Origin of the sequence: Pedobacter aquatilis, assembly GCF_030409415.1 — a bacterium.
GTDB classification, from domain to species: Bacteria; Bacteroidota; Bacteroidia; order Sphingobacteriales; family Sphingobacteriaceae; genus Pedobacter; species Pedobacter aquatilis.
On record NZ_JAUFPW010000034.1, the window covers coordinates 57672 to 115342 of the forward strand.

The following is a 57671-nucleotide window of genomic DNA, read 5'->3' on the forward strand; positions in this document are numbered from 1 at the left end:
CCCATCTTTGTAGCCTGGTTTAGCATAAAGTGTACCACCGGCATCTAAAACTTTTTGAGCCAATTCATCTACTTCTTCAGGGCTTTCAGCATCAAATGAAAACAAAACTTCATTACCAGAAATCTTGTCAGAAACTTTACTATCGGTAAAGGTTTCGTACAACGATTTTTCAAAAAGCATTAAAACAAGGTTGTTATCGCCAACAAAAAAAGATGCTGAATCTTCTCTAACGCCGTACTGTAAATTTTGAGTAAAACCGAGCTTGGTGAAAAAATCTTTCGATTTGCTAACGTCTTTTACAGGGAGATTTATCCAGATTGATTTTATCATAATTTTCTATTTAGATTATAAAGTTAAATATGCTACCGAATTAGTAAAATAGCGAAAAACGAAATATAAAAGGGCATTTGAGCCAGATTAATTTATTTCGATTTAAAGTTTATATAACTTTTGAGGATACTGTTCAGCGTGGCTCAATATCAAATTTAAAATATAACTGTTTGATTGATATATTGATAGATTTTCTTTTAGTGGCGCTAAGCCATCTTCAAGATAATTTTTTTCGGTAAAATAACCCATTCCATAAAATTTACCTTTTTCAACAACCAGACAGCTCAATTCATCGTCTTTTCTCCCTTCATCAACCAAAGCAAAAGTGGGTTGCAAGTTTTGAATTTCTTCTAAGGCTTTAGTTAATCTTTTATTATAAACCGCTACTGTTTCTATTCCACTGCATGCCCCAAAACATTGTCCGTTTTCATGTGAAATACATTTAGTAGTTGCTTTTTGCAAATAACAAAGCTTAGCGCAGAGTTGATATTTTTCGACCAAAAAATTCAGGAAATTATAACCTTCCAATAGGTTGTTGAAACTCTGCAATGGGTTGTTATTTTTCTTATGCTTATCAATTGCTAACCGTAAATAGCTATTTTGATCTTCAAAAATATATAAGTCGTACTTGTGTTCGTAACGTTTCATAGCCCGATTATTCTCCGGCCACAAGCGTTTAATTTCATTTGCTTCGAGAATAAGTGCCATAAGTTCGGTACCGCAGATTACATAATCAACATCATGGATACCCTTTAAAAAATCTTGCCGCTGCTTATTTGGTCGGTTGCCCGTAAAATGGCTGGTTACTCTTTTTTTTAAATCTTTCGCCTTACCAACATAAATTATTTTTCCCTTGCTATCTTTAAAGTAATAAACGCCAGGCTTATTGGGTAGTTTAAGAATTGCAGCTTTATCAAGATTTGGTGGTAAAACCTGTTCCTTCGATGTTTTCTTTAACATATCGGTAATAACACCTTCATTATCTGCTAGCAAAAGCATGTTGAACAAAATGCTCGTTGCATTTGCATCTCCAGCTGCTCGGTGACGGTTTTCTATCGGGATATTTAGGCTGCTGCATAATTTACCTAAGCTATACGATGGTTTACCTGGAATAAGTTTTCTACTCATTCTTACGGTGCAGAGTTTTCTACACTGTAAATCGTAACCAGCATAATTTAAGTGATGTTTCAGAAATGAATAATCGAAATTTACATTGTGTGCTACGAAAATCTTATCGTTGAGAAGTTGATAAATCTGTAGAGCAACCTCTTCAAAGGTTGGGGCATCAGCAATCATTTCATTATCAATACCAGTTAAAGCAGTAATATAATCGGGGATATGTTGCTTTGGATTAATTAAAGTGGAAAAAGACTCAATAATTTGATTTCCGTCGTGTATGTTTATTGCAACTTCAGTAATACCATTAGCTGATGCATGACCTCCAGTTGTTTCTATATCGACTATTGCGTATAACATTGAATTGATTTGAATACAAATCTATACTAAAATAATTAGTAATAAAATTATTTTGCAGATAATATTTTTAGCGTTTTAAACACCATCTAAATAAAAAAAGCGACTACGTATTAACGCATTCGCTACAATAATTTGTATAATATCTACTATAATTTATTTAATAGCTTACTTAAATTCGGTTTTATACCTATTGCGATTGGAACAGTATTGAATGTACGATTTTGAATTTTCGAGGTTCCGTACATATAGCTAACTTCTGCAAATAGGGCAGCGCCACCTAAGTTATACTCAATACCACCACCAGCTTCAACAATTCCGGTTGTGTTTGATTTATTGCTCATCGTAACTTGCAAATTTTGTGGATTGACTGCAGCTTGTGGTGTTAAAATAAATCCGCCGCCACCGCCAGCAAAGCCATAAAAAGCCCATTTATCAACAATTTTACGATAACCCAAAGCAACATTCAATAGATAGGTTGTAGCACGACCTTTTTCTAATGTATAGTTAAATCCTGCATCTGGCGTAATTTGATTAAATGTAAAAGCGTGCAAACTAACTTTGGGGTATAAAAATAACCCACTATTTCCTAAGCCAAGGTTTAATCCTAACGATGTTGAAAATTTTGGTTTTAGATAGTCTGCGGTTTCTCCCATTGGGAAGGCAAAACCAATACCACTCATTGAATAAAGCTTATCTGGCCTGCCAGTTTGGGCTTTAACATTTATCGAAACAGCCAATAATGCTATTGCAAGCAGGCTCGGGATTTTATATTTCATAGTTTTTTAATTTTGGGTTAAGGCATTTACTTTTTCAACCATTGTGCTGATATTGAAAGGTTTTTCCAAATAATCATCTGGATGATATTTTTGTGAGGTAATGTAGTTTTCATCATACCTTGCAGAAGCCATAATTACCGGAATATTTTCCGTTTCAGGATTTGCTTTTAATTGTTTAAAAACTGCTCTTCCATCCATTCCATTCAACATAATATCTAAAATGATCAAATCAGGGTTAAAGTCTTTAACAGTTTTAAAAATGTAACGGGGCGATAATAGTGGGAAAACGCTGTAATGTTCAGCCTCTAAGGCAAGCTGAAAAACTTCTAATATATCAGGATCGTCATCTACAATTAGTACTCTTTTCAATGGGGATAAAAATTTAATTGGGTAAATACAATCCTAATACAATGTTTTAATGATAATGTTTTAGCAATACAGTATTTTGATAAGATTTAAACATAACTAAAGATTTAAGGTTTATATAAAAATGATAAAAGTTATGGTCGATTTCGAAAAAATGCTACTTGGTGATGAAAATTGGAACTTCATCCCTGAGATAATGATTAGAACTTTTATTATGTACCTGATTATTTTATTTAGCCTTAGGTTACTTGGTAAAAGAGGGGTAAAGCAACTTTCGATATTCGAATTGGTTGTAATTATCAGTTTAGGCTCTGCCGCCGGCGACCCAATGTTTTACAAGGAAGTAGGTTTAGGTTCGGCCGTATTTGTTTTTGCCGTTGTAGTATGTTCATATAAAATAACTGCTTACTTTGTTGGAAAAAGCAAAAAAGTAGAGAAAATTGTTGAAGGAACATCAACCTGCTTAATTAGAGAGGGAGTATTTGCAATTAAAAACTTTAAAAAGGAATCTTTAGCCCAAGATGAATTTTTCTCAGAATTAAGGCAAAAAAATGTTACCCATTTAGGTCAGGTCAAATTAACCATAATCGAAACATCTGGAGAGTTGAGTGTCTTTTATTATAAAGATGAAGATGTAAGATATGGCTTACCAATTTTACCAGATGATTTTGAAAAAAGTAGCGAAGAAATTATTGAAGAGGGTTTTTATTCTTGTAGCTTTTGCGGTAATACCCTCAAACTAAAGCCTGGTAAAAAACACTATTGTAATGAATGCGAAAAAACTGAATGGGTAAAATCCTTAAACGAAACTCGGGTAACGTAACTTCAAGTTTAACATCTTACTTTTTAGATATTTAGATTATAATGCTTAAATTGTACTCAAATATTTCTAACCAAATATATTTTCCTTCTTTATGAAAGTCGATTACATCGCTTTGTCTGTACCTATATTTTTCATTCTGATAGGTATTGAGCTTGGCTACAATTTTTATAAAAAACTTAATTATTACCGTTTAAACGATAGCATTTCAAATTTAAGTCAGGGAATAGGGCAGCAACTTATAGGTATTTTTATGAAAACGGCCCTATTTTTTGGTTATAAATACATTTTCGAAAACTTTCGACTTTTTGAAATGCCTAAAACCATCTGGGTTTGGATAGTCCTTTTTATCGGTGTAGATTTTTTCTATTACTGGTTTCATAGAATGAGCCATCAAGTAAATGCTCTTTGGGCAGCACACATTGTTCATCATCAATCAGAAGAATATAATTTAACGGTTGCCTTACGCCAAAGTTGGTTTCAAGGCTGGTTTAGCTGGGTTTTCTACTTGCCATTGGCGTTTGTAGGTTTCGACCCGATTATGTTTTTAACCCTAAGTTCATTCAACACACTTTATCAATTCTGGATTCATACCCGAGCCGTCAAATCGATGGGTTTTTTAGAATATATTTTAAACACACCATCGCATCATCGGGTACATCATGGCTCTAACCCAAAATATATTGATAAAAACCATGCAGGTACATTAATTATTTGGGATAGAATGTTTGGTACCTTTCAAAAGGAAGAGGAAGAAGTCTATTACGGGATTACAAAACCCTTAGCCAGTTGGAATCCAGTTTGGGCAAACCTCCATTATTGGGATGATTTAATAAAAACTGCGAGTAAATCACCTAAAATGAGTGATAAAATAAAGGTATTTTTAAAACCGCCTGGCTGGTTTCCTGCACATCTAGGCGGCTTTCAACAAGCACCAGAAATTAATGTTGCAAACTATCGAAAATTTAATCCCGAATATCAATCGAAGCTAACAGGATATGTTTTAGTGCAATTCATAATTGCGTTGGCAGCAGGTTCGGCAATATTATTTTCATACACCAAGATGGATTATATATCCTTAATTTTGGGTGTAGTATTTACACTTTTAACGTTGATTGCTTGTGGTGCTTTATTAGAGCAAAAACAATGGCTAATCAAATTCGAGTATGTTAGATTAGCACTCGGATTGTTATTGGTTTTACTGCTTAAATTTCCAATCGGATATCAGGTGATATTTGCAGGCGTAGAGTTAATATCCGTAATTTGGTTTTTCAATTTACAAAAAGCGAATCCCAATGCTAATGAAAACTAAAATATTCTCTTTTATTTTTGTAGTAATTTACGTTATTCAGCTTTATGCAGAAACATCAGGCAATATTCAAATCCGCAATTTTTCAAAACCATTAATCGTAATAACACTTTTGTTTTGGCTTTATAGTGCTACAAACCTTAAAGGAAAATTTCATAAACGTATATTTACAGGCTTGGTTTTTGCACTTGCAGGAGATGTTTTTTTGATGCTTCAGTCTGGTAAACCAAGCTATTTTATTTATGGCTTAGTCGCATTTTTACTTTGCCATATTTTCTACATCCGAGCATTTACCCTCGACCATAAATCAAATCCAAATTATAAATCCCCATTCTTTTTATGGGCTGTTGGTGCATTAATTATTTTTTGCGTTGGCTTGTTTTTTTATCTGCAGCCATTTCTTGGCGCCATGCAATTTGCAGTTTTGTTTTATGCGATCATCATCACTTTTATGGCTATAATGGCAGTAAATCGTTATGGGAAAGTCAATTTCTTTAGCTACAAATTAATTCTTTATGGCGCCTTGTTTTTCCTTTTATCTGATAGTGCATTGGCCGTAAATAAATTTGCATTCCCAATTCCGCAAGCTGGTGTTTTAATTATGGCAACTTACATGATTGCTCAGTATTTAATCGTTTATGGTACAATTGAAAGAAAGTTAGTGGTTACTAAAACAGAGATTTAGTTTTTTTGAAAAGCAATTTTCTATGCTTATCGGTTAGCGCAGTCCTGCTAACGTTGCAATCTTTTAAAAACTTCTGTCATGCAAAGGCACGAAGCAATTGGTTTAAATCTAGCAGGCTGCAGAATATTAAAGTTGCTGCAATTTTAAAAGTATTTCCACTTATATCAGGTTTATTTAACTTAGGAAATTGCAAGGAATAAAGTTGCAGCATAGCAAACCGTTGACTGAAGTCAACGGCAATGAAATGGATGGTTTGTTCTGCATTTTGCAATTTGCGTCTGCTCTAATTAGACGCGGTCGTCATTCTCGCGTATGCGGGAATCTTGAAGCTCAGCTACAATGAATAAAAAGTTTGCTATGCATTTTGTCGATTCATTGCCGTCAGTTTCAACTGACGAAGGATTTAATCTTTTGGTTTGCTTTTCTCCTTATCCAAAACCGTAAATACCTGCACCAACCTTTCCCCTTGCTCATCAACAAGTGTTAAAGTATGTTTTCCTGGATACGGACTAACCGCCAATTGATGGTAGTTTGTTGTGGTCGCAACAAATTCATTATCAATGTGCCAGTAAATTTTCGAACCTTGATTTCTGTGTGCGGCATTTAAAACAATTTTCCCTCGTGTTCCATCAATCTCCAACGGAATGTAAACCGTTGCTCCATTTTTTGGGTAAATCAATTCCATTACACTATTACCACCAGAAACATCACAGCCAGCCATGAACGGTGGTAAAGTCTTATAATCGCTGTTTTTAATTTTATAATAATATTCCATCGCTGGTGGCAAAATGAACCAACTTTTATGTTGCATGTTAGTCACGCTTTCACATTGGTCAGTAACGCGATAAGTACCTGTTCTATCTAAATGGACTAATTTATGAAAAGGACAAACTACCGTTTTTTCGCTAGCAGTTGGTACTAATTCCTCCACAATATCTACACAGTATTCGCCTGCCTTGTAACCGCTTTGTTTACAAACTTTAATCTTTTTGAGTTTTGTTAACGGCGTCTCAAACCATTTTCCGTTAGGTAATAACTTAAAAATATCAAATAAAACAGGCGCTGCAGCTTCAATTCCTACCAAGCCAGGTCGGCCCTCACCATCGGCATTGCCAACCCAAACACAAACTACATAATTTGGCGTTAATCCAACCGCCCAGGCATCGCGAAAGCCAAAACTTGTTCCCGTTTTCCAGGCCACTCTTTGTGAAGATGAAAATTGTTCCCACAAACCCTCATCACCTGGTCGCATCACTTCTTCCATCGCATTAAAAGTTGCCCAAATCGAGCCGTGGTCTAAGAAGGAATTACGCTCAAAACCCTTACTTTCTTTTTTATTAACATCAAAATAACTTGCTTGTCTATAATCATCGGGATTGTATAAACCTTTGTAAGTATTGAAATGATTTAATGTTCTCACCATACTCATGTAGGTATTTGCTAAATCCCACATGGTTACTTCACTTCCGCCCAAAATTAGCGACAAGCCATAATGGTCGGCTGGCTGATTTAAAGTTCCAATACCCAATTTTTTAAGCTTATCGTAAAAACGCTCGTACTTGTATTGCTGCAACATTTTAACTGCCGGAATATTCAGCGAACGACTTAAAGCTTTATCAGCTGCAATGGCTCCATCGTAACCTAAATCGTAATTCTGAGGTGAATAACCAGCAATTTGAGTGGGTACATCTGGTATTAAAGTATGTGGTAAAATAAAGCCCTCGTTCAACATACTGGCATATAGCAAAGGTTTTAATGTGCTTCCAGGACTTCGAGGCGCCTTAATCATATCCACATGGCTTTGTAAATCAGCATTTTCTGGTTGATAAATATTCCCGACATAACTCACCACATTTCCAGTTTTGGCATCCAAAACCAAGGCAGAAATATTATTGATGTCATTTGCTCTGTAACGGTTATTATATCTTTTAAGAATTGAATTTACTTTTATTTGAATATCCTCGTTTACAGTAGATTTGATTCTGGTCGAATTAATTTCCAAGGCTTTTCTTTCAACCTTGAAGCGATTTAATAAATGGGGCGCATTTTGAGGCAAGGGCAGTGGTTTACCTGGAACAGGTTCTAGCTTAGAAAGATTTGCGGTACTTTGGTCGATGTATTGAAGCTTCGCCAACTTATCCAGTAAATCATTTCTTTTTTTTACCAGACGTGCTGAATTTTTGCCCGGATGCACCAACGAAGGACTGTTTGGTAAAACTGCTAGAGTTGCCATCTCTCCCCAGGAAAGTGTCTTGGCATCGCGACCATAATAACGCCAGCTTGCAGCTTCTAAACCTACAACATTGCTTCCGAATGGTGCGTTTGCTGCATAAAGTCCAATAATTTCTTCTTTTGAATATTTAAGTTCTAATCTAAAAGCGAGAATAATTTCATAAATTTTTTGCCAGATGGTTCGGTCTTGTTTTCTCAATAAGCGTATAACTTGCATCGTTAAAGTACTGCCACCACTCACTACACTTTTGGCTTTAAAGTTTTGCCTCATGGCTCTGCTCATCGCCAGAAAATCAACACCGAAGTGTTTATAAAAGCGCTTATCTTCAAAAGCGATAATGCAATCCTTAAATTTTACAGGAACAGAATCGGCTACGGGAAAACGCCACTGTCCGTCGCTTGCGATAGCGGCACTAAGCAAATTTCCATTACTGGCCTCTACTACAAATGAAGTTGGCGATTTAAAAAGCTTTGCTGGCAGCAGTAACAAAAACACCAAAAGCGTTGCGACACAAATAATATCGGCAATTAGAAATGCTTTTGGTGTTGTGTTCATTAGGTTATTAATTGAGAGATTGCTTCCCCGATGTCGGGACAAGCTTTGCCTCGCAATGACGACCGCCATAAACGTCATTGCGAGGTACGAAGCAATCTCTATTTTACATATTGTATTATTTCTTGCCGTGGTTCATATCTCCACGAACCATTATAGTTCCAACCTCAAATCTTTTAAAAATAAGAAGTTGGTTTGATTATTTTCGTAAAAACTTGCAGATGAGTATTTATAGTTTTTTGGTTCATCTGCCAATTGCCAATACGCTGTATTTGGGTTGTTATGTATGTAATCAAGTTTTTGATAAATTACTTCTGGCGAATATATTACTATAGCCATCGGGTCTCTCTGCCAAAATTCATAAGATTTGTTTACCGCATTTGTTTGATATTTATTTAACTCATCAGCATTTAACAATTTTTTAAACTCGTGAGCTGTATATTTTAAGAATGAACCTTGTGGTGTTTCTTTGCCATTTAATGCGTTAATTCGCCAGATAATATGAACATGATTTGGCATAATTACGAATGCAAAAACATCGATTTTGTTTTTGCTGCTTAAGTAGGTTAAAGAGGTTATGATGATGTTTTTAAATTTATCTTCCAATAATAGTTCTTGCCATTTATTAATTGTTGCTGTCCAAAAATATATTTGTCCTATTTCTATGTAGTTATGACGCTTTTGTTCAAATAGCTTATCCATAAACTATCAATTTAAGTTTCAATTTTGTTCGTGGAGACACGAACCAAGGCGGCAATGGATTAACAGCTAAATTATGCTATGTTTCGTGTCTCTTAAGCCAAGGCATGGTTTGTGACTCCACAATCAATTATTAACCAAGCTTTGCCTCGCAATGACGACCGCCATAAATCATTGCGAGGTACGAAGCAATCTCTATTTTACACATTGTATTATTTCTTGCCATGGTTCGTGTCTCCACGAACCATTAACCAATATCCTTACTTCACCACCTGAACCCATTTTCCATCCTGCGTAGCAGAAATATCATTATTGTACATGGCTTCGCATTGAACTGCTGATAAATAATATCTACCTGTATACGATGCATTCAACAACACCTTATACACTAAACTTTCATTTTCCCGAATATTGAAATAGGTAAAAACCCTATCGTCACGGATATCCTGATAAGTAAATGGAGAAGAAGCCAACATACTTTGATTCTCATTAACCCTGGTATTAATAATTTCCCAACCTGACGGGAAAATTTGAGTTAAAGCCATTTGCTCGTAGTAACCCATTCTACCAGGATTTTTAACCGTAACTTCTGCATAGAAATCCGTTCCTTGTTTCAAAGTCGTTGGGTCTAAAGCTGTACCGTTTAAGCGTTTGTAAGCCACATTCATATCTAAAACATCAGGTCGGTTTGGTAAGAAATTATTCTGACCAGCAACAGGTTGTCCCTCTAAAACCAAACGAACAAACAAAACATTATTACCTTTATTTGTAATGGAAGCGATATTTCCTTTAAAATTAACAGCAGTACTGTTGATATACTGCCCAGAATTTACAGGAGCCGATTTTCCATCCAAAACATATTGGTATTGTAGTTTATTTGAAGATTGATTGGTGCCGCAGAATTTCGCGATGGCCAATAAACTATAAGCCGTAGTTTGGGTGCTATACCAGGTGTTTTCACCAAGTTTAGCCGCCAATGGCTGTAATAAACTTGCCGCCTTAGCTTTCTGACCAAGCAATGTTAAGGTTTCTAAAATCATGGCTTCATCCCGAACGTCAGAGCCATAAGTTCCGCCCAATTGTTTGTAGGGTTGAATAGTGGTATTTAAACCACTAATCAGATTTTGTGCAACGCTACTTTGTCCGGCTAATTTATAAGCAGCAGCCAAGCGCCATTTTGCAGCAACTGATAGATATTCAAAAGCTTTCAATCTGTTCATGGCTGCCATTTCTGGTTTTTTAGCTAAGGCCAGCACATACAATCTATAAGCTTGAGATAAATCTCCACCGTAGAAATTATTGCTGTTTGGTGCCCAGTTTGCAGCTTTTGTTTTTTGGTAACGGAGTAATTCTTCCAATAATCCGACAGGTAAAGTATAGCCAGCATTTTGCGCCTCTACTAAAAAGTGTCCAGCGTAATTGCTTCCCCATTCGTCAGCATTGCCTTCTCCTGGCCAGTAAGATAAGCCACCATCTGTTGTTTGGAAGCCTTTTAATCGGGTTATTCCAGCTTTTATATTCTTTTCGGTTTGAGCTTTTTGCTGCTCATTTAACGGACTTAATCTATCTAAAAACAACTGAGGGAAAATACCCGAAGTGGTTTGTTCAATACATCCGTGCGGATATTGAATTAAATAACTCAAACGCTTTTTCAAATTAATTGCCGGAATAGATGATACTTCTAAAGTACCAGAATTCGTACCGCTCATTCCGATAGGTAAATAACTTACCGACCATTTTTGACCAGGTTGAACCGTTGCCGAAACTACATTAGTAACATAAGGATTTGGATTTCTAATATCCATTTCAACATCGTATTCGGTTTTTTCAGCTCCGCTTTGCGCTTTAACTTTTACTTTTGCGATGCCAACTTTATCTGGTGCCTTCACCTCGAAATAAGCCATCTGCTCGCCAGTTTGCTTATAGTAAAGTTGCTGCTTATTTGTGCCTTGAACAATTAAATTATTAGCCTGAAGTTGAACAGATACATTTTTTAGATTATTTTCTGTCGCAAAAACGGTAACGGGTAAAGTAAAGGTTTCGCCTGGACCAATTACACGTGGCAGCGTTGCCAAAACCATTAGAGGCTTTTTAACTTGTACTGATTTTTCAGCCATTCCATAAGCCGCATCCTGACCAGCAACCACCATTGCCCTAACCGCACCAATATATTGTGGTAATTTGAATTTATGCGTTTTGCTTTCGCCTTTTCCAACAGTAAATGGTCCCATAAATTTTACTACTGCTTTAAAGCGATTAGCCTTTGCAGGATTTAGATTTTTATTGATGCTACCATCACCACCGATGCTTAATATGCGTTCTAAATTTCCACCCCAAGCACCTAAAACATAATCGAATAAATCCCAGGTTTTAACTCCTAAACCTTCACGGGCATAAAATGCGCCATGTGGGTCTGGCGTTTTGAAGCGTGTTAAATCTAACAAACCCTCATCAACCAAGGCGATGGTGTAAGTCATGGCTTTACCGTTTTGCTCGCCAACCGTAATGGTATTTTCAGTTTCTGGCTTAATTTTATCCAACATTTTGATGGTTGGTTTTAGAATGGTTTGTGGGTCTTCAACCGAAAGCGGAATTGCACCATACATTCTAATTGGTAAATCGTTAACTGTTTGTGCATGAGGCTGTAATAACGTAATATTTGCAAAAACATTTGGTGCCATTTCTTTCTCTGCCTTAAACGAATACTGTGTTTGCCCAGCTTTGGTATCAATCCAAAAAGTTTTTAAAACCCGACTTCCATTCTCGATTGAAATTAAAGCTCTGCCATTTTTTGCCGACGGAATCGTTAGCATAATGTCTTCACCAACCGTAAATTTCTCTTTGTTTGCTGTGAAAGATAACATGGATGCTTCGGTTGGATTTGCACCTTGCTCTCGCTGTGCCCAACCTGGCCAATCTACATAAACGGATTTTCCAGTTACATGGCCACCTTTCAAATCGCGAACCAGGATTAAGTAACGACCCCATTCTGGTTCATCAATGCGCAAATTCCAACTGCCTTTTCCGTTTGTTAAGTTTATCTGATGCGTTTCTACCAACTTATTATACTGGTTTTGGGTGAAATTTGCATAAGTATATTGATTATCCTGTTCCCACCACCAACGCCATTGCGTTTTATACAATTCTACCTGAACGGTTTTACTGCCCGAAAGTAATTTACCATCCGTATTAACATTTACAATCTCAATTTTGTGGTCTTTTCCGGTAACTAGCATACCACTTAATTTGTCGCCTTTTTCTGGTCGAACACCTAAGTAATTATTGTAAACATGGTACGGAATACTAAAGTTATCAATACTGAAATTACCTCCTGGCTCGAAAACTTTAGTGGTAAAATTTGCCCTTAAAACACCTGGCGCAGTATTGTTTTCGTTTAAATTGGTGTTTATTTGTGCTGTACCTGCTGCACTTAACGTACCCTCAAAAATAGTTTTAATCTGCGATTCAAAATTAACCGTAGGATTATCAAAACTAAAGCCATCAAAACCTTTAAATTTGGTTTCTGTCGTATTTAAGTTAACATCAACTTTAGCCCTTAAATTTTGTGCTGGTGTACCAAAAAGCCATTTGGCCGATAGGGTAGCGGCAGAAGTTCCGGCGCTCAAATAAGTTCTGTTACCCACATTGAAATCTATTTTCAAACGGTTTGGCATTACCGTTTCTATTTTCAAAGTTTTGGTAAAGGTTGCACCACCAGCCTTAACTTTTGCCATCCAATTTCCGGTTGGCGATGTGCTTTCTGTTGCGGTTTTAAAAGTATAGAAACCATTTACAGGCTTGCCATTAATTAAGCGTTTATATAATTGTCCTTTCGGATTATAAAACTCCATGGTAACAGGATAATTTGCAGGTAGCTTTTTTAATTTATCTTCCAAAACGAAAGAAACAAATAAACTATCTCCTGGTCGCCAAACGCCACGTTCGCCATAAATAAAACCTTTTAAACCACGTTGAACTACATCGCCGCCAACATCAAAACGGCTTAGCGGTAACGAGCTGCCATCATCCAATTTCAAGTAGCCACGTTCTGAACCATTTTTAGCAATTAACAAAAACGGTTGGCGTTTTAAATCGAATTTTGCAAATCCATCGCCATCGGTTTTGGTTGTAAAAATAGTTTGGCGTTGGTAGTCTATTAGTTCTAAACTTACGCCACTTAATGGTTTCGCTGTTAATAAATCCGTTGCTAGGATAAGCATACTATTATCGTTCCCTCGTTTTGCAACTAAACCAATATTGGAGGCAATTAAATTACGGCTTGCCCAACGTTGATTGGTGTAAAATGATGGTGTGCAAGGATTATCTTTATCATTCCAACGGTAATTGTTTGGGTAGTAATTATTATATCGTTGCCAGAAATCGTCATCTTCATCAATCTTTTCACCATAATAACCACCTTCTTCATCCTCGTAATTTTCGTTGCTATCCTCAAGCGATTCCGCATTTGCTTTGCAGTTGTAGGCGTTATATTCTTGTCTAAAAGCAATGGTTACGCGATACATTGCACCAGGTTCTGTACGAATCATTTTATCCAAATCGAGTGTAAAGCGATTCTTTTTGTGCAGATTTAAGGCTTTATCTTCATCCAAACGAACCGTTTTTTGTAAAATTGGTTTGGCTACGCGACGAAGCTCATTACCATCTTTATAGCTGTTAGTTTGAAAAAATTGAGGTATATTGTTTTCATAAATTTTGATAACCGTAACATCGACCGCTTTTAGGTTTGTCGCTTCGAAAGGAAGAACCAATTTGCCCGAATTTGGCAAAATCGTACCAGCACCTGCAATGGTAACACTCGGTAATTTATCCTCAAAATTTAAGCTGGCCGTTTTTCCGCCAGCCAAAACCTTACCATTAATATTTTCGATGCCATTATTTACGTTTAGGTTGTAATTTCCTTTCAGTTCTTCGGCAGCATAAACTTTAACCTGACTGGCATCAATGGTGAAGCGTAAATCACCTAAATTTCCAAGTGTAATCATACCGGTTAAATCCTGTCCAACACCAATTGGTTCAGAAAACTGTATCAAAGCATAATCTTCTTCGCCTTGAATGGCTTTCATATCCAGAATTTCAAACTTATTTAAAGCCGGAATACGGATTTCTTCTTTGCCTTTTTGGTCGGCATCAATTGCATCGCCATCCCAATTTATTTTTAAAGTTTGGTCGGTGGCTTTTTTCTTGATACTGTCAATTGTGAATTTAGAAATGTTCTTAGCGGGGTCATGTTGCCATTTTATCTTTAACTTCTGGTCAAAATCAAGCTCGATTACTTTCTCAATTTTAGCAGTTTCTTCCGCATCAGCTGTAGCTAACTCGCCAGTTAATTTCATGTAATCTAATGAGGTATTGTTTTGAGAAACTAATCCATTTTGAGATAACATTACCCCAGGCGTGATTACTTTAAACTCGAAGTCGAAATCTTCCAAACCTTTTTCGGTTGCAGAAACTTCCGATAGTTTAAAGGTTGCTTCGTATTCTTTACCTGGTTTTAGATTTTCATCTGGTCTGAACTCTACGGTTTGCGGGTCAATCCAATAGGTTTTACCTGAAATAGAGGGCGAAAAATCAAATAAGTCGCGAGAATCGGCTTTGCCTAAATCTTGCATACCTGTAGCAGCATTAGCTAAATGAACACGGATAAAACTTTTTTTGGAAATGGTTCCAGAAGTGTAAGCTTCGATATATTTTGCATAGGCTTGATTATCTTCATTCGATTCCTTTTTATGCCTGAAATAAATGAAAAGTATTGCAGCGATAGAAGCTACGAGTAAGCCGATAAAAATAAATTTCTTTTTGTTGGAAGATTGGTAGGTAGATGGTTGTTCCATTTTTGAAATTTTAATTAGATGTGATTCAAAATAAACTAAAATTCCTGTTAAAATAAATTATGTTGAAAATTAAGAAGTTGTGGGAATCTTGCTGTTATATGTTTTCATCATTGCAAGGCAGCGTTTTTAATTTTCCAAGTTTTAATTTGTTCCTTAACAATCATTTAAATAAGTTTACGACATCAACCCAACCAGATATGATTAAGAAACTATTGATTTTTGCTGCCTGTATTTTAATTACACATGTGTCTTTTGCTCAAAAAATGGAAGTAGAAGAAGCTGTAAATAAATTAACTAAGTTGATGGTTACACCAGATAGTGTTTCTCTGGATAAACTAATTTTACCAAATTTAAGTTACGGACATTCTAGCGGGAAAATTCAAACCAAGCAAGAATTTATACATTCCTTACTCTCTGCTGAATCGGATTTTGTAGATATTAACCTAAGCAACCAAACGGTTACTATTCAAAACAAAACAGCTTTAGTTCGTCATACCTTAAATGCAAAAACGAATGATAAAAATATTCCTGGAAATGTGAAGTTGTATATTTTACTAATTTGGAGTAAGGAAAAAGCAGGTTGGAAGCTTCTTGGTAGACAGGCGGTTAAAGTGCCTTAATGTTGTACGTTTTAAGTAGTAAGTTTTACGTGTTGGCGACGCTTTAATTAAAGTTGTATGTTTTTTGCGATACCTATACATTATTCGAAACCTATAACTTACAACGTGTAACCTAGAACTAAAGAACTTACTTTATCATCACGCCAGGCCTATTCACCAATGGGATTTTAATCAAATTGGTATCGATAATACTTTCAGGTAGGAAGATAAATTTCTTATCGTAAATAGTAGAACCGATATAGTAACTTAACCAATATTCGTTGGTTAAGCCAAAAACTTCAGGGTCGATTGCTTCCACACCTTTAAAGTCGTTTGCCTCCATGTCTCCAATAAAATGCCTTAAAACAGAAGTTTTAACCTGTTTACCGTCCTTTTCACCATAGCCTTTTGAGCTAATTAAGACATTGGTTATAGGTTCGTTTTTTAAATTAACAAGATAAACCGTCCAGTTTTTTACCTCGGGCGTTTCGCTCATCAGCACAACGGCCATGGCAATATCTTCAACTGTATTTTCTGGTAAATCGGCTTTCATTTGGATAATGGATAAAAGAGCAAAGAATAAAGACTGTGATTTTTAGGTTTAAAAAATTAATCTTTAATCCTTGTTCCTTACTCTTTGTTCAAAATTATTTTTTCTTTGCCACAGCCTTTTTAGCCGCTGGCGCTTTCTTTTTAGCAGGTGCTTTTTTCTTAGTTTCGAAAGCATTTGGTACTTGCTCTACAATCATTTTCTTTACCACTTCCAAATCGATATCAGCCAATTCTTCAGGAGTATATTTTTGTTTGGTTGCTTCGTTGTTCCGCAATTTCAACATTAATTTACCAAAACGAATGAATGGTCCCCAACGACCGTTTTCGATTGAAATTTTTTCAGCTTCCCAGGTTTTAATGTAACGATTTGCTTCTTTCTCTACTTTTTTGCCAATCAAAGTTTCAATATCTTCTTGCGATAAATTATCGAAATCGTAACCCTTAGCTGGAATATTGATGAATAAATCGTTCCACTTTATAAACGGACCAAAGCGGCCTTTACCTTTAGTAACGCCTAAGCCTTGGTAATGAGCGATTGGTGCATCGTCATCCATTTTTTGTTTGATGATTTCTACCGCTCTGTCATACGTTACCGCCAAAGGTTCTTCATTCTTTGGCAATGATATAAAAGCCTCTCCCCATTTTACATAAGGACCAAAACGACCAACGCCAACCATTACTTCTTTACCTTCAAAATCAGGCAATGAGAATGGAAGTTTAAACAATTCAAGGGCTTCATCTAATGTAATTGTCGCTACGGATTGGTTGCGCATTAAACTGGCGTAACGTGGTTTTTCTTCTTCATCAAGCTCGCCAATTTGTACCAAAGGCCCAAATTTTCCAACTTTTGTATAAACGTTTTTGCCAGTTGCAGGGTCTAAACCCAATAATCTTTCACCTGTGGCACGCTCTGCAGTTTCTAATGTGTTCTCAACCTCTAAATGAAAAGGATTATAGAAAGAATGCAACATTTTAGTCCACTCTTGTAAACCTTGTGCAATCTCGTCAAATTCTTTTTCTACGCTTGCCGTAAAGTTAAAATCTACAATACCTTTAAAATGTTCCACTAAAAAATCATTCACTACTTCACCAATATCAGTAGGGAAGAGCTTAGATTTTTCAGCCCCCGTAATTTCTGATTTTGTATTTTTCGAAACCTTTCCATCAGCTAAAGTTATAGCGGTAAAGTTTCTTTGTTTGCCATCTCTATCTTCTTTAACCACGTAACCACGGTTTTGAACCGTAGAAATTGTTGGTGCATAAGTTGATGGTCGGCCGATGCCTAATTCTTCTAATTTTTTAACTAAACTAGCTTCGGTATATCTTGCTGGCGGACGAGAATAACGTTCTGTTGCCTGCATTTCTTTTAAGAATAGTTCTTGTCCTTTTGCTAATGGCGGTAGGATAGAACCGCCTTCATTTTCTTCGGTTTCTTCATCATCCGTAGATTCTAAATAAACTTTTAAGAAACCATCGAATTTTAAAACTTCGCCCTCGGCTACTAAATGTTCTTTCCTGGTTGATGCTGTAATTTGAGCGGTAGTTTTTTCGAATAATGCCTCACTCATTTGAGAAGCGATTGAACGTTTCCAGATTAAATCGTATAGACGTTTTTCTGAGATGTCTCCATCAACGGTATGCCTATCGAAATAAGTAGGACGTATAGCCTCGTGAGCTTCCTGTGCACCAGCTGATTTAGTTTTATATTTTCTTGGCTGATGATATTGATTACCATAAGCCGATTTAATTTCCTGTTCTGCTGCAGCTAAAGCCGTATCCGATAAATTTACCGAATCCGTTCTCATATACGTAATCTTTCCAGCTTCGTATAAACGTTGAGCAACCTGCATGGTTCTCGCAACTGAAAAACCAAGCTTTCTTGATGCTTCTTGTTGTAGGGTTGAAGTCGTAAAAGGTGCCGCTGGATTACGTTTTGCAGGTTTGGTTTCTAAACTTGTAATGTCAAACTTAGCTGTAGCGCAATCTTGTAAGAATTTTTCAGCATCAGCTTCGCTCTCAAAACGTTGTGGCAATTCTGCCTTTACAATTTCTTTGCCTTTACCTGTAGAAAACTGTGCTGTAACCTTATAAGCTGCTGTTGCACTAAAATGTTGGACTTCTCTTTCTCTTTCAACAATTAAACGTACCGCTACAGATTGTACACGGCCAGCAGAAAGTGATGGTTTAACCTTTTTCCATAAAACAGGGGAAAGCTCGAAACCAACCAATCTATCTAAAACACGGCGAGCTTGTTGCGCATTTACTAAATTATAGTCAATGCTTCGCGGACTATCAATTGCTTTTAAAATTGCGGGTTTGGTAATCTCGTGGAAAACAATACGTTTCGTTTTTTCCTGTTTTAATCCTAAGGTTTCAAATAAGTGCCATGAAATGGCTTCTCCCTCGCGGTCTTCATCGGATGCTAGCCAAACCATTTCGGCATCCTTCGCTAGTTTTTTAAGTTCGGCTACCAAAGCTTTCTTATCGGCTGGAACTTCGTATTTCTGAGCAAAATCATTATCGATATCGATTGCCATATCGCCTTTGGCTAAATCCCGAATGTGGCCATAGCTAGATTTTACAAGGAAATCTTTTCCTAGGTAGCCTTCTATGGTTTTAGCTTTAGCGGGAGATTCGACGATTAATAAATTTTTGGCCATGAAATACGTTTTTGTGCAAATAAAGCTATAATTAAGCTATAAAACCAAACATGCGCCTAATTTTATACAAATTATTTTTGAAAATATGATGATAAAAACTGATTTTTCGGGATTTAGTTTTAAAAATATCTGCTTATTTACGCTCCTAAAACTGTTGTTTAAATTAGAATTAAGCACGAGTAAATAATGCATTGAAAATAAAATCTGTACTTTTGCAGTTCATTAATAACAGCAAAGCTTGAAGTACCCTAATTTTAAAGACCTTATTCTTTTTGAAGACAACGATTTCATCGTAATTAATAAACCACCATTTTTAGCTTCTTTAGATGAGCGTGGGGGTTCTGGTGAAACTAATGTGTTGCGTTTAGCTAAACAATACAGCGATGATGCACAGGTTTGTCACCGGTTAGATAAGGAAACTTCTGGTGCTTTAATTATTGCTAAAAACCCTGAAGGCTATCGCCACGCTTCAATGCAATTTGAACGCAGAAAAGTTAACAAGACTTATCATGCTGTGGTAGATGGACACGTAATCTTTGAACATTTAACAGTCGATTTACCAATTCTAAACGATGGAAATAAAAATGTAACCATTGATAGGGCAGAAGGTAAGCGAGCAGAAACCATCTTCAATTCGTTAAAATATTATAAGCACTATACTTTGGTAGAGTGTAAGCCGATAACAGGCAGAATGCACCAAATTCGTATTCACCTGGCTACGCAAAGGGCAGCTATTGTTGGCGATGAAATGTATAAAGGCAAACCGGTTTTTCTTTCTTCAATAAAAAGAGGATATAAATTAACCAAAGGCGATGAGGAGCAACCGATTATGAAACGCTTTGCCTTACATGCAAGACATTTGGTTTTTAAAGGTCTTGATGATAAAGATATCGTAATCGATGCGCCATACCCAAAAGACTACGCTACCTTAATTAAGCTTTTGGATAAGTTCGATGCTTAAATAATTGCATAAATTATTGCCTCGGCATTCTGTTTTAGTTACATTTGGAACATTCACTCTCTATTAAAAATCCAATAGAATGTATATCCGCTTTGTAAATTACCTTGATAAGATTAATCAATATCGAAAATCAAAAATATCAAACCGTAATTTCTTAGTCGTACTCGCTGTAATCGTTGGCGTTTTGGCTGGATTAGCCGCTGCAGCCTTAAAAAGCTTAACACACCATATTGAAGAGTTTCTGCAATCGGATTGGCATTGGAAGTACAAATATTACTTGTACTTCATTTTCCCAATGATTGGTATTTTCCTAACCGTTTTATACATCAAATACTTCATCAGGAAAAGCAAATTTGAAACCGGTTTAACGCCTTTGCTTTATGCCATATCTAAAAAATCAAGCAAAGTTGAGCCACACAATATTTACTCGCAAATTATTACAGCAGCCGTAACCGTTGGTTTTGGGGGTTCAACAGGTTTGGAGGCACCAATTGTTACTAGTGGTTCAGCAATTGGTTCCAATCTAGGGCGATTTTTAGGTTTATCCTATCGGGAAATTACGATGCTTGTGGCTTGTGGTGCAGCAGCAGGTATTGCAGGTGCGTTTAATAGCCCAGTTGCAGGTATTGTTTTCGCCATCGAAATTCTCTTACCTGAATTTACAATTCCAGCATTTATTCCATTATTACTTTCTGCTGCAACGGCAGCTGTAGTCGCCAGATTATTTTACACCCAGCAATTATTCTTTCTGGTAACCGAAGGATGGCAAGTTAACGCCTTGTTTTATTATATCCTTTTAGCAGGTTTAATCGGCCTGTTTTCCATTTATTTTACCAAAGCCAATTACGCCGTAAAAGGATTGTTCTACAAAATCAAACATCCTTACACAAAAGTTATTGTTGGTGGTTTAATGCTTGGCTTTTTGGTGTTTCTTTTCCCAACACTTTATGGGGAGGGTTACATCACCATGAAAAACCTATTGCGGGGCGATTACTTGGCTGTAATTAATAACAGCATTTTCGAAGATTACAACAACATTCCTGCGTTGGTGGTATTGTTTACAGTGGTTACAATTTTTATGAAATCATTGGCAACCCTAATTACTTTGGGCGCTGGTGGTAATGGCGGTACTTTTGCGCCGAGTTTAATTATGGGAGGTTTGATAGGTTTTATATTTGCCTACACGGTGAACATTTTAGGTTTGGCACATTTGAACGTTTCAAACTTTATTGTGGCAGGGATGGCCGCTGCTTTAGGTTCGATTATGCATGCGCCACTTACCGGTATTTTTCTAATTGCTGAAATTACAGGAGGCTATATTTTAATGGTTCCGTTGATGATTACCACGGCGATTTCCTATGCTATTAATCGTAGCGCTCAAAAACATTCTATTTACACCAAAGTATTGGCCGATAAAGGCGAATTGCTTTCTCACGAGGATAAAGATACCACGGTTTTAAACCAGATGAAGTTGCGGTATTTGGTAGAGAAAACTTATCCTCAATTAAACATGGATGATTTGATTTCGCTTAAGATGAATGAAATTGTTCAATCGCATAAAAATATATGCGCCGTTACCAATGAGTTAGGCGATTTTAAAGGCATCATTTATATCGAAGAATTGTTTAGTGAAATGGTTAGCAATGTTAAAAAAGATGAACTAGCTGCTTCTGATTTAGTTCACGATGCGCCAAACACCATTAACGAAAACGACGATTTAAAAGTGGTTTTACAGAAAATGGAACAAGATAATGTTTGGCTTTTACCAGTTGTTGATGAGGCTAACCGCTATAAAGGTTTTGTATCTAAAACTGCCATTTTCAATAAATACAGAGCATTGCTGATGAGGCAAAATGATTATATGGGGTAATTTGTTTTAAAGTTGGTAAGTTTTAAGGTTGAAATGTTTTGCAATCTAAACTTTCCAACCTTAAAACTTTTCAACCTCTGATATTCAAACAGCGCTTTACTCCGCCCGCTTCAATCCAAACTTTTCAATCTTACTGTATAAATGACTTCTTTGAATGTCAATTTCATCAGCAGTTTTTGAAACATTCCAATTGTTTTTCTCCAGCTTAAATTTGATAAATTCTTTCTCAGCGTGGTCTTTATAATCCTGAAAATTATTAAAGCTATCAAAAGATGAAGACATACCGGAACCGCCAGTAGAATTTGCAATTTGCGTACTTGTTGCAGCACCAATATTTGTTCCACCACCAGGATTTGCAAAAGCACGAACATCATTTTCAGTAATTACCTTATCACTCAAAATAATCAAACGCTCAATCATATTGTGCAGCTCACGCACATTACCCGTCCATGGTAAAGCCTTTAAGGCAGCCATTCCACCATCATTAATTTTTTTAACAGGCATGCCGTAGTCACTACAAATGCTTTCTAAAAAGTTTTGTGCAATAACAGGAATATCATCTGTACGTTCGGTTAAATGTGGTACATGGATATTGATTACGTTTAATCGGTGGTACAAATCCATACGGAAATTACCATCTTCAATTTCCTTTAATAAATCTTTATTGGTTGCCGCTAACACGCGAACATTAACATCAATTTCTTTTTCGCCACCAACGCGAGATATTTTATGCTCTTGTAAAGCACGAAGCACTTTTGCTTGCGCAGAAAGGCTCATATCGCCAATTTCATCTAAAAATAAGGTTCCACCATTGGCCAATTCAAATTTACCAATACGTTGTTTCACAGCCGATGTAAATGAACCTTTTTCGTGACCGAATAATTCACTTTCAATTAATTCTGATGGAATTGCGGCACAATTCACTTCTATTAATGGACTATCTGCACGATTAGATTTTTCGTGTAACCAACGGGCTACCAGTTCTTTACCGCTACCATTTGCACCAGTAATTAATACACGAGCTTCAGTAGGGGCAACACGTTCAATGGTTTCCTTTATTTTAGAAATGCTATCCGATTCGCCTAAAATTTCACGTGTTTTACTTACTTTACGTTTTAAAACTTTTGTTTCGGTAACTAAAGTTCCGCGGTCTAAACCGTTGCGAACAGTAATTAATAAACGATTTAAATCTGGTGGTTTTGAAATAAAATCAAAGGCTCCTTTTTTACTGGCTTCAATAGCAGTTTCAACCGTACCGTGACCAGAAATCATAATGAAAGGTAAATCGGGTTTAATGGCTTGCGCTTGTTCCAGCACTTCCATACCATCCATCTTATTCATCTTAATGTCGCAAAGAACAAGGTCAAAATTCCCTTTCTTAATCATTTCCAGACCATCGATACCATTATCAACGTCTTCAACATCGTAATTTTCGTATTCTAAAATCTCGCGTAAGGTGCTCCTTATTGCCCGCTCGTCATCAATAATTAGTAGTTTGGCCATTCAGTTTTGTTTAGTCGTAATTCAGTTACGAATATATTATTTTTTAATTAATGTATAGTTTTTTATACATTGATTTAGGCTATAAACGAGAAATCGTTGAAAAGGTTTTAATTTTTTTATTTGGAAAACAAAGGGCAGATTTCCATCGGATTTTTCAGTCCTGCTGTACATTTTAGCCCCCATAAACCAGTGCAACTTGTAAGCATACCTGATTAAAAAACAGAGACAGATGCTTAAATCGGGGGCTGCCATTTCCATCAGGTTTATTTAACACAGGTTTGTGTAAGAAACATCCTTTTTGATACTCAAATTCTTTTCCGTGACTTCCGTGTTTCCGTGGCAAACCATTAAATGAAAATTACGTATAACTAAAGCAATGGGTGGGCTTTTAGTTTGATGATACAGGTTTTGGTTTTTAAACCTGATGGAAGTGATATACTTTTGGAAGCAGCTCTTCGACAAGTTCAGACTGACACTCACAAAAAGATATAACGTACAGCAGGACTGAACTTATAAAAGAATTACTGGAATTGCTTTTCAAATGAAATAAAAAATGCAGGTCTATAAGCCGGGTTCTGTTTTCTAATTGCTCAGAATTTCTATCATTAATCCACTGTAAATGTTGCCATTTACCTCTAACGACCTACCCACTAACATCGGACGGGCAGCCCTACATGCGTTAGCCTATTTGGTCTTTCAACGCTCGGGGTTTACAAACCAATACAGTCGCCTGTAATGCTCGTGCGCTCTTACCGCACGTTTTCACCCTTTCCCAACTTGCGCCGGGTGGTATATTTTCTGTTGCACTAATCCGTAATTCAGGTTTTCATTCCTAAATTCCTTTCCGTTAGAAAGCGAGATGCCCTGTGTTGCCCGGACTTTCCTCTCTCTCGATTACTCGAAACAGCGATAGAACAACCTGCATTTTGCGCAAAGATGGATTTTTTTAAGCAAAAAGCCACAAAATTTTTAACTTATTTGCAATCTTTTAATTGGTTAGAAACCGCTGAGTAAGGCACAAAACCTTGCTTATTACCAAAGGAATTTGTAATATAAACCATTACCTGAGCCACATCAATATCGGCCAATTCCGGGAATGCAGGCATTTTTTCTTTGTATTCTTTGCCATGAATAACCATGGTTTCATTCGCCCCATTTTTAATGAAGCAAGCCAAACTGGTTTTATTATTCTTTAGAAATATGGAATCTGTTAGCGGAGGTGCAAGTTGGCCCAAACCTTCGCCATTTTCGCCATGGCAATTTTGACATTTGGCCTTGTAAATATCTTTACCATTCGACATGTAGTTTTGCAAATCGATGGTTTCCTGATTTTGGCAGGAAACGATTATCGCAATAATGGAAAGCAAAAAAATAGAATTGATGATGTATTTGCGCATAGATGTTTTGTTAGTTTTTGCCAAATTATTTTGCCACGGAAGCACGGATTTACACGGAATTAAGATTCTTTATTTTGCTTCTGTAGCTAGAATAATTCTAATTAAATTATTTTGCCACGGAAGCACGGATTTACACGGAATTAACATTCTTTATTTTGTTTTTTTACCTATTTATTTAAATTATTTTGCCACGGAAACACGGATTTATATGGAAATAATATTCCCTTTTTTCTGTGTTTCCGTGGCAAATAAATTATTTTTTATACTCCGCCAATAAAACTGGAATATCCTTTTTCAATTGTTCAACCTGGTCTTCTTTTGTACCATCGTAAGCACCGCGAATTCTTTTGTCTTTATCAACTAAAACCAAATACCCTTGGTGTATGTAACCATCTTTGGCGGTGCTGTCTTCGCCAACGGCTACTAAATAATTTTTCTCAGCTAAAGTATAAACACTATCCTTGCTGCCATAAAGAAATTGCCATTTTTTATCATCAACGCCTAATTTTGCAGCATATTTTTTCAACACGGATGGTTTATCATATTTAAAATCAATGGTATGCGAAATAAACATTACGTCAGGATTTGATTTAAATTCGTTATAAACCGTCATTAAATTGCGGTGCATGGTAGGGCAGATGGTTGTACACGATGTAAAGAAAAAATCGGTTACGTAAATTTTGCCATCGGTAACTTTGTTTGTGGTTAAAACGCTATCCTGATTTAAAAAAGCCCAATTCGGAATGGTTTGATAAACCGTATCAATTTTTTCAACACCAGCTGCATCTTTAATAGTTTCTGCATGTCTTTCGCCGTAAATAGGTAGTTTTTTATCTTGTTGACAAGATGAAAGTATGATAATGGATAGCAGGCAAATTACTACGGATGAAATAATTTTATTCATAATATTTTAATAAAGTGTAAATATACGCCTCTGTTTTGCAGATGGCAATTAATTGATGTGGTATTCGTCATGATAGATTAAATTAACATTTTATTTTCGTCTTCGCGAGGCTTGATTAGCACGAGCCGAAGCAATTTCATTTAAGGGGTTTTCCTTTCGGAGATTGCTTCGTACCTCGCAATGACGAGTTTTTGAAGCAGCATGATGTGCTTAAATTGCTTTACTTCTTAACGTACTTTGCAGGCTCAGCCACAAACTTTTGTTTACAACTCTCAGAACAAAAATAAAAGGTAAACTTATTGTATACCGTTGTTTTTACACCAGTTGGTTTAATTTTCATCTTACAAACTGGGTCGATTACTCTTTTCTGTAAGGTATCAATTAAAACATTTTCTCTATCAGCTTTGATAGCTGCATTTGATTTTAAACTGATTGATGCTAATCCAAATAAGATTATTCCAAGACTTAAATTTTTCATTTTTATTAATGTTTATGATTAGACATTTCCATCTTTTCAGCTGGATTAATAAGGTAGATTTTCAAAACTGAATCTGATTCTTTAGTCGCTTTGATAAAGCTATCTTCTACAGCTCTTATCGAAATCATTTGCGATTTGTAATAGGCGATATCTTCCTGCTCATTTTTACCCTTAAATTCATCATTGAACGAATGCATCCAATCCATCATATTTTCATCGGCCTTATTTAATTTATCAACTAAAGCCTTTATCTTGATGGTATCTGGAGATAATTTTTGCCGTTCAGCAATTAAAATGGTGTCTAATTTCATTCTGTTTCTTATTACTTTTTCGCCATCAATCATCAGTTTATCGTGGATGTTTAAAACCTCTTTTTTGATGGCTTCCGAATCGGGTTCGGTTTTACATGCGCCAAAAAGTAAGATTATCACACTAAAAATCATTATTAATTTCTCTTTCATCGATTTAAAAATTATAAGTAACACCAACATATACTTTACCTGCACTCATGGGATGGTCGGTTTTTGCTTCCCAAATGTTTTTTTGTACGCCCATATTCAGCGCAATGTTTTTATAAAAAATATCAGCACCGATTCCACCCATTAAATTATTCATTACGTGTTCGCCTGTTTTTAAACCATTGTATTTTTCTCCACCAGAATATTCGTAAAAAAACTGTGCGGATGGCATAACCTGTACATCTTTACCAATTCTTTGTGTGTAAAAAATATTTAAGAAACTGGTGGTACTATTTGCAATTCCCTCATCGCGTTTATTCGTTCCATTTAGTTTGTAAGATGTATTTAAACTTGCGCCAAACTTGCCCAGTCCAACCAAATAATTCATGTAGATAAAACCATCTGTACTGCCAGTTCCTGCTTGTTGTAGCGAAGAATAACGAATGCCCGCGGTATTTTTGAAATCGTTTTTACCTGTCGGGAGTTTAATTCCTGCACCTGCAATAAGTTGTTGCTTAAAATTATCTTCCAGTTTTTGAACCAAGTGATAACCTGCATAAAGATTGACATCTCCAACACCACCAACGGTTGATGTGTAGCCATTATAGCGTTCGCTATTAGAAACGTAAGGAAGAATTGCATTAATTTCTAATTTGCTGTTGATAAAATATTTCCCTCTGATTTCCATAGAGCGGTATAACTCGTAATCGTCTGGATTTCCAGCGTGACCAGTAATTGGCGAATTTTGGCTTTTGGCTGGGATGAAAAACTGTCCTCCATTTGGAAAAAGCGAATGTGATTGTCCATTGTAACCATTAAATGAACGGTAGCGGTACAGTACACTGATGCTGTTTCGGTTATAGTAAGGCGTAATGCCCATAAAACACCCACAAATATCACAAGCAAGAGCATTGCTGCTGATTAAAAGAATGGCTATAATTAATAATTTACGATTCGCTATATAATGTATTTTTGATAAACTCATTGTCGGTTAATGTTTTTAAAAATGCTTTGATTTGTGCTCGTTCAGCGCTGTTTAAATGAATGCCATTTTTTAGTGATGAATCCAAGTTTTCAGCAGCTTTTACGCCAAAATTGTAATGCTCTAAAACTTCGTCTAAACTGTAAAAACGGCCATCGTGCATATAAGGTGCGGTATATTCTATATTACGTAAACTGGGTACACGGAATTTTCCGAAATCGTCTTTAACGCCTGTTATGTGCGACCGTCCCTCATCTATACTGACTACATCCAAGCCATTGCTACGATAAGAAAAATCTGTAAAAAATGGCTCTACATGGCATGAAGTACATTTTTCTTTAAATAGGTTATAGCCAAGTTGTTCATCAGCAGTAAAAGCAAAACCACTTTCTTTGCGCATCACCTTATCATACTTGGAATTACCCGAAACCAAAACGCCCATAAATTGAGTCAAGGATTTTAAAACATTTTGCGAATTGATTTCTGTAGAACCAAAAGCTTGCTTAAACATTTCTGGATATGGTGCAGTATTTTTTAGGAATGAAACAACGGTTTCGATATCGGTTTTCATTTCGCAAACGTCAGTAAGGGCATTTAAGGGAGAAGTTTCGATGTTCTTTACACCACCATCCCAAAAGAAAGCTTTTTGCCAAACCAAATTAAAAAGGGGAGGCGCATTTCTCTTTCCCTGGCAATTGTCTACACCGTGACTAACTTTATGGTCGAGATTAGCAAATGCCGCAAATTGCTGATGGCAGCTACCGCAGGAAACACTTTTGTCAGCTGATAATCGAGCTTCGTAAAACAACTTTTTACCTAAGGCAAAACCTGCGTTTGTTAATTTATTTTCTTCGAAATTGTATGCTGGCGCAGGAAAGTTTGATGGAATGGAGAAAGTGACTTTCTTTTCTTCTGGTGATATTTCTCCCTCGTTTTTACTGCAAGCATACATCAACGCAATGCTTAAAAAAAGCATTGCGAAGACGATTAATTTACGCCACATATTAATTGTGAATGTGGTCTAAACGGAATAAACCTTTGGCATAATTGTTCGCTACAACAACCGAATTTGCGCCACCCATCGTAAAATTTAAACTTGCGAAACTTACATCGGTTGTGCCTGTAAATAGGGATGCCGCATTTACGATAAAGTGCATGTCAGGTTTTGAATCGGTTCTAATCCTAAGCGGATTTGCAGCATTAATTTCCGTAGAATAAGTCCTTACGGTATTATTTGGGTCTAATACGCCACCAATGTGAAAAGTTAATGCATTATTTGCCGCTGTAGATTGTGGCGAAGTGCCCTCTAGTTTTACAAAAATGTAGCCGCTGTTCCAGGTCCAGAACATGCCATTTATGGGGTCTAATGCACCTGTTTGTGCACCTGCAAAGTTGCGGGCATAATCTACACCAATGGTATATTCAATTTTTGTATAATCGCCTGTCGGAACATCTTTTACGGTAATTAACTTTGATTCAGGTTTAGATTCATCTACCAAAAAATAACTTTCTGGAATTAGATAAGTTGTTCCATCAGCTTTGCTTAATTTAACATTGCTTACATAATATTTAAAGACGTTAATTTTGTAATCTTCGCCTTTGGCATTTTTGTAGGTTATTGTATTTAGCGCTAATGCTGCACCATTTACCTGATGCTCGAATTCTAATGTAAAGCTAGATTTTGCATCTGTAGAGATTTCATCAGCATCTTTTTTACATGATTGTAAAAGTATGATAGGGCATAAAAATGCCAGAAAGTATTGTGATAATTTCATTTTGATAAATTGGATAAGTGAATTTTTTCTCTTCCTCTTCGTTAGGTTCGTGGAGACACGAACCAAGGTGCTCGATTCAGAGCTATTAAAATTGTGGTCGCCATGCTGAATTTAATTCAGCATCTTATAGCAAAAAAGGCTCTGAAATGAATTCAGAGTGACGACAACGATAAAAATAAATTTTACTTAAGCCGATTTCGGCGGATGAAAAATAGAAATCGAAAGGTCTTTAATTGGTTTTTCAAGATAACCGCTTTCTGATTTAATGAAGAAATATGGAATTGAATGATTAATAGCTAAAACCTTAAATTCAGGTTCGGCTTCTATCACTCTTTTTAAATTATCTTGAGTTTGCTTGTTCTTGCCATCCAAATCTTTTAGTTTTTTGGCTAAGAAACATTGTCCGTCGCAATGCAACTCTGGATGGGCTTTATTGATACAAAATACGGATGTGATGTATTCCTTATTCATTTGATAACTTGAATACACAATCAATTGCATGTAGCAATTAGAAATTGTACAGATTACTAAAAGAAATATTAGGGCTCGTTTTAACATTTGTATTTCGCTGCAAATGTACAAACGAAATTGGGAGTGGCAAATATTTAAATAATCTTTTACCGTTGACTGAAGTCAACGGCAATGAATTTACTACATCAATAAAAAATATTACCGAATTTGAGTTAACCACATGCTTTTATTTGCCGTCAGTTGAAACTGAAGGATAAAAAGATGCCTGATGAAATCAATCATCAGGCATCTTTTAAAAAAAATATAAAACCTATTCCTGTAAATCTGCCATTACAGCTTTAATTTTATCGCCCAATTCAGCATTTACTTTTTCGAAATCTTTTCTATCAGCAAGTGGTGCATTTACACTGCAATAAAACTTAATTTTCGGTTCTGTACCACTCGGACGAGCAGAAACAATACTTCCATCTTCAGTTATAAATTGTAAAACATCAGATGCCGGATAATCTAATTTCGTTACTTTTCCGCTGGCTAAATCAGTTTCCTGACTTAATTCGTAATCTTTTAATATCGCAACTTTTGAACCGCCTAATGATGCAGGTGGATTATTTCTGAATTTCTCCATCATTGCTTTAATTTCCTCAGCTCCGGTTTTACCTTTTTTGGTTAACGAAACTAAATCTTCTTTATACAAACCGTATTGCACATACATATCCAATAAAGCGTTGTATAAACTTGCGCCCTTATCTTTGTAGTAAGCTGTCATTTCAGAGATGAAAGCAGCAGAAACTACTGCATCTTTGTCACGAACTAAATCGCCGATTAAATAGCCGTAACTTTCTTCACCACCAGCTATAAAAGTTTTTTCGCCTTGTAATTGGGTAATAATTTGTCCAATCCATTTAAAGCCTGTTAAAGTGTTAAAGTACTCAACATTTTTAGCATCGCAAATGGCTTTAATCAAACTGGTAGTTACAATTGTAGAAACCACATATTCTTTGCCTGTAAGTTTACCTTTTTCTTCCCAAGCTGAAACAATATAGTTGATTAACAAACTGCCTGTTTGGTTTCCATTAAGCAAAACCCATTCTCCATTATTATCCTTAACTGCGATACCAACACGGTCAGCATCTGGGTCTGTAGCTAAAACTAAATCAGCATCAATTTCTTTAGCCTTGTTCATCGCCAAAGTTAATGCATCCTTTTCCTCTGGATTTGGATAAACAACGGTTGGAAAATTACCGTCTGGTTTACTTTGCTCTTCAACAACGGTAACATTTGTAAAACCAAATTGCGCTAAGGCTTTTGGCACTAAAGTAATTCCAGTTCCGTGAATAGGAGAATACACAATTTTCAAATCATGCTGTCTCTTAATTGCATCAGGAGAAATTGAAAGCGCCGTAATGCCGTCTAAATACAATTTATCTACGTCCTCACCAATTAATTCCACATTTGCGTCGACCCTGTCAAACTTCACTTCATCAATGCTTTGAATTTTATTTACTTCATCGATAACCAATTTATCATCAGGCGAGGTAAACTGACCACCATCAGCACCGTAAGCTTTGTAACCGTTATATTCCTTCGGATTGTGCGATGCCGTTAACATCACACCACTTTTACAATTGAAATGACGAACTGCAAAAGATAACTCTGGCGTTGGTCTTAATGCTTCAAAAAAGTAAACATGGATGCCGTTTGCTGAGAAAACATCAGCCGTAATTTTTGCGAAATAATCAGAATTATTTCTACTATCATGCGCAATGGCTACGCTAATTTTTTCGCCTGGATATTTATTATTCAAATAGTTGGCTAAACCTTGAGTGGCCGTTCCTATTGTATATTTATTGATGCGGTTTGAACCTGCACCCATAATTCCACGCAAACCACCCGTACCAAACTCTAAACTTTTGTAAAATGAATCGGTAAGTTCTGTTGTTGCATTTTGGTCGACAAGGGCTTGTATTTCTGCCTTGGTTTTTTCGTCGTAATTGCCGCTTAGCCATTGATTTATGGTAGCCTGTGTTGATTGGTCAATTCCTTGCATTGAGCTGTATTTTTAATTTAATATCTGGTGTTGAACAAAAAAATCTGCCTGGAAGTTTGGTTGTAATCAAAATAAATTAAACTTTTCCAAATTTTATTTTGTTGAGGGTGTTGCTTTTAAGCTTGTTTTGTTTATTTTCACGCCCCGATACAATAATAAAGAAATTCCTTATTAAAATAAGCGGTTTCTATTTTTTATCGTATTAGCAAACACAATTTATTTTGTGTTCTTTTTATTACAGCTAAACCAATTAATTACATGAAAATTTTAAAATTTGGGGGTACTTCAGTAGGTAGTCCCGAGCGCATGACGAAGTTGTTGGATATCATTAATCCAAATGAAGAGCAAATTGTCGTATTATCAGCCGTGTCTGGTACAACAAACAGCTTGGTGGAAATTTCTAATTATTTTTTAGCTGGAGATAAGAAGAAGGGAAGCGAGTGTGTGGAGAATTTATATGCAAAATATAAGGATTTTGTTGTTGAACTTTTGCCTGCTGCTGATTTTCAGGGAATGGGGAACGAAGTGATTGATTATCACTTTAGCTTTTTAGCCGTTTTAACTAACGATATTTTTACTTCTATTGAAGAAAAAGTTGTTTTGGCGCAAGGCGAATTATTATCTACCACTTTATATCATATCTATTTAAAATCAATTGGTGTAGAATCTGTTCTATTACCTGCTTTAGATTTTATGAAAATGGATGAGGATAACGAGCCAGATATTCCGTTTACAACCAAACATTTAATGCCTTTATTAGAACAACATCAAGGCAATAAATTATTTATTACGCAAGGTTTTATCTGTCGCAATAGCTTTGGTGAAGTTGATAATTTGCGTCGTGGTGGAAGTGACTATACTGCATCATTATTAGGTGCTGCAATTTTAGCAGAAGAAGTTCAAATCTGGACGGATATTGATGGCATGCACAACAACGACCCTCGTGTGGTTAAAGGAACTAAGCCCATTGCACAATTATCTTTTGATGAAGCAGCAGAGTTAGCTTACTTTGGAGCGAAAATCTTGCATCCGCAATCGGTTTTTCCAGCACAGAAATATAAAATTCCCGTTCGTTTGTTAAATACCATGGAGCCAAGTGCTGCTGGTACTTTAATTACTCACGATAGTGAAAAAGGTAAAATAAAATCTATTGCTGCAAAAGATGGCATCACGGCTATCCGTATTCAATCGAGCAGAATGCTTTTGGCTTACGGTTTCTTACGTCGCGTTTTTGAAGTTTTTGAACGTTATAAAACGCCAATCGATATGATTACCACTTCAGAAGTTGCAGTTTCTTTAACCATTGATGAAACTGGAAATCTTTCGAAAATTGTGGAGGAATTGGAAAGTTTCGGAACGGTTGAAGTAGAAACGAACCATAGTATTGTTTGCGTGGTGGGCGATTTCGGTTCAGAAAAACATGGTTTTGCAAGCAGGGTTTTAGAGGGTTTGAAACACATTCCAATTCGTATGATTTCTTATGGAGGAAGTAACTATAACGTATCTTTACTAATTTTGAGCGAAGATAAAACGGAAGCGCTAAGAAGCTTGCACAATAGATTATTCGAATAAAAAGATTAAATTAGCATTATGAATGAAGTGTTTTTTTTAGTTGAGGAAAGCTTAGAGGGCGGCTACGTTGCCAAGGCGCTCGGCGAATCAATTTTTACGGAAGCCGATAATATGGATGATTTAAAAATCAATATTAAGGAAGCTGTACTTTGTCATTTTGATGAAGATAAATTACCTAAAATCATTAGAATTCATTCTGTTAAAGAAGAACTTTTAACTGTTTAACTTAGGATGAAAACACCTCGTGATTTATCTGCTACAGATTTAATTAAGATTTTAAATAAATTTGGATATGAGATTACGACGCAAAGAGGAAGTCACATTAGGATAACAGTAATTAGTGGAGCAGTAGCACATCATATTACTATTCCAAATCATAATCCTTTAAAATTGGGTACATTATTATCAATTATTAATGATGTAAGTGAATTTTTAAAAATTCCAAAGTCCGAAATTTTAAAATAGATTATTCGAATAGAAGGTAAAAAGCGCCAATGATTACCATCAATCCGATTAGGAAATGAAAAGCCAAAAAGCTTGATGGTAGTAAGTTGTTTTTAAACTTCCTGTAGGAATTAAATAAACCTAAGGAAATTATAATTACGATAAATATGGCTGCTACTAACTTCATTTTTTGATAAATAAAAGGAATAATACGATTAGAAGTAAAACGATAAAGAATCGAATTTTCCCATTGTATTGTTTTTGGCTAATTCTTCCATGCTTTAAATCGAGGTAATTGCCTAAATATATTAGCCCAAAGAATAAAATTAAAATTATAATAAGGAATTTGAACATGTTCGCCGATAAAGATATATCAAAGTTTAACAATATAGAAACGCCATTTTACTATTACGATACCGAATTGTTGCAGAAAACTTTGCGCACTTGCGCCGATGCGGCTGCTCCATATCAGTTTCATATTCATTATGCGCTTAAGGCAAACTTTAATACTGTTTTGCTTGAGCAAATTAAAACCATTGGTTTTGGTGCCGATTGTGTGAGTGCAGGAGAAGTGAGAAGAGCCGTTGAAGTTGGGTTCGATAATAAAAAAATCGTTTTTGCTGGTGTTGGTAAATCCGATAAAGAAATAAATGAAGCCTTGGATTTAGATATTTTCTGCTTTAATGTAGAATCTGTTCAAGAACTTGAAGTTTTAAATGAACTTGCTGCCGCTAAAGGCAGAGTTGCACAAGTGGCTATTCGTATTAATCCAAACGTTGATGCTTATACACACCATAACATTACAACCGGCTTGGATGAAAACAAATTTGGCGTAAATGCCTGGGATTTACCAGAATGTGCGGAAACTTTAAAAGCATCTGCAAATTTAAAATTCATTGGAATTCACTTCCATATTGGTTCTCAAATTACCAATCTTGATGTTTACAAAAACCTTTGTGTTCGTGTTAATGAATTTGCAATCTGGTTTGAAGATAAAGGTTTTCAGGTTCAGGTTTTAAATGTTGGTGGAGGATTAGGTATTGATTACTATAATCCTGATAATCAAATTCCAGACTTTGCATCTTACTTTAAAATATTTAAGGATTTCTTAGAGATTAAACCTAATCAAGAGGTTCATTTTGAATTAGGTAGAGCGCTAGTTGGTCAATCCGCTTCATTAATTACCAAAGCTTTGTACATCAAAAATGGTAAGAAGAAAAATTTTGTGGTTTTAGATGCTGGTATGACGGAACTAATGCGTCCTGCTTTGTATCAGGCTTATCATAAGATTGAGAACCTAAGTCGGAAGTCGGAAGTCGGAAGTCAGGAGTTAGAGACTGTAAAATATGATATCGTGGGGCCGATTTGCGAAAGCACAGATTGTTTCGGTAAAGAAGTTGAGCAACCAGAATCTTTTAGAGGAGATATTTTTGCAATCCGTAGTGCAGGTGCTTACGGAGAAGTTATGGCATCGAAATATAATTTAAGAGATGCAATAAGGTCAGTTTACAGTACTGAGATTTAATAAGTTCGTTATCGCGAAGGACGAAGCAATCTCTATTCAGATTAGATTGCTTCGTGCCTCTCAATGAAATAATTTATTTCCTCTTAGAAGCTACAAAAACTACAACGCCAGCAACCAAAATTATACCACCAACATAAGGTGGCCAGTTAACAGATTTCTCTTTATCTGCGGATATTTGAATCGGACCAGCATCAACAACTTTTTCTTTCTTGGTGTAAGAAAATCCAGTCCAAACCAGCATTACAATTCCAACAATAATTAATATAAGTCCTACGGTTTTATTCATGATTTTATGTTTTAGTTAAAATCTAAACAGTAAGAAAAACATTATGTTTTATTCGTCGAAGAAATCGACTAAACCGCCAATAAAATATTCCTCAATTCCCTCTGTAAAATCATCAAAATCTTCATCAGGAATATTGGTTTGTTTAAACTCTAAAGATGTTCCGGCTTTGTCAGCATGAAGTTTAATGGTTACAATAGATGGTTCACCATCTTCACCAAAATACCATTGCTGCACAATTTTTTTATTCGTTTCAAATTCTAGATTCTTTCCTACAATATCACCATCCCAAAAAGAAAATTCGGTGTCGGGCTTTTCTTCAAACTCCACTTCAGCACCTGTCCACAGTTTAATGCTAATGTCTTTTGTAAGTGCTAAATAAACCTCTTCAGGCGTTGCAGGTATGTAAGTATATTTTTTATAATCTCTCATTAACTTTTAATCTTTAATAATCTTGTCCCTTACTTGAATGCGTTCAATCCCGTTACATCCATTCCAGTAATCAACAAATGAATATCATGTGTACCCTCATACGTAACCACAGATTCCAGGTTCATCATGTGGCGCATAATCGAATATTCTCCAGTGATTCCCATTCCGCCCAACATTTGTCGGGCATTCCTCGCAATATCTAAAGCAATTTCTACACTATTTCTTTTTGCCATGGATATTTGTTCGGCTGTTGCACGGTTTTCACTTTTAAGCATTCCTAAACGCCAAACCAAAAGCTGACCTTTAGTAATTTCTGTAACCATTTCGGCTAATTTCTTTTGTTGTAATTGAAAACCACCAATTGGCTTGCCAAACTGAACTCTTTCTTTTGAATATCTTAAAGCAGTATCGTAGCAATCCATTGCCGCACCTAAAGCACCCCAGGCAATGCCGTAACGAGCTTGGTTTAAACAGCCCAACGGACCTTTCAATCCGCTAATTTCTGGAAAAACATTTTCTTTCGGAATTTGAACATTGTCAAAAACCAATTCACCTGTTGCAGAAGCACGTAAACTCCATTTATTATGTGTTTCTGGAGTAGAAAATCCTTCCATGCCACGTTCTACAACCATTCCTCTTATTTTGCCTGATTCATCTTTTGCCCAAACAACAGCAATATCAGCAAATGGCGCATTGCTAATCCACATTTTGGCGCCATTTAAAATATAGTGCGAACCTGCATCCTTTATATTGGTAACCATCCCGCCAGGATTTGAACCGTGGTCTGGCTCGGTTAAGCCGAAACAGCCCATCATTTCGCCACTGGCTAATTTTGGTAAATATTTTTTACGTTGCTCTTCAGTTCCATAAGCATAAATTGGGTACATTACTAACGAGCCTTGAACAGATGCCGTAGAACGAATTCCCGAATCGCCACGTTCAATTTCCTGCATTAAAATTCCGTAAGCGGTGTAATCCAAACCAGCACCGCCATATTCTACAGGAATTGTCGGGCCGAATGCGCCAATATCAGCTAATCCTTTTATTAAATGTTTCGGAAATTCTGCCTTTTGAGCGTAATCTTCTATAATTGGACTAACCTCTTTTTTTACCCATTCTCTTGCCGTGGCACGAATTAATTTATGCTCATCTGTTAGCAATTCATCTAACAAATAATAGTCTGGTGCCTCGTATAAGTCTTTTTTTACTGATTTGCTCATTATAAATTCAAATTTGGTTACGGTAAAGCATTCATTTCAAAGGTAACAATTTACGGCAATGGGCATTATATTCGCGAATAAAAATTATTTTTGAGCCATACAAAACATTCATGAATCACATTAAACAAACTGTTGCGCTAAAAGATGTTAAATGTTTTGCGCTTCATGGTTTTTATCTAGAGGAACAACTTATTGGTAATCATTTTATTATCGATTTGGAAACAGAATTTAGTCCGCTTGGTTTTGATGATGAATTAAGTCAAACCGTAAATTACGAAGATTTGAATTCAATCATTCTGGAGGAAATGAAGCATACCCAAAAGCTTTTAGAAACCGTTTTGCATAACATGATTTCTAAAGTGGTTAAACTTTATCCTTTTGTAGAAACTGTTAATGTGAGTATGAAAAAATTAAATCCGCCAATGCCAGGGCAAATCGGGCATTCTTTTGTTAAACTATCTTACCATTCAGCCAAATAGAAATGAACTTTACCAAAATAAATTCGACCATTTTAGAGGAAATTAAATCGGCCATTGGAGCTGAAAAGGTTTTTACTGATGCCGAAAGTTTAGCTAATTATAGTCACGATGAAACGGAAGATTTGCGTTATCAGCCCGAAGTTGTGGTTAAGCCAACATCGCCAGAAGATATTTCTGCCTTATTAAAAATTTGTAACACGCATCATGTTCCGGTTACTCCTCGTGGCGGTGGAACGGGTTTAAGTGGTGCAGCTTTGCCAATTTTTGGTGGTGTTTCTTTATCAATGGAAAAATTTAAATCAATTATAGATATTGATACCGAAAACTTACAAGCAACTGTTGAACCTGGTGTAATTACCGAAGAATTTATCAACGCTGTTGCCGAAAAAGGATTGCTTTATCCAGTCGACCCAAGCAGTAAAGGTTCTTGTTTTATTGGAGGTAACGTTGCGCATGGCTCTGGTGGCCCAAGAGTTGTAAAATATGGTACAATCCGCGAATATATTTTAAATCTTGAAGTGGTTTTACCTAATGGCGATATCATCTGGACAGGTGCAAATACGCTAAAATATGCCTCTGGTTATAATTTAACGCAGTTGATGATTGGCTCGGAGGGAACTTTAGGTGTAGTAACAAAAATTGTTACTAAGCTTTTACCAAAACCAACGCAATCGGTTTTAATGATGGGTTCTTTTGCTACAAACGAAGATGCTTGTGCTGCTGTTTCAGCGATTTTTAGGGCTGGCGTTACGCCATCGGCTTTAGAATTTATGGAACGAAAAGGAGTGGAGTGGGTAATTAAATATGATGATATTAAATTCGACTTGAAAGATAATGTTGCTGCCTTATTAATGATTGAATTTGACGGTGATGATCTAGATGATATTTTTAAAAATTGCGAAAAAACAAACATCGTTTTAGAGGAACATAATTGTACTGATGTGCTCTTTGCAGATACAGCAGCACAAAAAGAGGAACTTTGGCGTATGCGTAGAACCATGGCCGAATCTGTAAAATCTAATTCTGTTTATAAGGAAGAAGATACGGTTGTACCTCGTGCGGCTTTGCCTAAATTGGTAAATGGCATTAAGGAAATCGGCGCTAAATACGGTTTTGAAAGTGTTTGTTATGGTCATGCTGGCGATGGAAACTTGCATGTTAACATTATAAAAGCTGGAATGAGCGATGAAGATTGGAAAGATAAACTTAAATTCGGAATTGCTGAAATATTTGAATTAACTACAGCTTTGGGTGGTACATTATCTGGTGAGCATGGTATCGGGTTGGTTCAAAAGGAGTATATGCCGATAAAATATTCTGAAATCCATTTGAATTTAATGCGTGGAATTAAACAAGTTTTTGACCCGAATGGAATTTTAAATCCTGGGAAAATTATGCCAGATAAAGTATAGTTTTTGGCTTACTTGAATTATAAGGTTTTGGAAATGTAAGCTTCGGTCTTCGTGGCACTTGCAGTCCCGCTATACGCTTTATCCCGATGAAAAATCGGGATGTTCGCTGCTATCGGGTTTATTAACAAAGGGTTTTGGTTAATAAAGCAGTTTACAATGAAGGGATTAGCAAGCCTTAAATCTATGCTTTAATACAAATGCTTTGCATTTAATTTTCATTGGTATTAACGCCTGCTTTTCAATTCATTGCCGTTGGTTTTAACCAACGGTAAAAATAAAATTAAAGAATTATGTTAGAACGCCCTGCAACTGTAAATAGTTGTACTAACTGAGCCATCTAAACGGGATTGCAGCGGTATCCTTTTAAAATTACCGATACTTTGTTTCACAGTACGGCAGAAGTATTTTAAAAGATTTAGCGCAAAGCCCGAATAACTATAATTTTTGTAGAAATTTGCTTTTCGAATAATTTAAAACGATAGTTTTTATTTTAGAGAACAATTACAATTGCTCAAATCCAACCATTTTTTGCTTCTCCGCTTCTGGAATTGCTGTTGGTCTTTTTGTTGTATAATCTATGGCAATACAAACCGTTTTGCCTTTGCTGCAAATGACTTCTTCTGCACCTTTGATTTTTACAATTTGATAATCTAAATCAAAGCTGGTTTCGCCAATTCTTGAGGTTTTTACATGAATGGCAATTTTATCGTTCATTAGTATGGGTTGAATATAATCTATTTCGGCATGGGCGATTACAATTCCAGTTTTTTTCCAATCCCATTTTATAATTTCCTCCCAATACTTTGTTCGGGCAATTTCCAAATAGGTAAAATATACCGAATTGTTAACATGGCCCATCATATCGAAGTCTACAAAGCGCAGGTGAATATTCGTTTTATAATTGAATTTGTCTGAAAAACGCTGTATTTCTGTCAATTTGTCTTTTGATTTGGATTTATTTTGCCAAAATGTCTTAAAAATCATGGATATTCGGTTTGGTATGTAAGTTGAATAATGGTTTATATCAATTAAAAAAATAAAAATTAGAGATATGACACTTGTAAATTTTAACAACAGAACCCGCAACACAGCTCCTTACTTTAACAATGTTTTCGATTCATTGTTTAGCGATGCAGTAACTAAAAATAAAATGGTTGATAAATCGCCGAACGTAAATATTTTCGAAAATGAAACTGCTTATGTTATTGAGTTAGCTGCGCCAGGTTTAAAGAAAGAAGATTTTCAAATTAATTTAAAAAAAGACACACTTTCTGTTTGGGCAGAAGTTAAGAAAGACGATACCCAAACAGCAAAAGATTTTACACGTAAAGAATTCGATTACAGCTCATTCGCAAGGTCGTTTAATTTACCAGATACAGCTGATGCTGAGAAAATTACCGCCGAATATAAAGACGGTATTTTGAACATTACCATCAGCAAAAAAGACGATACAAAATCTCAACATAAAGAAATTGTAGTATCGTAATAAAGAGTTTCTCGAGAGAGGATTTCATAATAGTTTAGGTTTAGGTTTTATAGGGTTAGCATCGGATGGTGCTAACCTTATTTTGTTTTTAGTTAATTGGTTCATTTGTTATTGGTTAATTGGTGTGTAAAAGTTAAACTAATTTCCAAATAAACTAATGAACCATTTTTGTACTTTTGCGGCATGGTAAGAGAAATTCTGGATACTAAACGCAAAGCATTAAAGATTAACCTTGACCCAAGAATTTACGGCACATTTGCCGAGATAGGAGCAGGCCAAGAAGTTTCGAGAAACTTTTTTAATGCCGGTGCAGCATCTGGAACTGTAGCCAAAACCATGTCGGCTTATGATATGACTTTTAGCGATGCCATTTATGGAGCAGAGTCAAATGGGCGTTATGTTTCTCAAAACCGACTTATACAAATGTTAGACCATGAATTTGGTTTATTAAATGAGCGTTTATCTGGAGAAAAGTATGAAAGCAGAACATTTTTTGCATTTGCGGATACAGTAACAACCTTAAATTACAAACGTACAAACGAACCACATGGCTGGATTGGGATTCGTTTCCAAGATGAACCAGGAGGTTTACCAAATGAAATATTTTTCCATGTTCGGTTGCTTGATACCGATGTAAATATGCAACAAAGAGTTTTGGGGATTATTGGTGTAAATTTAGTTTACGCTGCATTTTATCACCATCACGAACCTAAAATAATGGTTGAATCTTTGGCTGATAATTTAACCATCGGCTCTGTTGAAATTGATTTAATTTCAGTTAAAGGTCCGGCTTTTCCTGAGGTAGATAATATTCTGCTTAATCTTTATATGATTATGAAGGATTTTTCTGCGGCAGCAATTTTTGATGCCGATGCACATCCTCGCCAGGCTAAAGATTTATTGTATAAAAAGGATATTATGATTTTGAGAACCAAATTTGGTCAGAAATCATTGCCAAACTTTAGCTTATTTAATAAAGCAACCGACCAATTTAAGCGCACAAACCAAGTTGAGGATAGTAATTTGGCTGTTATGATTGAGGTTTTATTAACCAATGTTTTAACAGATGACCAGGAAACGCCTGATGATATTGATTTAGAGTCTGTTGCGAAAAGAGCACAAGAAATGTGCGATACCGGAAACATCGTTATTGTATCAAACTTTACTCGTCATAACCGTTTGGCTAAATATTTGGCTCGTTGTAAACCAAAAAGCGTTGGCTTGGCAACAAATATTAATAACTTAAAGTTCGTCTTCAATTCTACAAATTTTAAGGGCGAAAATTATTCGGGTCAATTGTTAAGCTACGTAAATGATATGTTTAACACTAACGTACGTTTATTTGCTTATCCGTTTTTAGATAAAAAGACGAATCAGGTAATTACTACAGCGAATATGCCTGTTACACCAGAAGCAAAACCTTTATTCGATTTCTTATTGGTTAACAGTTATATTACCGATATTGAAGACTACGCAGAGAACGAAGTTAAAACCGTATAGATATAATTTTAATGTTTAACATCTGCAGGTGCATTAGTTAAACTATCTGCAGTACTATCTGTAGATAATGAATCGGTAACCTTTGTGGTATCAGTATATTTATACAAGCTATCAGCATTCTTCTCATCAGCTTTATTACTGTTGCATCCAGTTGCTATAATTGCAAGAACCGATAATATTAAAAGTGGCTTTTTCATAGTTTAAATTTTATCTATCTTAATAAGTAATTAAAAGGCTTATTGTTTTAATAAACTTAAAATGAATATATCTATTCGAATTAATATAGTTATGAGATGGATAAATTATTAATGTACAATTCTCTTAAGCATGCCCCGAAAAATAAAATAATGGAATGGTAGCATGGCTATCCAGTATAATCTTCCTGCTATTCCTAGCGGACGAAACGTAGCGGTTTGGTGAACGATACCTTTTTCATCTATACAAAATTCTAACCATGCTTCGCCAGGAAGCTTCATTTCCGCATAAAGTAAAAGCCTTTTTTGTTCTTTAGATGATAAGATAACTCGCCAAAAATCAAGAGCGTCACCAGGTGAAGTTTGCTGAGCATTTTTACGACCTCGCTTTAGTCCAACGCCACCAAAAAGTTTGTCAAGAAATCCTCTAAATCCCCAAAGCCAATCTCCGTAATACCAACCATTTTTACCTCCAATAGAAAATATTCTCTCAAGTGCTTCTTCTGGATTATCAGTTTTCATTTTTTGTTTATCCAATAAAACACCAAATTTTGGTATTTCAATATGTTTGGATAAACCATTTTGAAAAATACTGCTTCCTGAAGAATCATTCCAACTTGATAAAACAAGATTCTGCTCAATTTTTTCAAATGCCATATCTATAGCTTTAGTGTATGGAATTAAATGAATATTTAGCTTTTGAAACAAATCATTTTCTTTTGGTATCACATCAATTTTCATGCTATCGACTAAGTTTTTGGCTAAATCGTAAGATGTAGACGTTACAAAGTAAAGCCAATAAGAAGATAGCTTTGGCGTAAAAACGGGCACAATAATAATTTTTCTTTTAAGCTTTCTTACTTCAGCAAATTGTTCTAGCATTTGCTTATAGCTCAATAGATTAGGGCCATAAATATCAAAATGCTTATTATATGTATCTGTTTTACAAATTACTCCAGTAAGAAATTCTATAACGTTCCTCACTGCTATAGGTTGGCATTTGGTTTTAAGCCATTTTGGAGCAACCATTATGGGGAGTTTCTCTACTAAATCTCTTATTATTTCAAAGGAAGCGCTACCCGAACCGATAATAATGCCTGCCCGAAGAACTGTGGTAGAAACTTTTCCCTTCCTTAATCTTTCTTCAACTGCCTTCCTACTTTTTAGATGATTACTAAGTTCTTTTTCGTTAATAATTCCAGATAAATAAATAAGTTGTTTTGCTTCAGTTTTATCTAAATAATTAGTGAAGTTGTCAGCAGATTTGAGCTCAGTTTTGCTAAAATCTCCTTGGGTACTCATAGAATGAACTAAATAATAAGCAATATCAATGTCCTTGGGTAAGAGTTGCATGGTATCACTTTTAATCAGATTTGCCTCAATAATCTCTATCTTGGCATCTTTAAAAGCCCTAATATCAATTCTGGCCTTATCTCGAACAACGCAAACTACCTCATGCCCCAATTCAATTAATGCGGGTAACAGCCTTTTACCAATATATCCGGTCGCACCAGTAAGCAAGATTTTCATTATTGTTTAACAAATATTCGCTTCAATTGTTATGTTTCTAGAAAGAAGAGTATAAGCTATTTATCCTTATGAAATAGTGAGATATGCAATTCACTTTAGTATAAGGCAAAAAAATTAATGTCTGCTCTGCGAAACTTTTTAATTATGAAATCAATTGCATTTTAATTTCAATCATTGTATGATTTTATAGCTAACCGAAAATGTAGTTCCCTTGGTTTCTTACATTAAATAAAGCGTAAAATGTTTGGAGGCCTATTTACTCAAAGGAAGTGAGAAATAAAATATTGAACCCTTTCCAATTTCACTTTCAACTTTTAATGTTGATTTGTGCAGTTTTAAAATGGTTGATGAAAGATATAGTCCTATGCCGAAACCAGAAATAAATTTTGTTTGTTCATTCTCAACCCTGAAAAATTTCTGAAACATATTTTTTTGATCCTCCAAAGCAATGCCCATTCCGTTATCTTTTACCTTAACCACAGCTTTCTGATCAATTAAAGTACAGGAAATATTTATTTCACCACCAATTGGAGAATATTTTTGTGCATTACTAATTAAGTTGGTTAGTACAAGCATAATTTTTTCCTCATCACCATGAACAATCACAGACGATATACCATCATAAATAACTGTATGTTTATGGCTTGTAATACCAGCATCTTCAATACAATCCGCAATGAGTTTTGCAATATCAAACTGTGCTTGCTTTATACTTATTTGCCCTTCTTCAAAACGCGAAATATTTAAAAAATCGCGAATTAAATGTTCCATTTTCTTTGTTTGTACATCAGCTTTTGTTAAAGCTTTTAAGGTAAAATCAGCATCGTTCGATTTTAACAAAGCCATTTGAAGATACGACTTTAATGAGGTTAGAGGCGTTTTAAGCTCATGACTTACAAAGCTAACAAACTCATTTTTCTTCTTCTCTACAAGGCTTTTTTCAGTAATATCTCGTGCTATTTTTGAAAGGCCAATAATATTTCCTTCCAAATCTTTTACAGGAGAAATTGTTAATGATACACTAATTAAAGTCCCATCCTTCCGAAGTCTTTCTGTTTCAAAATGCTCAACACGAATACCTTCTCTAAGTTGAGCTAAAATTTTTGGTTCTTCATCAAGTCTATCATTAGGGATTAGTTTTAGAATTGATTCTCCAATCATTTCTGAGGCAGAATAACCAAAAATACGAGTTGCAGCTTCGTTCCAACTTGTAACTATACTATTAAAATCTTTACTTATAATTGCATCATCAGAAGATTCAACAATTGCAGCTAAACGTTGACTTACTGATTCGGCTATCTTTTCATTCGTGATATCATGCACAATTTTCGATAAACCAATTAGCTTTCCCCAAGAATCATAAATGGGAGAGATAGTTAAAGAAACATCAACAAATGTTCCATCTTTTCTTAAACGCTGGGTTTGAAAGTGATCGATAAGCTTTCCACTTTTTAACTTTTCTAGAAATTTAGTTTCTTGATCTTGAAGGTGTTCGGGAATAAGTTTTAATATCGATTCGCCAATCATTTCATCTTCGGTATAGCCAAAAATTCTTGATGCGGCATTATTCCAACTAGTGATAACGCTATTAAGATTTTTACTAATAATTCCATCATCAGTAGATTCTATGATCGAATTTAAAATAGCGCTACGCTCTTCTGCCTTCTTCAGCGCATCATTTAATCTCTTAAGCTCATAGTTACTTAACCTTAGCTCAAGTTCTTGTTGCTGATACGCCCGAATTTTATCAATAATCTCCTTACTCTCTTGCATTCTATACTTCATGAATTAGTATGGAAATATAATTATATCTTTATTAAGTTAAGCAAATGGTTCGTAATTATTTTAAGAGAAGGAAAATAGCAAATATTTACCAATAAGGAACAGTTTGCTGTGATTATCGCTGTTTTGATTGTGTATATTCGGTAGGAGACATACCAAATTGTTTTGAAAAGCTACGACTAAAATGTTTATGAGAATTATAACCAACCATTTGAGAAATTTCATAAATTTTCAGTTCTCCATCATTTAATAATTCTGCTGCTTTTTTTAATCTGGTTATATTAATAAGCTCAATTCCACTTAAGTTTGAGATAGATTTTATTTTTCGATAGAGTGTTGGGCGGCTCATATTCATATTATCGGCCAAATAATCTACTCCAAGTTCGGCATCATCAATTCTTTGATTTATTAAATTTTGAAGTTTTTCTAAAAATAACTCATCGCTTTTAGAATGCGCCATGCTATTAATGTGTATAAGCGGCGAACTGGCAAAATATGCTTTTATTTTATCTCTGTTTTTAAGTAATGATGAAACTTGGACTTGTAAAAAATCGGTGTTAAAAGGCTTTTCTACATAAGCATCGGCGCCAACTTCCAAACCATCTATAGTTGCTTGTAAGCCAGTTTTTGCGGTTAGTAAAATTACCGGAATGTGGCTGTATTCAAAGTTCGATTTAATTTTTTCGCATAGCTGATATCCGTCCATTTCTGGCATCATTACATCACTAATAACAAGCTGCACAATCTCTTGATTTAAAATTTTGAGTGCTTTTAAACCGTTACAAGCTGTTAAAACCTTATATTTTTCACTTAAAACATCGGCAACATATTCTAAGATATCCTCCTCATCATCAACCAATAAAATAACAAATTTATGTTTCAAATTTTGTCGGATAGTTGCTTCAACTATAATCTTTTCTTCCATTTTCCCTTTAAATTAAATTCTATAAGTTGATGTATTGGTAATACTAAAACAAAAAGATTGTTGCCAGCTTCATCGTTAATCACGGTCAAATTTCCACCATGTAATTCGGTAAGCGATTTTGATAAGGAAAGTCCGATTCCTGTTCCTTGTTTAATTTGGGTTTCTGTAGCCCTAAAAAATGGCTCAAATATTTTTTGATGCAACTCTTCAGGAATTGTTCTACCATCATTTAAAACCGTAATCTCAAAATGGTCTGAAACGCCTTCAGGAATTTTTAGACTAACCTCTATAATCGAATCGCTATATTTTATCGCATTATCAATCAGGTTGCTTAATATTTTATAAAAGGCTTCTGTATCTATATAAGCTTCTAAATTTTGAGTAGGCAAAACAAGTTTATAATCGAGGTTTTTTTGTTCAGTTATTGTTTGGAAAAACGTAAAAATATCAGTGAGTATTTCAGAAATATCCGCCTTTACAAAATTAAGAGAGAAGCCATTTACTTCAGTTTTTCTAAAATCGAGCAGCTGATTAGTTAATTTGAAAAGCCTGTCGGTATTTCGCTCCATTATTTTAAGCTTCTTTTCCATGTATGGCACTTCTGATGCTTGTTTCAGTAAATCGCCCATGGGTCCTTTTATCAGCGTTAATGGCGTTCTTATTTCATGTGCTATGTTAGTAAAGAATTCGATTTTAGCCTGATAGATCTCCTTCTCCTTTTTATTTTCAAAGTGTTCCATTCTTCGCTTATTTCTGTTCTCCATTTTTAAATGGTATGCCTTAAAAAAATAGAAAATAATTAGGCCGAGTAAAATTGTATAACACGAATAAGCAATATTGCTTTTGTAAAATGGAGGCATAACTGTTATTAATAACTTAGGATTTGTTTTTGTCCACGTGGTATTACAATTTGCGAGTGCTTTAATTTCAAAAACATAATCGCCTGCTGATAGCTTAGTGAAATAAACTTTTCTATTGGTTTTCAGGTAGTTCCATTCGTCGCTAATTCCTTTCATTCGGTAGGCATACTGTGTCATTTCTGGAGAAAGAAAGCTAATGGCCGCAAAATCAAAACTGAATGATGACTGCGCATCGTTTAACACTATTTTATTAGTATTTAAAATAGATTCTGATAACACAGATTTACCAAAAACATCAATTTCCTGGTTATTTATCTGAAAACCAGTTATTTTTATTGGCGGTTGTTTACTTGTAATATTTAATTCTGCCGGATTAAAACTAATCATACCTCTAACACTTCCAAAATATATTCGTCCGTCGGTATCTTTAAAACCAGAATTGTAATTAAACTGATCGGTGAGTAACCCATTCGAGCTCGAATAAACTTTTATAGATTCATCATCAGGATTGAAATGCAGAAGTCCTCGGCTAGTTCCAATCCATAATTTTTTCTCAGAATCTTCTACAATTTTGAAGAGAAAATTGCTTGGTAGACCATCTTTTACAGTAAATTGATTAAAGGATTTATTTTTTCGATTGAAAAGATTTAATCCACCACCGTCAGTAGAAATCCAAATGTTCTTACTGCTATCTTCACAAATGCCGTTAATGGTGTTGTGAGATATACTTTTTGAATTTTTAGGGTTATTTTGATATTGCGTATAACCTTTTTTTCCAGGAGTAAATACTACTACACCATGATTGAATGAGCCGGCCCAAATATTGCCATTGCTATCTTCAGTAATAATTGCATAAAATATTAGTGGTAAACCCTCAACTAAATCAAAATCATCTTTCTCTTTATTGTATTTATACAAACCAACTATCGTTGCCAGATAAATATCGCCACTTCTTGTTTTACAAAAGGTGAGAATAAAACCATTTAACAATGAATTTCCCTTACCGGGCGTGTAATGCTTAATCACCTTTTTAGTCGTAATATCCATTACATCAATTCCATGCTCAAATGTTCCAATCCACAATTTATTCCCATCAACCAACAAACCATGTATGTTTGAATATGAAATGCTGGAAGATTTTCCATCGGGAAAGAAATTTGTAAACAATCCTGTTTTGGGATTAAGCATGCTTAAACCAGCATCTTCAGTTCCTATCCAAAAATTTCCATTACCATCTTTATGAATTTCTCTAACATCACTACCCGCAATAGAATTTATGCCTTTTTGCGGGAAGTACTTGGTGAAAACAGAGTATTGACTTGAACAATAATTTATCCCTCCAAAATAAGTTCCTGCCCAAATGCCATGCTCTTTATCTTTGTGAAGTGTATAAATTGCATTATCTGATAAAGAGTATAGGTTCGAATATTGCTTCGTAAGTTGGACTATTTTATCATTTCTAAGTACATAAATACCCGATTCTGATGCAATCCAAAATTCATCTTCTGACGATTTAATTATATCCCTAACATATATTGAGGTTTTATTTGAGTTAAAAGTTAGTATTTCTTTAATTAAACCATTTCTTCGATTAAAGCTTTTAATTCCTTGATTTGCAGTACCAATTAGTATGTTACCATTACCCATATCTATGGTTTTTGTAACCCAGCTATTTTCTTTCGGGTTAGCTTTACTCATTACATAATAAGAATTGAAGCGCTTTAATTTTGCATCATATTGTTCTATTGTACCATTTAATGTGGTAATCCAAATACTGCCATCGTCCATTTTTGAAACTGATGTGGCATCAAAATGTGTTAGCTTATCAAGCGTATTTAATCTTTTTTGATTGATATTGTATACAAAGGTTTTCCTGATGGAAATGATCCATAAATTACCATTATCATCGGTAGCCAATGAATTTATTCTTAAATCTTCTGTACCCTTAATTAATTGAAATTTTTCCGTTTTAGGTAAGTAAAGATAAACGCCACGATTGGTTCCAACCCATAAGCGATTAGAATTATCCTGATGCAAAGCATAAACAAGGTCGTTTCCTAAACTCCCAGGCTGCTCGGCATTGTATCTATAGGTTTTGAATTGATAACCGTCAAAACGATTTAAACCATCCTTTGTACCAAACCACATAAAGCCTTCATTATCCTGTGCACTGCAAAAAACAGAATTGTTAGATAGCCCGTTTTCTACCTGGTAATGCCTAAAATAATATGGTTGCGCATAAGAAACTGTCGCAATAAACAGGAAAAGAATAAGAAGGGTCGACTTTTTCAATTTGGTTAAATTCTTTTTCAAATATATTAATATCAGTACATGATAATTAATATAGTGCAGCACATTATAGTTGTAAGCCTAATTCAAAACTTTAAAAATCACAATATAAGCTGCGTTTAAAGCATTCGAATCATGCTTAGCTTAAAAAATAGAATCAAAATGTTTAATTATTGAAATATAATGAGATAATGAACATTATAAAATCTATCATATTTGGATAATATTATTGAGTTGACTAAATACTGCAATAATATGCTAACCAAATAAATAATGAAAGGAAATTAATCTCCCGATTTATTAATCAAACTAAACCAAATATTATGAGTAGAATTTTACTTTGTGTACTTTTTTTTCTGGCTATAAAAAGCTTAAGCGCACAAACCTTTACAAATCCTTTACTTCCTGCTGGTGCCGACCCTTACAGTTACTATAAAGATGGTTATTTCTATTACACACATACCACAGGCAACAGAATAGAGCTCTGGAAAAGTAAAACTTTAGAAGGCTTGAAGGATGCTCCACATAAAACCATTTGGAAAGCGCCTGCTACCGGACCATACTCTAAAGAAATTTGGGCACCGGAGGTGATGTTTTTACAGGGAAAATGGTATGCTTATTTTGCTGCTGATGATGGTCAGAATAAAAACCATAGGATGTATGTGCTTGAGAATACATCGGCCGACCCAATGCTTGGTGAATGGGTTTTTAAGGGGCAGCTTACTGATAAAACTAATAAATGGGCAATTGATGGTGATGTAATTGCCATTAAAGGTAAACTTTACATGGTTTGGTCTGGTTGGGAAGGTGATACTAATGGTAAACAGGAGATTTATATCGCTCAGCTTAAAAACCCGTGGACGGTAGAGTCTGAACGTTTTAAAATTTCATCGCCAGCATACGAATGGGAAAAACATGGCGATTTGAATTCTGCTGATAACCCACCACATGTAGATGTTAATGAAGGTCCGCAGTTTTTAGTTCGCGAGAATAAAATACACATCATTTATTCAGCAAGTGGCTGCTGGACTGACTTTTATGCACTTGGAATGCTATCTGCTGTTGTAAATACCGATTTTTTAAATCCAAAATCCTGGGTTAAACATCCTAAACCACTTTTTGTAAAATCAGAAGAAAATGGTGTTTATGCTCCAGGCCATAATTCATTTTTCAAATCTCCTGATGGAAAGGAAGATTGGATTTTATACCACGCTAATGACAAGCCAGGTCAGGGTTGTGGCGGATTTCGCTCACCACGGGCTCAAAAATTTACATGGAATAAAGATGGATCGCCAAATTTTGGTATTCCTGTTAAAACTGGCGTCGCCATGAAAGCTCCATCTAAATAATAAAATTGAGGCTATAGATTGTTCCTTGGCACAAAGAATAACCAAATACAAGAATTAAAATTTATGAGAAAAACAACCCATTAAGTAAAAGATTGCAGGTAGTTAACAGGTTATGCTAACTATCTAGGCGGCGCTTAACAAAGTTTCTTAGCGATTTGCCACATCATTAATCAAACCTAAACCAACAACTGACCAAATATGAAATTTAAAGCTTTACTATTAAAATTTATAGCGATAGCATTTTTGCAGTTTATGATATCCGCTAGCTTTTATACATCATCAAAAGCTAATAATGCTGAAGCACGAAAAGAGCTTAAAAATAAACTCAAACTATCGAAATTCAATAAATTCGATATTACAATAGCAGGTAAATTAGTTGATCAAAAAACTAATAATCCAATTGCCGGAGCAACGATTAAAGTTAAAAATAGTACAACAACCGCCACAACTGATGAAAATGGTAATTACAAAATTACGGTACCGAACGAGCAGGCTATTCTTGTATTTTCTTATGTAGGCTACGAGTCTCAAGAGAAACTAGTTGGCGATTTAAAAACCATTAATATGTACATGGTTTCATCACAATCAGATTTGGATGAAGTAATTGTGGTAGGTTACGGTACACAGAAGAAAGCAGATGTAACAGGATCTGTTGCGAGGGCTAATTTAGATGATTTCAGAAATTCACCAACAACCAACGTGGCTAACCTTTTACAAGGAACTGTTCCTGGTTTAAATGTTGGGCAGGTAAACCGTGCAGGTGCTACACCCGGAATCAGCATAAGAGGGCAAAACACTTTAGGTGGAAACCAAAATGTACTAATTATTTTAGATGGTGTACAGTACAATGGTTCTCTTACCTCAATTAACCCAGATGATATTTCTACTATTGATGTTTTAAAAGATGCCAGTGCTACGGCAGTTTATGGAGCGCAGGCAGCCAATGGTGTAATTTTAATTACCAGTAGAAAAGGTGTCGCAGGGAGAACCAAAATTTCGTTTTCTTCCCAATATGCTACCCAAAAACCTAATATTAATTTAAAACCGATGGGTAGAGAGGAGTACCTGGAGAACATTAGGTACTTGCACTACGAGCAAGCATTTTTAGCGCCAACTTTTACTCAGCCAAATCCTGCATTCGATTTAATTTCAAAAGTTGATGCATCTATGAAAGATTCGCAAGGCAATCTCTTACCAAATGATTTTAGCTGGTATGATGAAGCTACACGTACAGGAAATATTTTAGATAATAAGTTGAGCGTTTCCGGAGGTTCTGATAAAATTACTTATTTACTATCGGGTAATCTTGTTAAAAATCAAGGTTTTATCAATAATGATTTATTCAAGAGTAAGGGCATCAGAGCAAATATCGAAACTAAAGCAACCGACTGGCTTACAATTGGTTTGCAATCTTTCGGCAGCTTTATAAATGAAGACGGCGTTGAGCCAAATTTTGCACAAATTAACGCAATGTCTCCTTTAATTACACCTTATGATGCGAGTGGAAATTACAGAATTAATCCTTACAATACCAATTTAACCAATCCTTTTTTGAGCTATCAGGCTGATGATTTTGACCGTAAAAACTACTTTTTTGCTAATGTTTATGCCGTTGTACAATTGCCTATTAAAGGCTTAAGCTATAAAGTCAATTTCGGTAATAATTACCGTGTAGAACTCAAAAATATCTTTAATAGATACGATGCAAATTTAACTGGTCAAGCATCCAAAGAGAATAATATTTATTACGATTATACATTCGATAACATCCTTACTTATAATAAAACTATAGGTAAACATAACTTCACTGGTACCTTACTTTATGGTGCAATTGAAAGAGAAAATAGCTATACAAGAGCTTACTCTACAGGTTTTTCTAACGGAACCTTAGGTTATAATAATTTAGAACAGGGTACAAACAGGTTTGCTATCTCAAGTGCTTGGAATGAATCTTTAAACTATCAAATGTTTCGTTTAAACTATAATTTCGATAGTAAGTATTTATTTACCGGAACAATAAGAAGAGATGGTTTTTCTGGCTTTGCTGAGAACAATAAATACGGTGTTTTTCCATCAGCATCAATAGGATGGGATATTTCTAAAGAATCTTTCTTTAAAGTTAATTGGGTAGATAATTTAAAGCTAACAGCTGGTTACGGCGTTGCCGGAAATCAAACCACAAGATATTCATCATTAGCTAGAGTTGGTTCGAGTGCTGCTTACGTTTTTGGCGATGGCGGGTCAACGCAGTTCGGTTCACAAGTCAATTCACTTTCAAACCCTGATTTAAGATGGGAGCGTACGGGTGGTTTAAACCTTGCATTAGATTTTGGTTTGTTTAAAAACAGATTAACTGGTAGAGTTGATTATTACAAAACTGAAACAACTGATTTATTATATTCTGTTAATATACCTGTAGTTACAGGTTTTGGCAGCATTTTAACCAATATCGGTCAGTTAGATAATCAAGGTGTAGAGGTTTCATTAAACTCTAGAAATATCTCATCTGATGATTTCCTTTGGACTACAACTTTAAACTTTTCTAGAAACACAAATAAAATTGTTAAACTTTTAGGCGATAAAAATGGTGATGGTGTAGAAGATGATCTTCCCCAAAGCGGATTGTTTATTGGTCAGCCAACTGCAGTTATATTCGATTACAAGGTTAATGGAATTTGGCAAGTGGGCGAGCAAATTCCGGCTGGTTATTCTCCAGGCACTTATAGAATCTTAGATCAAAATGCTGACGGATTAATAAATGCTAACGACCGTTTTATTTTAGGTAGTTCAGCTCCGGCGTACAGAATAAGTATGCTAAATAACTTCCAGTATAAAAACTTTACGTTAACTGTATTTTTAAATTCTATTCAAGGTGGTAACAAATCTTATTTATCAGGAAATACACCGCGTAGAATAAGAGATGATAATGCCATTCGTGATAATTATTTAAGCGGAATAGATTTTTGGTCGCCAAATAACCCTGAAGGTAAATATCCACGCTCCATTGTATCGGCAACCTTGCAACCATCATTATATCAAAATAGAAGTTTTATCAGATTACAAGATGTATCACTTTCGTACAAATTTACAGGCAAATTTATTGAACGTATGAAATTACAAAACCTTAATGTTTTTGTAAGCGGCAGAAATTTAGCAACCTGGACGGATTGGGAAGGATGGGACCCGGAAACTAATCAAGGCTGGAACAACGATGGAAGACCTGTATTTAAAGGTTACTCAGTTGGACTTAACGTTACATTTTAATTAAAACGACATGAAAAAGATTTTTATAGCAGTAGTTTGTGTTTTAACGAGTATCAGTTTTTCTTGTAAGAAAACATTTTTAGATGAGCAACCACTCGATTTTCTGAGTACCACCAATGCTTATTCTAGTACCAGCGATTTTAACGCGGCTATTAATAATTTGTATTCTAGAGTTAGACTAGAGTTTTACAGTAGCGGAGAACAACGCCCGTTTGATTATGTTTTTGGAACAGATTTAGTTTTTGATGGACAGCCAGCTGCAACCAGACATACAAATATGGTTGCCGCCTACTCTCCATTAAGTACAGAGATTCCATTAATCCACTGGACATCTTTATACAAAATCGTAGCAGAATCAAATACAATTTTAGATAGAATACCATCTTCGGCAATGTCTGCTACAGATAAAACATTGATGGAAGCAAGAGCCAAATTTTTCAGAGGTATGGCTTACCGTACACTAGTTTATCTTTACGGAGGTGTGCCTTTAAACACAACAGAAGTTTTATCTCCAAAAACAGATTATGGAAGAGCTACTAAAGCGGCAGTATTAGAATTAGTTATTGCAGATCTAAAATTCGCATCGGCCAATTTGCCTGCAATTAACGCAGTACAAGATGGACAAATAAACAACCTTGCGGCATTTCATTTATTATCTGAGGTATATTTAGCTGCCGGACAGTTTCAAAACGCAGTAGATGCCGCAACAACAGTTATAAGCAACCCAAATGTTGGTTTAATGAGAACCAGATTTGGCGTTAAACAATCTGATGCTACCAAAAATGTGTATTGGGATTTATTTCAACAAGGCAATCAAAACAGAAAAAACGGAACAAACCGTGAAGGTCTTTGGGTTATACAGTTTGAAACGGATGTTCCGGGTGGTGGTACAGTTTCTACTGGCATTGGAGGCTCTTATCAATTCGAGCGCCATTTTGCGCCACAATTCTTAAATTTTAGGTTAGCAGGAAGCAGTGTGCAACCATTCTTATATCCAATTAGCGATTATACAGGCGGAAGAGGTATTGGTTGGGCAATTCCAACAAAATATTTTTCTGATGTAATTTGGGCGAGTGATTTTAACAACGATTTAAGAAATGCGCCATTCAATTTTGTTAGAGAGTTTAAGGTTACCAATCCTGCACACCCAAGATTTGGCCAAACCATTTCAACCATTACCCCACCTGCTGGAATTACTGTGCCAAGAAGAGATTTTTATGCTTTTCAATCAAAAGTAACCACGCCTGGCGACCATCCAGATGGTATGTTTGAAAATAAGGCAACATTATTATTAAAGGCTAGTGCCGGTGCAACTTATGCAGATCAGTATATGTTCAGGTTAGCCGAAACCTATCTTTTAAGAGCCGAAGCCTATCTTGGCCTTTCACAATTAGCAAATGCAGCAGCAGATATTAATGCAGTTAGAAGTCGTTCAAATGCTTCAAATGTTTTGCCAGCCAATGTTAATATTGATTATATTTTAGATGAGCGTATGCGTGAGTTAGGCTCAGAAGAAAAAAGAAGAATAACATTAATGAGGTTAGGTTTGGTTTTCGATAGGGTTAAAAGATTTAATCCGTATTATACCGATGTCTTACCAACTTATAATGTTTGGCCAATACCCGCATCAGAAATTGAACGCAACAATGGTGTTAAGCTCGATCAAAACCCAGGTTATTAAAAATAGTTTAATTGTTTTTTGTTTAAAAGGGGATGCAAAAATTTGCATCCCCTTTTTTTTCTGAAAATATTTTATTATCTGTAAATCAATTAATTGTGTATTAATTGTATGGCCAAAATCAATTTAAATTTAAAAATTATACAAATTAGTGTAACACTTTTTAATAAGTTGCGACTAGAGTATAGAAACATATTAAATATTGAAACATTAAAGCTCTTGCATTGCCACTTTTAGAAACTACATCAGATAAGTATTTAATAGAATTATGCCTTAGCGGGCGTGATGAAGGCTATACTGGTTTATACAACCGCTATTCAAGGCAAGTGTATAATTCGATTAGCAGAATAGTTAGCCACAGTGGCGAAGCTGAAGATATTTTACAAGACACTTTCTGTGCAGTATTTAGCGAAGTAGGCAAATTGGCAAATGTTTCGAGTGTAGAAGCCTGGGTGCGGAGATTAGCCATAAATCGATCTATCTCTCATATTAGAAGAAGAAAGATATCCTTTTCTGATTTAGGTGAAATGGATTTGCCAGATGAAATTGAAGATAGTACAAAAACAGACATTTTTGATTCGAAGGTTGAAGATGTAAGAAAAAGTATAGAGGAGTTACCTGAAGGATATAAAACAATTGTTAACCTACATATTTTTGAGAAACTAACACATGAGGAAATTGCGGTAATGTTAGATTTAACGGCAACAAATGTTAGAACACAATACCACAGAGCGAAGAAGAAGATTTTGTTATCATTAAAAGATAAATGTTATTATGAGTGATGAGATTAGAGATTTTGTAGATAGAAACAGGGAGGAATTTGATCACCTTGAAGCTCCGGCTTTTGATATGGCTCGCTTTAAGAGAACACTTCCAAAAAAAGAGGTGGTTATTAAAAAGCTTCCTTTCTACAAATCGCCGAAATGGTTGGCAGCAGCTTGTTTATTAATTGTTGTTGCTACAAGCTGGTTTATTTATCAGCAAAATAAAGAAACAGAAGTGGTTTACACAAAAACAAAACCTGTAGAGAGCAAAACCACCAATAAACTTCCAGAGGTAACTAATAATAAAATTGAGCCGACGGAAAAACCCACTGAAAAGGTTGCTTTTGTAAGTTTGGATAAAGCAATACCGAAAAAATCATCAATAATATCAAATAATAATGATGATTATAAAGGCTTAAGGGATAGTAGCTCTGCAAGTATGAGGCTGCTTACAATTATGGAGATTGAAAAATCTGATAAGATGAATAACAAAATGCTCGATATGCTTGCTCAGACTTTAAATCACGATGGTAATACCAACGTTAGGCTTGCTGCTTTAAGTGTTTTACAGAAATTCAGCTTTGATGGTCACGCATCAGGTCTTTTGGTAAAATCTCTAGATAAGCAAAGCGATCCGATAGTTCAACTCGGACTTATTAGTCAGCTTGGAAAAATGAAAAATGTAAATATTGATGAAAAACTTTATGCACTTGCAAATAATCCGGAAACATTTGTAGCCGTAAGGGATGAAGCCAATAAAATACTTTTAAATCAAGACAAATTATAGAAATTATTAAAACAAATAAAAAATTATGAAAAAACAATTCATCGTTCTTTTTTCTATGCTTGCAATCACTTTATCTGCATCAGCACAGAAAGAATACAAATTAAGTAAATCATCAGGGCAATTAAATTTGAATATTTCTGG

General features: G+C 35.3%; 49 protein-coding genes and 1 other RNA gene (2 of these 50 cut by a window edge). 20 read left to right on the plus strand and 30 right to left on the minus strand.

Translation table 11 applies throughout. The features are described from left to right. From QWY86_RS16245 to QWY86_RS16260, 4 genes are all read right to left on the minus strand, one after another. Nucleotides 1-330: the 5' portion of a VOC family protein gene (locus QWY86_RS16245; RefSeq protein ID WP_290243528.1), read on the minus strand. 87 nt of this gene lie to the left of the window's left edge; the window shows 330 of its 417 coding nt (coding positions 1-330); its start codon is at nt 328-330; its stop codon lies beyond the left edge, outside the window. A 102-nt stretch (nt 331-432) separates the two neighbouring features. Further along, nucleotides 433-1806 carry an exonuclease domain-containing protein gene (locus QWY86_RS16250; protein WP_290243530.1) on the minus strand — a complete coding sequence of 458 codons (1374 nt, stop codon included), beginning with the start codon at nt 1804-1806 and terminating at the stop codon, nt 433-435. 146 nt (nt 1807-1952) lie between these two features. Next, complete coding sequence (locus QWY86_RS16255) at nt 1953-2582, minus strand: hypothetical protein (RefSeq protein WP_290243532.1); 630 nt, start codon at nt 2580-2582, stop codon at nt 1953-1955. Nucleotides 2583-2588: 6 nt separating this feature from the next. Continuing rightward, a complete protein-coding gene (locus tag QWY86_RS16260; protein WP_290243534.1) occupies nt 2589-2951 on the minus strand; it encodes a response regulator transcription factor in 363 nt (120 codons plus the stop codon). Between the two features lie 133 nt (nt 2952-3084). Between QWY86_RS16260 and QWY86_RS16265 the strand changes: the two genes are divergently transcribed. The 3 genes from QWY86_RS16265 (at nt 3085) to QWY86_RS16275 (ending at nt 5762) form a co-directional block, all read left to right on the plus strand. After that, entirely contained in the window at nt 3085-3771 is a 687-nt protein-coding gene (locus tag QWY86_RS16265; RefSeq protein WP_290243536.1) for a DUF421 domain-containing protein, read from the plus strand. A 91-nt stretch (nt 3772-3862) separates the two neighbouring features. Beyond that, the gene (locus QWY86_RS16270; protein ID WP_290243538.1) at nt 3863-5080 is read left to right on the plus strand and encodes a sterol desaturase family protein; all 1218 of its coding nucleotides are present in this window, start codon (nt 3863-3865) and stop codon (nt 5078-5080) included. Beyond that, the gene (locus QWY86_RS16275) at nt 5070-5762 is read left to right on the plus strand and encodes a lysoplasmalogenase (protein ID WP_290243539.1); all 693 of its coding nucleotides are present in this window, start codon (nt 5070-5072) and stop codon (nt 5760-5762) included. The genes QWY86_RS16270 and QWY86_RS16275 overlap by 11 nt, the downstream gene beginning before the upstream one ends. A 403-nt stretch (nt 5763-6165) precedes the next feature. On the opposite strand, the gene pbpC is transcribed toward QWY86_RS16275, so the two are convergent. The 3 genes from pbpC to QWY86_RS16290 form a co-directional block, all read right to left on the minus strand. Then, the gene (gene pbpC / locus QWY86_RS16280; protein ID WP_290243541.1) at nt 6166-8550 is read right to left on the minus strand and encodes a penicillin-binding protein 1C; all 2385 of its coding nucleotides are present in this window, start codon (nt 8548-8550) and stop codon (nt 6166-6168) included. 150 nt (nt 8551-8700) lie between these two features. Further along, nucleotides 8701-9249: a transposase gene (locus tag QWY86_RS16285; RefSeq protein ID WP_290243543.1), complete on the minus strand. Its 549-nt coding sequence runs from the start codon at nt 9247-9249 to the stop codon at nt 8701-8703. A gap of 257 nt (nt 9250-9506) precedes the next feature. Further along, nucleotides 9507-15098: an alpha-2-macroglobulin family protein gene (locus QWY86_RS16290; RefSeq protein WP_290243545.1), complete on the minus strand. Its 5592-nt coding sequence runs from the start codon at nt 15096-15098 to the stop codon at nt 9507-9509. A gap of 197 nt (nt 15099-15295) precedes the next feature. Between QWY86_RS16290 and QWY86_RS16295 the strand changes: the two genes are divergently transcribed. Continuing rightward, complete coding sequence (locus QWY86_RS16295; protein WP_290243547.1) at nt 15296-15718, plus strand: nuclear transport factor 2 family protein; 423 nt, start codon at nt 15296-15298, stop codon at nt 15716-15718. A gap of 127 nt (nt 15719-15845) precedes the next feature. Here QWY86_RS16295 and QWY86_RS16300 read toward each other — a convergent pair whose 3' ends face one another. After that, nucleotides 15846-16250 carry a hypothetical protein gene (locus tag QWY86_RS16300; RefSeq protein ID WP_290243549.1) on the minus strand — a complete coding sequence of 135 codons (405 nt, stop codon included), beginning with the start codon at nt 16248-16250 and terminating at the stop codon, nt 15846-15848. Nucleotides 16251-16344: 94 nt separating this feature from the next. Next, on the minus strand, nt 16345-18909 hold the full coding sequence (topA, locus tag QWY86_RS16305) for a type I DNA topoisomerase (protein ID WP_290243550.1): 2565 nt from the start codon (nt 18907-18909) through the stop codon (nt 16345-16347). Between the two features lie 238 nt (nt 18910-19147). On the opposite strand from topA, the gene QWY86_RS16310 reads away from it, so the two are divergent. After that, entirely contained in the window at nt 19148-19870 is a 723-nt protein-coding gene (locus QWY86_RS16310; RefSeq protein WP_290243552.1) for an RluA family pseudouridine synthase, read from the plus strand. A gap of 79 nt (nt 19871-19949) precedes the next feature. Beyond that, entirely contained in the window at nt 19950-21740 is a 1791-nt protein-coding gene (locus QWY86_RS16315; protein WP_290243553.1) for a chloride channel protein, read from the plus strand. A gap of 96 nt (nt 21741-21836) precedes the next feature. On the opposite strand, the gene QWY86_RS16320 is transcribed toward QWY86_RS16315, so the two are convergent. The 11 genes from QWY86_RS16320 to QWY86_RS16370 form a co-directional block, all read right to left on the minus strand. Beyond that, entirely contained in the window at nt 21837-23243 is a 1407-nt protein-coding gene (locus QWY86_RS16320; protein WP_290243554.1) for a sigma-54-dependent transcriptional regulator, read from the minus strand. A gap of 548 nt (nt 23244-23791) precedes the next feature. Further along, nucleotides 23792-24169, minus strand: an RNA gene (gene rnpB, locus QWY86_RS16325) — RNase P RNA component class A. 48 nt (nt 24170-24217) lie between these two features. Next, nucleotides 24218-24664 carry a c-type cytochrome gene (locus tag QWY86_RS16330; protein ID WP_290243555.1) on the minus strand — a complete coding sequence of 149 codons (447 nt, stop codon included), beginning with the start codon at nt 24662-24664 and terminating at the stop codon, nt 24218-24220. A 229-nt stretch (nt 24665-24893) separates the two neighbouring features. Continuing rightward, nucleotides 24894-25544 (minus strand): SCO family protein, encoded by a 651-nt coding sequence (locus QWY86_RS16335; protein WP_290243557.1) that lies wholly within the window; start codon nt 25542-25544, stop codon nt 24894-24896. Nucleotides 25545-25764: 220 nt separating this feature from the next. Beyond that, nucleotides 25765-26022, minus strand: coding sequence for a YHS domain-containing protein (locus QWY86_RS16340; protein ID WP_290243558.1), 258 nt, complete (start codon nt 26020-26022; stop codon nt 25765-25767). Between the two features lie 5 nt (nt 26023-26027). After that, complete coding sequence (locus tag QWY86_RS16345) at nt 26028-26483, minus strand: hypothetical protein (RefSeq protein WP_290243559.1); 456 nt, start codon at nt 26481-26483, stop codon at nt 26028-26030. A gap of 4 nt (nt 26484-26487) precedes the next feature. Continuing rightward, complete coding sequence (locus tag QWY86_RS16350; protein ID WP_290243560.1) at nt 26488-27465, minus strand: transporter family protein; 978 nt, start codon at nt 27463-27465, stop codon at nt 26488-26490. Then, complete coding sequence (locus QWY86_RS16355; protein ID WP_290243562.1) at nt 27428-28438, minus strand: cytochrome-c peroxidase; 1011 nt, start codon at nt 28436-28438, stop codon at nt 27428-27430. Before QWY86_RS16355 ends, QWY86_RS16350 begins: the two co-directional genes overlap by 38 nt. A gap of 28 nt (nt 28439-28466) precedes the next feature. Next, entirely contained in the window at nt 28467-29237 is a 771-nt protein-coding gene (locus tag QWY86_RS16360; protein WP_290243563.1) for an MbnP family protein, read from the minus strand. 186 nt (nt 29238-29423) lie between these two features. Next, nucleotides 29424-29708 carry a hypothetical protein gene (locus QWY86_RS16365; RefSeq protein WP_290243565.1) on the minus strand — a complete coding sequence of 95 codons (285 nt, stop codon included), beginning with the start codon at nt 29706-29708 and terminating at the stop codon, nt 29424-29426. Nucleotides 29709-30018: 310 nt separating this feature from the next. Then, nucleotides 30019-31755: a phospho-sugar mutase gene (locus QWY86_RS16370; protein WP_290243566.1), complete on the minus strand. Its 1737-nt coding sequence runs from the start codon at nt 31753-31755 to the stop codon at nt 30019-30021. 258 nt (nt 31756-32013) lie between these two features. Here QWY86_RS16370 and QWY86_RS16375 point away from each other — a divergent pair, with 258 nt between their 5' ends. The 3 genes from QWY86_RS16375 to QWY86_RS16385 are packed head-to-tail and all read left to right on the plus strand — an operon-like array spanning nt 32014 to nt 33792. Next, nucleotides 32014-33327 carry an aspartate kinase gene (locus tag QWY86_RS16375; protein ID WP_290243568.1) on the plus strand — a complete coding sequence of 438 codons (1314 nt, stop codon included), beginning with the start codon at nt 32014-32016 and terminating at the stop codon, nt 33325-33327. Between the two features lie 18 nt (nt 33328-33345). Next, on the plus strand, nt 33346-33552 hold the full coding sequence (locus QWY86_RS16380) for a 2-oxoisovalerate dehydrogenase (protein WP_290243570.1): 207 nt from the start codon (nt 33346-33348) through the stop codon (nt 33550-33552). A 6-nt stretch (nt 33553-33558) separates the two neighbouring features. Continuing rightward, complete coding sequence (locus tag QWY86_RS16385; protein WP_290243572.1) at nt 33559-33792, plus strand: type II toxin-antitoxin system HicA family toxin; 234 nt, start codon at nt 33559-33561, stop codon at nt 33790-33792. Nucleotide 33793: 1 nt separating this feature from the next. Here QWY86_RS16385 and QWY86_RS16390 read toward each other — a convergent pair whose 3' ends face one another. Next, nucleotides 33794-33958 (minus strand): hypothetical protein, encoded by a 165-nt coding sequence (locus tag QWY86_RS16390; RefSeq protein ID WP_290243574.1) that lies wholly within the window; start codon nt 33956-33958, stop codon nt 33794-33796. A gap of 165 nt (nt 33959-34123) precedes the next feature. Here QWY86_RS16390 and lysA point away from each other — a divergent pair, with 165 nt between their 5' ends. Further along, entirely contained in the window at nt 34124-35296 is a 1173-nt protein-coding gene (gene lysA, locus QWY86_RS16395) for a diaminopimelate decarboxylase (RefSeq protein ID WP_290243575.1), read from the plus strand. A gap of 73 nt (nt 35297-35369) precedes the next feature. On the opposite strand, the gene QWY86_RS16400 is transcribed toward lysA, so the two are convergent. The 3 genes from QWY86_RS16400 to QWY86_RS16410 are packed head-to-tail and all read right to left on the minus strand — an operon-like array spanning nt 35370 to nt 37231. Then, nucleotides 35370-35582 (minus strand): hypothetical protein, encoded by a 213-nt coding sequence (locus QWY86_RS16400; RefSeq protein ID WP_290243576.1) that lies wholly within the window; start codon nt 35580-35582, stop codon nt 35370-35372. 48 nt (nt 35583-35630) lie between these two features. After that, on the minus strand, nt 35631-36011 hold the full coding sequence (locus tag QWY86_RS16405) for an SRPBCC domain-containing protein (RefSeq protein ID WP_290243577.1): 381 nt from the start codon (nt 36009-36011) through the stop codon (nt 35631-35633). A 29-nt stretch (nt 36012-36040) separates the two neighbouring features. Beyond that, on the minus strand, nt 36041-37231 hold the full coding sequence (locus tag QWY86_RS16410; protein ID WP_290243579.1) for an acyl-CoA dehydrogenase family protein: 1191 nt from the start codon (nt 37229-37231) through the stop codon (nt 36041-36043). A 110-nt stretch (nt 37232-37341) separates the two neighbouring features. Here QWY86_RS16410 and QWY86_RS16415 point away from each other — a divergent pair, with 110 nt between their 5' ends. Beyond that, the gene (locus QWY86_RS16415) at nt 37342-37710 is read left to right on the plus strand and encodes a dihydroneopterin aldolase (RefSeq protein ID WP_290243581.1); all 369 of its coding nucleotides are present in this window, start codon (nt 37342-37344) and stop codon (nt 37708-37710) included. Between the two features lie 2 nt (nt 37711-37712). Beyond that, complete coding sequence (locus tag QWY86_RS16420; protein WP_290243583.1) at nt 37713-39122, plus strand: FAD-binding oxidoreductase; 1410 nt, start codon at nt 37713-37715, stop codon at nt 39120-39122. Nucleotides 39123-39623: 501 nt separating this feature from the next. On the opposite strand, the gene QWY86_RS16425 is transcribed toward QWY86_RS16420, so the two are convergent. Then, a complete protein-coding gene (locus QWY86_RS16425) occupies nt 39624-40106 on the minus strand; it encodes an acyl-CoA thioesterase (protein ID WP_290243584.1) in 483 nt (160 codons plus the stop codon). A 67-nt stretch (nt 40107-40173) separates the two neighbouring features. On the opposite strand from QWY86_RS16425, the gene QWY86_RS16430 reads away from it, so the two are divergent. Continuing rightward, nucleotides 40174-40608: an Hsp20/alpha crystallin family protein gene (locus QWY86_RS16430; protein ID WP_290243586.1), complete on the plus strand. Its 435-nt coding sequence runs from the start codon at nt 40174-40176 to the stop codon at nt 40606-40608. Between the two features lie 183 nt (nt 40609-40791). Then, a complete protein-coding gene (locus tag QWY86_RS16435; RefSeq protein ID WP_290243588.1) occupies nt 40792-42108 on the plus strand; it encodes a nicotinamide mononucleotide adenylyltransferase in 1317 nt (438 codons plus the stop codon). A gap of 8 nt (nt 42109-42116) precedes the next feature. Here the strand turns inward: QWY86_RS16435 and QWY86_RS16440 are convergent, their stop codons facing one another. The 5 genes from QWY86_RS16440 to QWY86_RS16460 all read right to left on the minus strand — a co-directional run bounded on the left by QWY86_RS16440 (nt 42117) and on the right by QWY86_RS16460 (nt 49691). Then, the gene (locus QWY86_RS16440) at nt 42117-42305 is read right to left on the minus strand and encodes a hypothetical protein (protein WP_290243589.1); all 189 of its coding nucleotides are present in this window, start codon (nt 42303-42305) and stop codon (nt 42117-42119) included. A 108-nt stretch (nt 42306-42413) separates the two neighbouring features. After that, on the minus strand, nt 42414-43832 hold the full coding sequence (locus QWY86_RS16445) for an SDR family oxidoreductase (RefSeq protein ID WP_290243590.1): 1419 nt from the start codon (nt 43830-43832) through the stop codon (nt 42414-42416). 252 nt (nt 43833-44084) lie between these two features. Next, nucleotides 44085-45617 (minus strand): PAS domain S-box protein, encoded by a 1533-nt coding sequence (locus tag QWY86_RS16450; protein WP_290243592.1) that lies wholly within the window; start codon nt 45615-45617, stop codon nt 44085-44087. A gap of 112 nt (nt 45618-45729) precedes the next feature. After that, nucleotides 45730-46539 (minus strand): response regulator transcription factor, encoded by an 810-nt coding sequence (locus QWY86_RS16455; protein ID WP_290243593.1) that lies wholly within the window; start codon nt 46537-46539, stop codon nt 45730-45732. Next, on the minus strand, nt 46521-49691 hold the full coding sequence (locus QWY86_RS16460) for a ligand-binding sensor domain-containing protein (RefSeq protein ID WP_290243595.1): 3171 nt from the start codon (nt 49689-49691) through the stop codon (nt 46521-46523). Before QWY86_RS16460 ends, QWY86_RS16455 begins: the two co-directional genes overlap by 19 nt. Before the next feature lie 320 nt (nt 49692-50011). Between QWY86_RS16460 and QWY86_RS16465 the strand changes: the two genes are divergently transcribed. From QWY86_RS16465 to QWY86_RS16490, 6 genes are all read left to right on the plus strand, one after another. Next, on the plus strand, nt 50012-51037 hold the full coding sequence (locus tag QWY86_RS16465; protein WP_290243596.1) for a glycoside hydrolase family 43 protein: 1026 nt from the start codon (nt 50012-50014) through the stop codon (nt 51035-51037). A gap of 198 nt (nt 51038-51235) precedes the next feature. Next, entirely contained in the window at nt 51236-54301 is a 3066-nt protein-coding gene (locus QWY86_RS16470) for a SusC/RagA family TonB-linked outer membrane protein (RefSeq protein ID WP_290243597.1), read from the plus strand. A gap of 10 nt (nt 54302-54311) precedes the next feature. After that, nucleotides 54312-55982, plus strand: a complete 1671-nt coding sequence (locus tag QWY86_RS16475; protein WP_290243598.1) for a RagB/SusD family nutrient uptake outer membrane protein — start codon at nt 54312-54314, stop codon at nt 55980-55982. Between the two features lie 221 nt (nt 55983-56203). Continuing rightward, nucleotides 56204-56761 (plus strand): RNA polymerase sigma factor, encoded by a 558-nt coding sequence (locus QWY86_RS16480; RefSeq protein ID WP_290243599.1) that lies wholly within the window; start codon nt 56204-56206, stop codon nt 56759-56761. Next, nucleotides 56754-57530 carry a HEAT repeat domain-containing protein gene (locus tag QWY86_RS16485; protein ID WP_290243600.1) on the plus strand — a complete coding sequence of 259 codons (777 nt, stop codon included), beginning with the start codon at nt 56754-56756 and terminating at the stop codon, nt 57528-57530. Before QWY86_RS16480 ends, QWY86_RS16485 begins: the two co-directional genes overlap by 8 nt. Nucleotides 57531-57555: 25 nt before the next feature. Next, on the plus strand, nt 57556-57671 hold the 5' end (the start) of the coding sequence (locus QWY86_RS16490) for a DUF4097 family beta strand repeat-containing protein (protein WP_290243602.1). 829 nt of this gene lie beyond the right edge of the window; only the first 116 of its 945 coding nucleotides appear in the window; it begins with the start codon at nt 57556-57558; the stop codon falls past the right edge of the window.

Bases quoted from the DNA above. Each gene is read 5' to 3' on its own strand.
- QWY86_RS16435 (WP_290243588.1), top strand. From the start codon at position 40,792: ATGGTAAGAGAAATTCTGGATACTAAACGCAAAGCATTAAAGATTAAC.
- QWY86_RS16430 (WP_290243586.1), top strand. From the start codon at position 40,174: ATGACACTTGTAAATTTTAACAACAGAACCCGCAACACAGCTCCTTAC.
- QWY86_RS16285 (WP_290243543.1), bottom strand. From the start codon at position 9,249: ATGGATAAGCTATTTGAACAAAAGCGTCATAACTACATAGAAATAGGA.
- QWY86_RS16415 (WP_290243581.1), top strand. From the start codon at position 37,342: ATGAATCACATTAAACAAACTGTTGCGCTAAAAGATGTTAAATGTTTT.
- QWY86_RS16300 (WP_290243549.1), bottom strand. From the start codon at position 16,250: ATGAAAGCCGATTTACCAGAAAATACAGTTGAAGATATTGCCATGGCC.
- QWY86_RS16440 (WP_290243589.1), bottom strand. From the start codon at position 42,305: ATGAAAAAGCCACTTTTAATATTATCGGTTCTTGCAATTATAGCAACT.
- QWY86_RS16485 (WP_290243600.1), top strand. From the start codon at position 56,754: ATGAGTGATGAGATTAGAGATTTTGTAGATAGAAACAGGGAGGAATTT.
- QWY86_RS16410 (WP_290243579.1), bottom strand. From the start codon at position 37,231: ATGAGCAAATCAGTAAAAAAAGACTTATACGAGGCACCAGACTATTAT.
- QWY86_RS16475 (WP_290243598.1), top strand. From the start codon at position 54,312: ATGAAAAAGATTTTTATAGCAGTAGTTTGTGTTTTAACGAGTATCAGT.
- QWY86_RS16370 (WP_290243566.1), bottom strand. From the start codon at position 31,755: ATGCAAGGAATTGACCAATCAACACAGGCTACCATAAATCAATGGCTA.
- QWY86_RS16465 (WP_290243596.1), top strand. From the start codon at position 50,012: ATGAGTAGAATTTTACTTTGTGTACTTTTTTTTCTGGCTATAAAAAGC.
- QWY86_RS16405 (WP_290243577.1), bottom strand. From the start codon at position 36,011: ATGAGAGATTATAAAAAATATACTTACATACCTGCAACGCCTGAAGAG.
- QWY86_RS16470 (WP_290243597.1), top strand. From the start codon at position 51,236: ATGAAATTTAAAGCTTTACTATTAAAATTTATAGCGATAGCATTTTTG.
- QWY86_RS16275 (WP_290243539.1), top strand. From the start codon at position 5,070: ATGAAAACTAAAATATTCTCTTTTATTTTTGTAGTAATTTACGTTATT.
- QWY86_RS16290 (WP_290243545.1), bottom strand. From the start codon at position 15,098: ATGGAACAACCATCTACCTACCAATCTTCCAACAAAAAGAAATTTATT.
- QWY86_RS16360 (WP_290243563.1), bottom strand. From the start codon at position 29,237: ATGAAATTATCACAATACTTTCTGGCATTTTTATGCCCTATCATACTT.
- QWY86_RS16320 (WP_290243554.1), bottom strand. From the start codon at position 23,243: ATGGCCAAACTACTAATTATTGATGACGAGCGGGCAATAAGGAGCACC.
- QWY86_RS16265 (WP_290243536.1), top strand. From the start codon at position 3,085: ATGGTCGATTTCGAAAAAATGCTACTTGGTGATGAAAATTGGAACTTC.
- QWY86_RS16315 (WP_290243553.1), top strand. From the start codon at position 19,950: ATGTATATCCGCTTTGTAAATTACCTTGATAAGATTAATCAATATCGA.
- QWY86_RS16385 (WP_290243572.1), top strand. From the start codon at position 33,559: ATGAAAACACCTCGTGATTTATCTGCTACAGATTTAATTAAGATTTTA.
- QWY86_RS16250 (WP_290243530.1), bottom strand. From the start codon at position 1,806: ATGTTATACGCAATAGTCGATATAGAAACAACTGGAGGTCATGCATCA.
- QWY86_RS16455 (WP_290243593.1), bottom strand. From the start codon at position 46,539: ATGGAAGAAAAGATTATAGTTGAAGCAACTATCCGACAAAATTTGAAA.
- topA (WP_290243550.1), bottom strand. From the start codon at position 18,909: ATGGCCAAAAATTTATTAATCGTCGAATCTCCCGCTAAAGCTAAAACC.
- QWY86_RS16445 (WP_290243590.1), bottom strand. From the start codon at position 43,832: ATGAAAATCTTGCTTACTGGTGCGACCGGATATATTGGTAAAAGGCTG.
- QWY86_RS16380 (WP_290243570.1), top strand. From the start codon at position 33,346: ATGAATGAAGTGTTTTTTTTAGTTGAGGAAAGCTTAGAGGGCGGCTAC.
- QWY86_RS16355 (WP_290243562.1), bottom strand. From the start codon at position 28,438: ATGCTTTTTTTAAGCATTGCGTTGATGTATGCTTGCAGTAAAAACGAG.
- QWY86_RS16400 (WP_290243576.1), bottom strand. From the start codon at position 35,582: ATGAATAAAACCGTAGGACTTATATTAATTATTGTTGGAATTGTAATG.
- QWY86_RS16340 (WP_290243558.1), bottom strand. From the start codon at position 26,022: ATGAAAAATTTAAGTCTTGGAATAATCTTATTTGGATTAGCATCAATC.
- QWY86_RS16295 (WP_290243547.1), top strand. From the start codon at position 15,296: ATGATTAAGAAACTATTGATTTTTGCTGCCTGTATTTTAATTACACAT.
- lysA (WP_290243575.1), top strand. From the start codon at position 34,124: ATGTTCGCCGATAAAGATATATCAAAGTTTAACAATATAGAAACGCCA.
- QWY86_RS16255 (WP_290243532.1), bottom strand. From the start codon at position 2,582: ATGAAATATAAAATCCCGAGCCTGCTTGCAATAGCATTATTGGCTGTT.
- QWY86_RS16390 (WP_290243574.1), bottom strand. From the start codon at position 33,958: ATGAAGTTAGTAGCAGCCATATTTATCGTAATTATAATTTCCTTAGGT.
- QWY86_RS16335 (WP_290243557.1), bottom strand. From the start codon at position 25,544: ATGAATAAAATTATTTCATCCGTAGTAATTTGCCTGCTATCCATTATC.
- QWY86_RS16420 (WP_290243583.1), top strand. From the start codon at position 37,713: ATGAACTTTACCAAAATAAATTCGACCATTTTAGAGGAAATTAAATCG.
- QWY86_RS16270 (WP_290243538.1), top strand. From the start codon at position 3,863: ATGAAAGTCGATTACATCGCTTTGTCTGTACCTATATTTTTCATTCTG.
- QWY86_RS16345 (WP_290243559.1), bottom strand. From the start codon at position 26,483: ATGAAAGAGAAATTAATAATGATTTTTAGTGTGATAATCTTACTTTTT.
- pbpC (WP_290243541.1), bottom strand. From the start codon at position 8,550: ATGAACACAACACCAAAAGCATTTCTAATTGCCGATATTATTTGTGTC.
- QWY86_RS16365 (WP_290243565.1), bottom strand. From the start codon at position 29,708: ATGAATAAGGAATACATCACATCCGTATTTTGTATCAATAAAGCCCAT.
- QWY86_RS16425 (WP_290243584.1), bottom strand. From the start codon at position 40,106: ATGATTTTTAAGACATTTTGGCAAAATAAATCCAAATCAAAAGACAAA.
- QWY86_RS16375 (WP_290243568.1), top strand. From the start codon at position 32,014: ATGAAAATTTTAAAATTTGGGGGTACTTCAGTAGGTAGTCCCGAGCGC.
- QWY86_RS16350 (WP_290243560.1), bottom strand. From the start codon at position 27,465: ATGAGTTTATCAAAAATACATTATATAGCGAATCGTAAATTATTAATT.
- QWY86_RS16450 (WP_290243592.1), bottom strand. From the start codon at position 45,617: ATGAAGTATAGAATGCAAGAGAGTAAGGAGATTATTGATAAAATTCGG.